The 54906-nt window shown below is 61.3% G+C and carries 53 protein-coding genes and 4 pseudogenes (1 of these 57 only partly in view); 22 read left to right on the top strand and 35 right to left on the bottom strand.

What is annotated here, in order from left to right; all coding sequences use genetic code 11:
* A partial coding sequence (gene xsc / locus ACO1XS_RS08345; RefSeq protein ID WP_486390411.1) for a sulfoacetaldehyde acetyltransferase occupies positions 1-1296 on the bottom strand: 1296 nt, incomplete at its 3' end.
* Between the two features lie 160 nt (positions 1297-1456).
* Positions 1457-1861 carry a nuclear transport factor 2 family protein gene (locus ACO1XS_RS08350; protein ID WP_486390412.1) on the bottom strand — a complete coding sequence of 135 codons (405 nt, stop codon included), beginning with the start codon at positions 1859-1861 and terminating at the stop codon, positions 1457-1459.
* A gap of 354 nt (positions 1862-2215) precedes the next feature.
* Between ACO1XS_RS08350 and ACO1XS_RS08355 the strand changes: the two genes are divergently transcribed.
* The 3 genes from ACO1XS_RS08355 to ACO1XS_RS08365 are packed head-to-tail and all read left to right on the top strand — an operon-like array spanning position 2216 to position 4886.
* The gene (locus ACO1XS_RS08355) at positions 2216-3076 is read left to right on the top strand and encodes an ABC transporter permease (protein ID WP_331570028.1); all 861 of its coding nucleotides are present in this window, start codon (positions 2216-2218) and stop codon (positions 3074-3076) included.
* Between the two features lie 24 nt (positions 3077-3100).
* On the top strand, positions 3101-4120 hold the full coding sequence (locus ACO1XS_RS08360; RefSeq protein WP_331570026.1) for a taurine ABC transporter substrate-binding protein: 1020 nt from the start codon (positions 3101-3103) through the stop codon (positions 4118-4120).
* 28 nt (positions 4121-4148) lie between these two features.
* Positions 4149-4886 (top strand): ABC transporter ATP-binding protein, encoded by a 738-nt coding sequence (locus tag ACO1XS_RS08365; protein ID WP_486390413.1) that lies wholly within the window; start codon positions 4149-4151, stop codon positions 4884-4886.
* 101 nt (positions 4887-4987) lie between these two features.
* Here the strand turns inward: ACO1XS_RS08365 and ACO1XS_RS08370 are convergent, their stop codons facing one another.
* Entirely contained in the window at positions 4988-5800 is an 813-nt protein-coding gene (locus ACO1XS_RS08370) for an IclR family transcriptional regulator (RefSeq protein WP_486390414.1), read from the bottom strand.
* Between the two features lie 308 nt (positions 5801-6108).
* Here ACO1XS_RS08370 and ACO1XS_RS08375 point away from each other — a divergent pair, with 308 nt between their 5' ends.
* The 6 genes from ACO1XS_RS08375 to ACO1XS_RS08400 all read left to right on the top strand — a co-directional run bounded on the left by ACO1XS_RS08375 (position 6109) and on the right by ACO1XS_RS08400 (position 14149).
* Positions 6109-6243: a hypothetical protein gene (locus ACO1XS_RS08375; protein WP_486390415.1), complete on the top strand. Its 135-nt coding sequence runs from the start codon at positions 6109-6111 to the stop codon at positions 6241-6243.
* Between the two features lie 11 nt (positions 6244-6254).
* Positions 6255-7670, top strand: coding sequence for an NAD(P)/FAD-dependent oxidoreductase (locus ACO1XS_RS08380; RefSeq protein ID WP_486390416.1), 1416 nt, complete (start codon positions 6255-6257; stop codon positions 7668-7670).
* A 217-nt stretch (positions 7671-7887) separates the two neighbouring features.
* The gene (locus ACO1XS_RS08385) at positions 7888-9315 is read left to right on the top strand and encodes an amino acid permease (RefSeq protein ID WP_331570016.1); all 1428 of its coding nucleotides are present in this window, start codon (positions 7888-7890) and stop codon (positions 9313-9315) included.
* A 137-nt stretch (positions 9316-9452) separates the two neighbouring features.
* Positions 9453-12413: a molybdopterin oxidoreductase family protein gene (locus ACO1XS_RS08390; protein ID WP_486390417.1), complete on the top strand. Its 2961-nt coding sequence runs from the start codon at positions 9453-9455 to the stop codon at positions 12411-12413.
* On the top strand, positions 12410-13153 hold the full coding sequence (locus ACO1XS_RS08395; RefSeq protein ID WP_331566627.1) for a 4Fe-4S dicluster domain-containing protein: 744 nt from the start codon (positions 12410-12412) through the stop codon (positions 13151-13153). Before ACO1XS_RS08390 ends, ACO1XS_RS08395 begins: the two co-directional genes overlap by 4 nt.
* 45 nt (positions 13154-13198) lie before the next feature.
* Positions 13199-14149: a dimethyl sulfoxide reductase anchor subunit family protein gene (locus ACO1XS_RS08400; protein WP_486390418.1), complete on the top strand. Its 951-nt coding sequence runs from the start codon at positions 13199-13201 to the stop codon at positions 14147-14149.
* A gap of 12 nt (positions 14150-14161) precedes the next feature.
* On the opposite strand, the gene pdxR is transcribed toward ACO1XS_RS08400, so the two are convergent.
* The 3 genes from pdxR to ACO1XS_RS08415 form a co-directional block, all read right to left on the bottom strand.
* Positions 14162-15694: a MocR-like pyridoxine biosynthesis transcription factor PdxR gene (gene pdxR, locus ACO1XS_RS08405; protein WP_331566623.1), complete on the bottom strand. Its 1533-nt coding sequence runs from the start codon at positions 15692-15694 to the stop codon at positions 14162-14164.
* A gap of 48 nt (positions 15695-15742) precedes the next feature.
* Positions 15743-15973 carry a hypothetical protein gene (locus tag ACO1XS_RS08410; RefSeq protein ID WP_331566621.1) on the bottom strand — a complete coding sequence of 77 codons (231 nt, stop codon included), beginning with the start codon at positions 15971-15973 and terminating at the stop codon, positions 15743-15745.
* Between the two features lie 112 nt (positions 15974-16085).
* Positions 16086-17639: a glycoside hydrolase family 28 protein gene (locus ACO1XS_RS08415; protein ID WP_486390419.1), complete on the bottom strand. Its 1554-nt coding sequence runs from the start codon at positions 17637-17639 to the stop codon at positions 16086-16088.
* A 460-nt stretch (positions 17640-18099) separates the two neighbouring features.
* Here ACO1XS_RS08415 and ACO1XS_RS08420 point away from each other — a divergent pair, with 460 nt between their 5' ends.
* Positions 18100-19176, top strand: a complete 1077-nt coding sequence (locus tag ACO1XS_RS08420) for a TIGR03118 family protein (protein ID WP_486390420.1) — start codon at positions 18100-18102, stop codon at positions 19174-19176.
* 74 nt (positions 19177-19250) lie between these two features.
* Here the strand turns inward: ACO1XS_RS08420 and ACO1XS_RS08425 are convergent.
* The 5 genes and pseudogenes from ACO1XS_RS08425 to dsbG form a co-directional block, all read right to left on the bottom strand.
* Positions 19251-19394 (bottom strand): annotated as a pseudogene (locus tag ACO1XS_RS08425) (transposase); the annotation flags it as partial.
* 5 nt (positions 19395-19399) lie between these two features.
* Entirely contained in the window at positions 19400-20323 is a 924-nt protein-coding gene (locus ACO1XS_RS08430; protein WP_486390421.1) for a LysR family transcriptional regulator, read from the bottom strand.
* Positions 20324-20474: 151 nt separating this feature from the next.
* Positions 20475-22052 carry a methyl-accepting chemotaxis protein gene (locus ACO1XS_RS08435; RefSeq protein WP_486390422.1) on the bottom strand — a complete coding sequence of 526 codons (1578 nt, stop codon included), beginning with the start codon at positions 22050-22052 and terminating at the stop codon, positions 20475-20477.
* A gap of 166 nt (positions 22053-22218) precedes the next feature.
* Positions 22219-24105 (bottom strand): tannase/feruloyl esterase family alpha/beta hydrolase, encoded by a 1887-nt coding sequence (locus ACO1XS_RS08440; protein WP_486390423.1) that lies wholly within the window; start codon positions 24103-24105, stop codon positions 22219-22221.
* 83 nt (positions 24106-24188) lie between these two features.
* The gene (dsbG, locus tag ACO1XS_RS08445) at positions 24189-25016 is read right to left on the bottom strand and encodes a thiol:disulfide interchange protein DsbG (protein WP_486390424.1); all 828 of its coding nucleotides are present in this window, start codon (positions 25014-25016) and stop codon (positions 24189-24191) included.
* A gap of 356 nt (positions 25017-25372) precedes the next feature.
* Here dsbG and ACO1XS_RS08450 point away from each other — a divergent pair, with 356 nt between their 5' ends.
* From ACO1XS_RS08450 to pobA, 3 genes are all read left to right on the top strand, one after another.
* On the top strand, positions 25373-26728 hold the full coding sequence (locus ACO1XS_RS08450; protein WP_486390425.1) for an MFS transporter: 1356 nt from the start codon (positions 25373-25375) through the stop codon (positions 26726-26728).
* Between the two features lie 128 nt (positions 26729-26856).
* Positions 26857-27990 carry a porin gene (locus ACO1XS_RS08455; RefSeq protein ID WP_486390426.1) on the top strand — a complete coding sequence of 378 codons (1134 nt, stop codon included), beginning with the start codon at positions 26857-26859 and terminating at the stop codon, positions 27988-27990.
* A 102-nt stretch (positions 27991-28092) separates the two neighbouring features.
* Positions 28093-29283 (top strand): 4-hydroxybenzoate 3-monooxygenase, encoded by a 1191-nt coding sequence (gene pobA, locus ACO1XS_RS08460; RefSeq protein ID WP_486390427.1) that lies wholly within the window; start codon positions 28093-28095, stop codon positions 29281-29283.
* A gap of 22 nt (positions 29284-29305) precedes the next feature.
* Here pobA and ACO1XS_RS08465 read toward each other — a convergent pair whose 3' ends face one another.
* The 3 genes from ACO1XS_RS08465 to ACO1XS_RS08475 all read right to left on the bottom strand — a co-directional run bounded on the left by ACO1XS_RS08465 (position 29306) and on the right by ACO1XS_RS08475 (position 32678).
* Positions 29306-30046 carry a GntR family transcriptional regulator gene (locus tag ACO1XS_RS08465; RefSeq protein WP_486390428.1) on the bottom strand — a complete coding sequence of 247 codons (741 nt, stop codon included), beginning with the start codon at positions 30044-30046 and terminating at the stop codon, positions 29306-29308.
* A gap of 151 nt (positions 30047-30197) precedes the next feature.
* Complete coding sequence (locus ACO1XS_RS08470) at positions 30198-31547, bottom strand: aspartate aminotransferase family protein (protein ID WP_486390429.1); 1350 nt, start codon at positions 31545-31547, stop codon at positions 30198-30200.
* Between the two features lie 27 nt (positions 31548-31574).
* On the bottom strand, positions 31575-32678 hold the full coding sequence (locus ACO1XS_RS08475) for a phosphotransferase (protein ID WP_486390430.1): 1104 nt from the start codon (positions 32676-32678) through the stop codon (positions 31575-31577).
* Between the two features lie 632 nt (positions 32679-33310).
* On the opposite strand from ACO1XS_RS08475, the gene ACO1XS_RS08480 reads away from it, so the two are divergent.
* Together ACO1XS_RS08480 and ACO1XS_RS08485 are read left to right on the top strand one after the other, a co-directional pair.
* Positions 33311-33982, top strand: a complete 672-nt coding sequence (locus tag ACO1XS_RS08480; protein WP_486390431.1) for a haloacid dehalogenase type II — start codon at positions 33311-33313, stop codon at positions 33980-33982.
* Between the two features lie 426 nt (positions 33983-34408).
* A complete protein-coding gene (locus ACO1XS_RS08485; protein WP_486390432.1) occupies positions 34409-35686 on the top strand; it encodes an NAD(P)/FAD-dependent oxidoreductase in 1278 nt (425 codons plus the stop codon).
* 163 nt (positions 35687-35849) lie between these two features.
* On the opposite strand, the pseudogene ACO1XS_RS08490 reads toward ACO1XS_RS08485, so the two are convergent.
* Positions 35850-35993: pseudogene (locus ACO1XS_RS08490) on the bottom strand (ISNCY family transposase); the annotation flags it as partial.
* Between the two features lie 469 nt (positions 35994-36462).
* On the opposite strand from ACO1XS_RS08490, the gene ACO1XS_RS08495 reads away from it, so the two are divergent.
* On the top strand, positions 36463-37089 hold the full coding sequence (locus ACO1XS_RS08495; RefSeq protein WP_486390433.1) for a glutathione S-transferase family protein: 627 nt from the start codon (positions 36463-36465) through the stop codon (positions 37087-37089).
* 82 nt (positions 37090-37171) lie between these two features.
* Here the strand turns inward: ACO1XS_RS08495 and ACO1XS_RS08500 are convergent, their stop codons facing one another.
* From ACO1XS_RS08500 to ACO1XS_RS08525, 6 genes are all read right to left on the bottom strand, one after another.
* On the bottom strand, positions 37172-37909 hold the full coding sequence (locus ACO1XS_RS08500) for an HAD family hydrolase (protein WP_331567077.1): 738 nt from the start codon (positions 37907-37909) through the stop codon (positions 37172-37174).
* The gene (locus ACO1XS_RS08505; RefSeq protein WP_486390434.1) at positions 37900-38367 is read right to left on the bottom strand and encodes a YbaK/prolyl-tRNA synthetase associated domain-containing protein; all 468 of its coding nucleotides are present in this window, start codon (positions 38365-38367) and stop codon (positions 37900-37902) included. Before ACO1XS_RS08505 ends, ACO1XS_RS08500 begins: the two co-directional genes overlap by 10 nt.
* A 14-nt stretch (positions 38368-38381) precedes the next feature.
* Positions 38382-39350, bottom strand: coding sequence for a threo-3-hydroxy-L-aspartate ammonia-lyase (locus ACO1XS_RS08510; RefSeq protein ID WP_486390435.1), 969 nt, complete (start codon positions 39348-39350; stop codon positions 38382-38384).
* 24 nt (positions 39351-39374) lie between these two features.
* Entirely contained in the window at positions 39375-40346 is a 972-nt protein-coding gene (locus ACO1XS_RS08515) for an ornithine cyclodeaminase family protein (protein WP_486390566.1), read from the bottom strand.
* Positions 40347-40450: 104 nt separating this feature from the next.
* A complete protein-coding gene (locus tag ACO1XS_RS08520; protein WP_486390436.1) occupies positions 40451-41764 on the bottom strand; it encodes a dicarboxylate/amino acid:cation symporter in 1314 nt (437 codons plus the stop codon).
* A gap of 152 nt (positions 41765-41916) precedes the next feature.
* Positions 41917-43029: an asparaginase gene (locus ACO1XS_RS08525; protein ID WP_486390437.1), complete on the bottom strand. Its 1113-nt coding sequence runs from the start codon at positions 43027-43029 to the stop codon at positions 41917-41919.
* A gap of 190 nt (positions 43030-43219) precedes the next feature.
* Between ACO1XS_RS08525 and ACO1XS_RS08530 the strand changes: the two genes are divergently transcribed.
* Complete coding sequence (locus ACO1XS_RS08530) at positions 43220-43852, top strand: helix-turn-helix transcriptional regulator (RefSeq protein ID WP_331567089.1); 633 nt, start codon at positions 43220-43222, stop codon at positions 43850-43852.
* Between the two features lie 80 nt (positions 43853-43932).
* Positions 43933-44133 (top strand): annotated as a pseudogene (locus tag ACO1XS_RS08535) (SAM-dependent methyltransferase); the annotation flags it as partial.
* A 102-nt stretch (positions 44134-44235) separates the two neighbouring features.
* Here ACO1XS_RS08535 and ACO1XS_RS08540 read toward each other — a convergent pair.
* Positions 44236-44484, bottom strand: coding sequence for an AbiTii domain-containing protein (locus tag ACO1XS_RS08540; RefSeq protein ID WP_486390438.1), 249 nt, complete (start codon positions 44482-44484; stop codon positions 44236-44238).
* Here ACO1XS_RS08540 and ACO1XS_RS08545 point away from each other — a divergent pair.
* Positions 44421-44732, top strand: a complete 312-nt coding sequence (locus tag ACO1XS_RS08545) for a hypothetical protein (RefSeq protein ID WP_486390577.1) — start codon at positions 44421-44423, stop codon at positions 44730-44732. The two genes, ACO1XS_RS08540 and ACO1XS_RS08545, sit on opposite strands and share 64 nt — an antisense overlap.
* 34 nt (positions 44733-44766) lie before the next feature.
* On the opposite strand, the gene ACO1XS_RS08550 is transcribed toward ACO1XS_RS08545, so the two are convergent.
* From ACO1XS_RS08550 to ACO1XS_RS08565, 4 genes are all read right to left on the bottom strand, one after another.
* Complete coding sequence (locus ACO1XS_RS08550) at positions 44767-44979, bottom strand: hypothetical protein (RefSeq protein ID WP_486390439.1); 213 nt, start codon at positions 44977-44979, stop codon at positions 44767-44769.
* A gap of 65 nt (positions 44980-45044) precedes the next feature.
* Positions 45045-45263, bottom strand: coding sequence for a hypothetical protein (locus tag ACO1XS_RS08555; RefSeq protein WP_486390440.1), 219 nt, complete (start codon positions 45261-45263; stop codon positions 45045-45047).
* A 524-nt stretch (positions 45264-45787) separates the two neighbouring features.
* Positions 45788-46108, bottom strand: a complete 321-nt coding sequence (locus ACO1XS_RS08560; protein WP_486390441.1) for a type II toxin-antitoxin system PemK/MazF family toxin — start codon at positions 46106-46108, stop codon at positions 45788-45790.
* A complete protein-coding gene (locus tag ACO1XS_RS08565) occupies positions 46102-46350 on the bottom strand; it encodes an AbrB/MazE/SpoVT family DNA-binding domain-containing protein (RefSeq protein ID WP_486390442.1) in 249 nt (82 codons plus the stop codon). The genes ACO1XS_RS08560 and ACO1XS_RS08565 overlap by 7 nt, the downstream gene beginning before the upstream one ends.
* A gap of 181 nt (positions 46351-46531) precedes the next feature.
* Here ACO1XS_RS08565 and ACO1XS_RS08570 point away from each other — a divergent pair.
* Positions 46532-46804 (top strand): annotated as a pseudogene (locus tag ACO1XS_RS08570) (FAD-dependent oxidoreductase); the annotation flags it as partial.
* Here ACO1XS_RS08570 and ACO1XS_RS08575 read toward each other — a convergent pair.
* Positions 46699-47100: a DUF736 domain-containing protein gene (locus tag ACO1XS_RS08575; protein ID WP_486390443.1), complete on the bottom strand. Its 402-nt coding sequence runs from the start codon at positions 47098-47100 to the stop codon at positions 46699-46701. The pseudogene ACO1XS_RS08570 and the gene ACO1XS_RS08575 sit on opposite strands and share 106 nt — an antisense overlap.
* Here ACO1XS_RS08575 and ACO1XS_RS08580 point away from each other — a divergent pair.
* The gene (locus ACO1XS_RS08580; protein WP_486390578.1) at positions 47099-47356 is read left to right on the top strand and encodes a hypothetical protein; all 258 of its coding nucleotides are present in this window, start codon (positions 47099-47101) and stop codon (positions 47354-47356) included. The genes ACO1XS_RS08575 and ACO1XS_RS08580 overlap by 2 nt on opposite strands.
* A 67-nt stretch (positions 47357-47423) precedes the next feature.
* Here the strand turns inward: ACO1XS_RS08580 and ACO1XS_RS08585 are convergent, their stop codons facing one another.
* From ACO1XS_RS08585 to phnG, 8 genes are all read right to left on the bottom strand, one after another.
* Positions 47424-48401 carry a magnesium and cobalt transport protein CorA gene (locus tag ACO1XS_RS08585; protein ID WP_486390444.1) on the bottom strand — a complete coding sequence of 326 codons (978 nt, stop codon included), beginning with the start codon at positions 48399-48401 and terminating at the stop codon, positions 47424-47426.
* Positions 48402-48468: 67 nt separating this feature from the next.
* Complete coding sequence (locus tag ACO1XS_RS08590) at positions 48469-49602, bottom strand: alpha-D-ribose 1-methylphosphonate 5-triphosphate diphosphatase (RefSeq protein ID WP_486390445.1); 1134 nt, start codon at positions 49600-49602, stop codon at positions 48469-48471.
* A 79-nt stretch (positions 49603-49681) separates the two neighbouring features.
* Positions 49682-50434 (bottom strand): phosphonate C-P lyase system protein PhnL, encoded by a 753-nt coding sequence (phnL, locus tag ACO1XS_RS08595; RefSeq protein WP_331568123.1) that lies wholly within the window; start codon positions 50432-50434, stop codon positions 49682-49684.
* A 63-nt stretch (positions 50435-50497) separates the two neighbouring features.
* The gene (gene phnK / locus ACO1XS_RS08600) at positions 50498-51268 is read right to left on the bottom strand and encodes a phosphonate C-P lyase system protein PhnK (protein ID WP_486390446.1); all 771 of its coding nucleotides are present in this window, start codon (positions 51266-51268) and stop codon (positions 50498-50500) included.
* A complete protein-coding gene (locus ACO1XS_RS08605; RefSeq protein WP_486390447.1) occupies positions 51265-52197 on the bottom strand; it encodes an alpha-D-ribose 1-methylphosphonate 5-phosphate C-P-lyase PhnJ in 933 nt (310 codons plus the stop codon). Before ACO1XS_RS08605 ends, phnK begins: the two co-directional genes overlap by 4 nt.
* Entirely contained in the window at positions 52194-53360 is a 1167-nt protein-coding gene (locus tag ACO1XS_RS08610) for a carbon-phosphorus lyase complex subunit (RefSeq protein WP_486390448.1), read from the bottom strand. The genes ACO1XS_RS08605 and ACO1XS_RS08610 overlap by 4 nt, the downstream gene beginning before the upstream one ends.
* A complete protein-coding gene (gene phnH / locus ACO1XS_RS08615; protein WP_414720189.1) occupies positions 53360-53974 on the bottom strand; it encodes a phosphonate C-P lyase system protein PhnH in 615 nt (204 codons plus the stop codon). Before phnH ends, ACO1XS_RS08610 begins: the two co-directional genes overlap by 1 nt.
* Complete coding sequence (gene phnG / locus ACO1XS_RS08620) at positions 53971-54444, bottom strand: phosphonate C-P lyase system protein PhnG (protein ID WP_331568127.1); 474 nt, start codon at positions 54442-54444, stop codon at positions 53971-53973. The genes phnH and phnG overlap by 4 nt, the downstream gene beginning before the upstream one ends.
* Positions 54445-54598: 154 nt before the next feature.
* Between phnG and phnF the strand changes: the two genes are divergently transcribed.
* Positions 54599-54906 carry the 5' portion of a phosphonate metabolism transcriptional regulator PhnF gene (gene phnF / locus ACO1XS_RS08625; RefSeq protein WP_486390567.1) on the top strand. 439 nt of this gene lie beyond the right edge of the window, so the window shows 308 of its 747 coding nt (coding positions 1-308); the start codon lies at positions 54599-54601; the stop codon falls past the right edge of the window.

The raw sequence follows: 54906 nt of genomic DNA on the forward strand, positions 1-54906 counted from the left end.
GACCGAATTGATGTTGCCGATGTCGGTCGACACCATGACGTCCTCGGGCATCGCTTTCTCGAGCTCGCGCAGCACTTGCCTTGGGTGCAGATAGTGCCCGCCGTTGAACGTGCGCTCGTGCTTTTGCTCCTCGATCATGTCAAGGCTGTAGGCGTCGAGCTCGTGCGTCCAGCCGTCGAGTTCTTTTTCCCACGCCGCTTTCTCGGCGGCGATTTGATCGGCGCGTTCGCTGCGCGTGGCATCGCTCGCGAGTTCGCGATTGGCCAGCCTTTGCGTGAGTGCGAGCGCCGAGGCCTTCGCGTCGCCGCAGATGCCTACCGAAATCTTCTTCACGAGGCCGAGCATCTTGTGGTCTGCGTCGATCTGAATGATCTTCGCCTCTTTCGGCCAATAGTCCATGCCGTGCTGGGGCAGGGTGCCGAACGGGCCGAGGCGCGAGCCGAGGGCGATCACCACATCCGCGCGCGCGAGCAGCTTCATGGCCGCTTTCGAGCCCTGATAACCGAGTGGACCGCACCAGAGCGGATGGTTCGCGGGGAACGAGTCGTTGTGCAGATAGCTGTTGACGACCGGCGCGCCCAAGCGCTCGGCCAGCGCCTTGCAAGCCTCGATCGCGTCGGCCATGACCACGCCGCCGCCTGAGATGATGACCGGAAACTTGGCTTGCGCGATCAGATCGGCCGCCTCGTTCAAGCTTTCGTCGCCGCCGGGGCCGCGATCGAGCTTGCGCGGCTGCGGGATCTCGACCTTGACCTTGCCGTAGAAGTAGTCGCGCGGGATGTTGAGCTGGGTCGGTCCCATCTCGGCCTGAGCGCGATCGAAGCAGCGCGCGGTGAATTCGGCCATGCGCGCCGGATGCGTGACATGGCCCTGGTACTTCGTGAATTCCTGAAACATCGGCAACTGATTCGCTTCCTGGAAGCCGCCCAGGCCAATGCCCATCGTCCCGGCTTCGGGCGTGACGATCACGACGGGGCTGTGCGCCCAATAGGCGGCCGCGATCGCGGTCACGCAATTGCTGATGCCGGGGCCGTTTTGGCCGATCACGACGCCGTGGCGGCCCGATACGCGCGCATAGCCGTCGGCCATATGGCCTGCGCCCTGCTCGTGCACGACGGGGATCAGGCGGATGCCGGCCGGCGCGAAGATATCCATCGCGTCCATGAACGCCGAGCCCATGATGCCGAACATGTCGGTCACGCCATTGGCCGCGAGCGTTTCGACGAACGCTTCGGAAGGGGTCATCTCTTGCGGGCCGCTGGCCGTCGCGCGTTGGGAAGTGGATTGGTCGCTCATCAGTGTCTCCGGTCCTCGGTTAACAAAACGCTTGGTTTCGATGCTATTCAGCGTTCCAGTCGGGTCAAGCCGTTCCGTCTACCGACGACGAATTTGGAATGGAATGAAATGATTCGTTTCAAAAGGCCCGCGATGCATGCGGCAACGCGCGCCCTGCGGCTCATGCGGGCTGCTTCGGGCGTTCTTTACGGAAGGCCCGTTTGACCGCGATCAGCCCATCGCGGAATTCGAACAAGTCGCACCCTTCGGCTTCGATGCGCCAGCCGTCCTTGTGCGTGCCGGTAAAGACCCATTCGGACACGCCGCGCTCGCCGGCGACGTAATGCCGGCCGTGGCCCCAATGCGCATCGGGGAAAGCACTGAATACCGCCTCGAATGCGGCGCGCACGGCGTCGCGGCCGACGAAGCGGGTCCCATGCACGTCGGGGCCTGCCGCGGCGTCGAAGACGCAGTCCTCGGTCATGAATCCCATGAGCGCGTCGGCGTCGTGGCGGTTAAAGGCGTCCGAAAACCCGGCGAGCGTGTCGGCCGTCACGGCGCAAGGGGCGAGAGGCGTGGCTGTCATGCATGTCTCCTGAACAATGAGCGGGCCGCGCCTCGCTGGAAGGCAAGCCGCGGCATGGTTTATCGACACGTTAATGGGCGCGCGCAGGGGCCGGTAGCGCCAGATTTCCAGTTTCGCTTGGGCCAGAGTAGAGCGATCATGGACAGGCGGCGCGCTCGTGCGCTGGACCCATCGGATCCCTTCGCCTGGCACTACCGGCGCGCTTATTGTTTGACAATGCTTGACTAAACGGGCGAGCGATCTCCTGTTTGGTCGTACGCGCATCGAGACGCCGATGCGCTTGCTGCAGCGAGGTTGCGTGCCGGATTGCTGCGCGCACCGTGGGCGCCCGATGTAGAACCGAAGGAGACGGCAGTGAGAGCGAGAGCACTACCCGAACACGGCAAGACGATCAAACGGCCCGCCGGGCCGCCGCGCGAGCCGCGCATCAAGCTTCGCCTCGCTCATGCGAGCATGAAATCGTATGGGCTGACGGCCGTCGTGCTGGCGATAGCGGTCCTGCTGTGGCAGGTGGTGTCGATGGCGGGTGTGTTTCCCGCCTTCGCCCTGCCTTCGCCGGTGGCGGTGTGGCGCGCTTTCGTCGACATCGTGCGCGACGGTTACGGCGGGCAGTCGCTCGTCAGCGACATTTTGATCAGTTGCTTTCGCATCGTCATCGGTTTCGTCGGCGCGGTGGCGATCGGCGTGCCCGTGGGCCTCTTGATGTCGCGCAACAAGATCGTGAACGACATCATCGATCCGTTGCTGCAATTCGTGCGGCCCGTGCCGCCGCTCGCCTACATCCCGCTGCTCGTCGTCTGGTTCGGCATCGGCGAGTTGCCCAAGGCCATTCTGATCCTCGTCGGCACGATTCCCGTCATCATCATCGGCACCATGTCCGGCGTCAAAAGCACGCCGCCGCTGCGCATCGCGGTCGCGCGCACGCTCGGGGCGACCAACGCGCAAATCTTCCGAAGAATCGTGCTGCCTTCGGCGTTGCCGGAGATTTTCACGGCCATGCGCGTCGGGATCGGCGTCGCCTGGACCTGTCTCGTCGCGGCCGAACTGATCGCCGCCAGCAGTGGCTTGGGCTGGCTCGTGCAGTTCGCGGGGCAAGCGTTGCAAGTCAGTGTGGTCATCGTCGGCATCGTCATCATCGGGCTGATCGGCTACGCCATGGAATTGGTCATACGCAAAGCCGAGAACTGGGTCGTGCCTTGGCGCGGGCATGACTGATTCCACTCATCGAGGAGACGAAACATGAAAACGAAACACGGGATGGGAGCGGTTGCCGCGGTGTTGCTGGCCGCCGGTAGTTTGGCGGGTGGCATGGCGTACGCGCAGAGCAAGCCCGAGGTCATCATCGGCTATGAAGACAACGGCGCCGATCCGTACATGGTGTCGATGGCCGAGCATTTGTTCGAACGGCACATGAACGCCGACGTGCAGTACAAGCTCTTCAGTTCCGGCCCGGCGGCCATGAGCGCGCTGGCGTCCAACAGCTTGACGTTCATGTGCGGCCTCGGCGTTCCGCCGCTCGTGACGGCGATCGCGCAAGGCTTGCCGATGACGATCGTCTATAACCAGGAGCGCTACACCAACGCGGCCGGCATCGTCGTCAAGCCCGAGAGCGGGATTCGCGATGTGGCGGGCCTGCAGGGCAAGAAAATCGCGATCGTTGCCGGCTCGCAAGCGTCGTTCGAATTGGCGACGTTTCTCGCCCAAGCGCACGTGCCGTATGCGGCCGTGACGCAAATCAACATGGCGCCGCCGCAAATGCGCACGTCCTGGGTGACGGGAGCGATCGATGCGGCCATTGTTTGGGACCCGGTATTTAGCGCACTGCGCGCGGCGGGCGGTAAGGCGATCAAGACCGACGGCGATCTACCGCGCGAGGCGTCGAGCTACAACGTGTGCATCGCGAACGCTGATTGGGCCAAGGCCCATCCCGAGTTGACGGCCGGCTTCGTCGCGGCGCTCGACGAAGGCTATCAAGTGACGCAGGCGCATCGCGATCGCGCGCTGGCAGAGATGGCGCGGCAAACGGGTGTGACGGTCCCGGTGGCACAAAGCGAATTGGCCGGCTACGAGTTGTTTTCCGGTGCGGATCAGACCACGGCAAAGGTGATGGGCTCCGGCGCGGGTGTGAAGACATCGGCCACCTACCAAACCTTGGTCAACACCGCAAAGGTGCTCAACACGATCGGCCGCATTCAGTCGGTACCGGCCAGTTTCGATGCGAACGTTGCACCGCAGTATTCGCAATCGCTTGCCCATTGAGCGCGTCGCAGCGCCGTAGGAGACGGATTTGAACATCGTCATCGATTCGCTATACAAGACGTTCGGCGCAACTTCGGCGCTCGAGAACATCAATCTGCAGTTCCAAGGCGGCGAATTCGTCACCGTGCTCGGCGCATCGGGCTGCGGCAAGACCACCTTGCTGCACCTGCTCGCCGGGCTCACGTCTCCTTCGCGCGGCAACATCTACATCGACGGCGAGGCCAAGAGCGCGCCCGGGGCTGATCGCGTCGTCGTCTTCCAGCAGGCCGGGTTGCTGCCCTGGCTGAGCGTGGAGGAGAACATCGAGTTCGGTCTTTCACTGCACGGCGTGCCGAAGGCGAAACGGCGGCAGGCGTCGGCCGAAATCCTGCGCACGATCGGCCTCGAAGCGTTCGGGCACGCCAAGACCTACGAGCTATCGGGCGGTATGCAGCAGCGCGTGGCGATCGCGCGTGCGCTCGTGATGAAGCCCAAGGTCTTGCTGATGGATGAGCCCTTCGGCGCGTTGGACGCGCAAACGCGCACGGCCATGCAGCGGTTCCTGACGGAGCTATGGGAGCAATTGCATTGCACGATCGTGTTCATCACGCACGACATCGACGAAGCGGTCTTTCTCGGCACGCGCCTCGTGGTGTTGTCGTCGCGGCCGGGGCGCGTCGCGCTCGATGTGCCGATCGAGTTGGATCGGCCGCGCACGCCGCAAACCGAGTTCGAGCCGCATTTTCTAGCGCTCAAAAAGCGGGCGATGGACATCCTGGCGCATTGACACCTGCATTGACCCGCAACGCGGGGGTCGGAGGGCGTGGGCTGGACGCCGACGCGAGCCACGCGCTGTCTGCGCGTGCGCCCGCGCCGGGATGGGCGCTGTTAAACGCGGCTCGCGTGGAGCAGCGGCGCGAGCCCGCTGGCAGCTTCTTTCATCTGCGGCACGGCTTTGAGTAGATCGTCGAGCGTCGCGCGCGCGGTCGGCGCATGAACGGCCAGCGACGCCAGCACATGGCCGTCGTCCGCGTCTTTCACGGGCACCGCGACCGCCACCATGCCGCGTACGAACTCCTCGTTATCGATGCCGACGCCGCGCGGGCCGAGGCGGTCGAGTTCGGCGGCGAGCGTTTTCGGGTCGGTGAGCGTGCGGTGCGTCATCTTCTTGAGCGTCATGCGCGCGAGCATGGCGTTGCGCTCGAGCAGTGTCATTTGCGAAAGAAACAGCTTGCCGCTCGCCGTGCAATGCAACGGCACGCGCATGCCGGGGCGCATTTCGAGCCGTAGCGGTTCGGTGGTCTCGACGCGCTCGACGTACAGCACCGCGTCGTTATCGAGCGCGGTCAGATTGCAGGTCTCGCCGAGCACCTCGACGAGCGCACGCAGCACCGAGCGGCAGCCACGCGTGAAGGTGTTGTTCGATAGGGTGGCCAGCGCGAACTGCGCCGAGCGCGGACCGAGCGCGATCGCGCGATCGTTGCCGCGCGAATCGGGCATATGCATGACGTAGCCGCGCGATTCCAAGGCTTCGATCATCCGCAGCAGCGTGGCCTTCGGGATGCGCAGCCGCGCGGACAGCTGCGACAGCGTATAGGGCTGTCCCGCAGCCGCTAGCGCTTCGAGCACGGCAAGCGCGCGCAGCACGCGCGCTTCGTCGGCAGGTGTGGCGTCGGGTGATGTAGAGGCGGTGTCGGACATACGTATCGGTTCGTCGCGGACGACGAGATAAATGAACCGTTTTGTACCACTTCATAGCGTGCGGCATGAAATTGCGGCTGCCTATGCTGGTTTATGCCGATAGGGGGCGCGGCTCGTTCGACGCGGCGACGATCGCATGCGTCGGCTTGCCGGCACGGCATGGCGTCCGCGCTCGGTGCCCTGGTCCAAGCGAATCTGCGCCACTGGTTCTACCTGCGCGAAATTGGCCTACCTACACTTTCCTCGACGGATCGCCGCATCGAAAGCGTTGCGCGCGAACGACTGAAAAGAACGACCAGGAGATAGAGATGGGCAACAGGCATTGCGCAAGGCTCGAGGGCGCGGCAAGCGTGGCCGGCGCGAGCGGTCATGAAGGCGGCCCGAGCACGGCGGCCGCGCACGCCAAGCAGGCCGCTGCGCGCGTCGCACCGGCCAATCATTAGGAGTCCTCATTATGGAATACAGCTCAGTCGAGCGGGCGGCGAGCGGCTTTGCGCCGGACCCGGCGACCGACCGGCGCTACGATCCGAAGTACGATCCGCTCGTCTCTCCAGGGCCCGGGCACGGCAAGGACTACGCGCCGACGTACTGGGTCGCGACCGCCGGCACGCCGCCGGCCGACGATGGTCCGATCGTCAAGGACATCGACGTCGATGTCGCGATCATCGGTGGCGGCTATACCGGGCTGGCGACGGCGTTGTGCCTGGCGCGCGAGCATGGCATCAAGGCGGTCGTGCTCGAAGCCAATCGCACGAGCTGGGGCTGCAGCAGCCGCAATGGCGGTCAGGCACAAAATGCATCGGGTCGCCTCTCGCGCTCGCAGTGGATCGAGCGCTGGGGCAAAGGCGTCGCGCTCAAGATGCATGAAGAGATCCTCGAAGGCTTCGAGCACTTCAAGTCGTTTGTTGCCGAGATCGATTGCGATCCGCAACCGGGCGGGCACTTTCTCATCGCGCATCGTCCCCGCATGATGGACAAGCTCGCCGCCGAAGCGAAAGTCTGGAAGGACGTGTTCGGTTACCCGTCTGAATTACTGAGCGCGCAAACCTTCCGCCGGGAATTCATCGACGATCACGAGGCGGCCGGCGCACTGCACGAGCCCGAGGGGATCGGCATTCACGCGCTCAAGCTCGCCTTCGGGTACCTGCGACTTGCGCGAGCGGCGGGCGCGCGCGTGCACACGAGCAGCCCCGTGACCGGTTGGGAGACGATTGGCGGCGTGCATCATCTGCATACGCCGGGCGGCGTAGTGCGCGCCCGCTCGGTGGGCATCGCAACGGGCGCGTATACGGCCCAGACGTTGCACCCGGCGCTGCGCAGCAAGGTGATGCCGATTCTGTCGAATTCGATGGTCACGCGCGTGCTGACCGACGCCGAAATCGCCGCGTGCAACTTTCGTACGACGCAGGTGCTGACCGATACGCGCACGCTGCGGTTCTACTACCGCGTTCTGCCCGATCGGCGCTTGCAGATCGGCAGTCGCAGCGCGATCACGGGCGAGGACGCGCCGAACCCGCGCCATCTGGATCTGCTCAAGGAAGGCATGGCGCGCAAGTTTCCGGCATTGAGCGGCGTGGATATCGACTATTCGTGGTGGGGCTGGGTAGACGTGAGCCATGACATGATGCCGCGCGTGTGCCAGCCCGATCCGAAGCAGTCGGTCTACTATGCGCTCGGCTACGGCGGCAACGGCGTGTCGTATTCGCAGCAAGCCGGACGAAGGCTGGCCGAGCGCATCGCGGGCAAGAGCGCGCACCAGACGCTGCCGATTTTCACGAGCCCGCTGCCGGGCCACCCGTTCGCGCCGTTCCGCAGAATCGGCCAACGCATGCTCTATTTTCAATACTTCAGGCGCGACGAACGGCCGTAAGCCACGCGCGGCGCTCGCCGCGATCGCCGTCATGCACGCCCGGCCGATGGCAGGCCGGGCCTCGCATCGCCCATTACGACAGCAATAAGGCCCGTCCATGCGGCGGGGAGCGCGCACGCCTTTGCGTGCGCGTTCGAAGGCGCTCGCCATTGCCCAGGCAATTGCTAATTGGCAGTTTCGCCTCGACAGCGGTTATATCACTAGATATGGAGAAGACATGCAACCATCGATGGATAACAGCACACTGAAATGCGGGCTCAAGCAGCGTCATATGACGATGATTGCGCTTGGCGGCGTGATTGGGGCAGGGCTTTTCGTGGGCAGCGGGGTCGTCATTCAGCAAACGGGCCCCGCCGCCATTCTGTCGTTTCTGATCACGGGCGTGCTCGTCGTGCTCGTGATGCGCATGCTCGGCGAGATGGCTTGCGCCATGCCCGCCGTCGGGTCCTTCTACGAATATGCGCGGCTCGCATTCGCGAACCGGCGGGGGCCCGGCAGGCTCGCCGGGTTTTTGACCGGGTGGATGTACTGGTACTTCTGGGTCATCGTGGTTGCGCTCGAGGCGGTGGCGGGCGCGAAGCTCGTGCAGTTCTGGCTGCCGGACACGCCCGCATGGCTCATCAGCCTCGTCCTGCTCGTGGTGCTCACGGCGACGAACCTGATTTCGGTCGGCAGCTACGGTGAGTTCGAGTTTTGGTTTTCGTCGATCAAAGTCGGGGCGATCATCGTTTTCCTGTTTCTCGGCGGCCTCTATGTGCTGGGTTTGTGGCCGGCATCGTTGCACACGAGCGCCGTGCTGCCGACGTTGCTCGGTCATGGAGGCTTCATGCCGCTCGGCATCGGACCGGTATTGAGCGGTGCGGTCGCGGCGACGGGTTTCTACTTCGGTGCGGAGATCGTGACCATCGCTGCGGCTGAGGCGCACGAGCCGGCGCGGGCGGTGGCCAAGGCCACCAACTCGGTGATCACACGCGTGCTCGTGTTCTACGTGGGTTCGGTCGCGCTCGTCGTCGCGCTGGTGCCGTGGAATTCGGCCCGCATGGCAACGCCTTATGTCAGCGCGTTGCAGGTGATGGGATTGCCCGCCGCGGCGCACGTCATGAATGCGATCGTGCTGACCGCCGTGCTCTCGGCGCTCAACTCGGGGCTCTATGCCGCATCGCGCATGCTGTTTGCTTTGACGCGCAACGGCGACGCGCCGAGTTCGCTCGCGAAGGTCAATCGGCGCGGCGTGCCGGTGCGCGCGATTTTGCTGGGCACGCTGTTCGGGTACGTTTCGGTCGTCATGTCATACGTTTCGCCCGATACCGTGTTCGCATTTCTCGTCGATTCGTACGGCACCGTTGCAATCTTCGTCTACGTGTTGATCGCGTTTTCCCAATTGCGCTTGCGCAGCCGGCTCGATCGCGCGCAAGCGGACCGCCTTCGCGTGAAGATGTGGGGCTTCCCGTATCTCACCTGGCTCTCGATCGCCGGCATGATCGGCATCCTGGTTGCGATGGCGTTCATACCCGATCAGCGTAAGCCGCTCTGGCTCGGCGTCGCGAGCCTGGGGATGCTGCTGCTCGCCTATGCCCTGTTCGTGCGGCGGCGCCGCGAGCGCGCCGTCGACGAGCACGAGTTGGCTTCCTATCCCCCTCGCTGAATTATCGCTGCGGCCGATAGTTTCGATCACCGAATACAACTTTTAGCCGGCCGCGGACGCACCTACCATAGCCCTATCCCACTGCGGGCGCTGCTTCGTCGAGGCCGCGCGCCGCGTTGCGCAAACGAGAGAGCACGATGGACCATCACGCGCGTACGCAAAATGAGAAGCTCGAGTTCAAGACGACGACGTGCTACATGTGCGCCTGCCGTTGCGGCATTCGCGTGCATCTGCGCGACGGCGAAGTGCGTTACATCGACGGCAACCCCGAGCACCCGCTCAACCAGGGCGTGATTTGCGCCAAGGGCGCCTCGGGCATCATGAAGCAGTATTCGCCCGCGCGGCTCACGCAGCCATTGATGCGCAAGGCGGGCGCCGAGCGGGGCGAGGCCCGGTTCGAGCCGGTCTCGTGGGAGGTCGCGTTCGACGTGCTGGAGAAACGTCTTTCGCATTTGCGCGCGACCGACCCGAAGCAGTTCGCGCTCTTCACGGGCCGCGACCAGATGCAAGCGCTCACGGGCCTCTTCGCCAAGCAGTTCGGCACGCCCAATTACGCGGCCCATGGCGGCTTTTGTTCGGCCAACATGGCGGCCGGCATGATCTACACGATGGGCGGTTCGTTTTGGGAGTTCGGCGGCCCGGATTTGGATCACGCCAAGCTCTTCTTCATGATCGGCACCGCCGAAGATCATCATTCGAATCCATTGAAGATCGCGTTGTCCAAGTTCAAGCGGGCAGGGGGGCGCTTCATTGCCATCAACCCCGTGCGCACCGGGTACGCGGCGATTGCGGACGAATGGGTCCCGATTCGGCCCGGCACCGACGGCGCGTTGTTCATGGCGTTGATCCGCGAATTGATCGAACACGATGGCTACGATCGTGCATTCGTCGAGCGGTTTTCGAATGCAGCCGAGCTCGTCGATTTGCGCGAGGACCGCGATACCTTCGGGCTGTTCATGCGCGATCCAGGCGCGCCCGAAGTGAATGCGCTCTATCCCCAGAATCACCTATGGTGGGATACGCACACCGATCGTGCCGTGCTGCATCACACGGACGGCGCGCAGCCCGCGCTCGAGGGCCGTTATGTGCTCGAGGACGATACGCCCGTCGCGCCGTCGTTCGCATTGCTGCGAGAGCAGGTTGCCCACTGCACTCCGCAATGGGCGGAGCGAATCACGGGCATCGCTGCCGAGACGATCGCGCGTATCGCGCGCGAAATGGCGACGGTCGCGCGCGAGCAGCGCATCGTGTTGCCGGTGCAGTGGACCGATTCGTGGGGCAAGACGCACGATACGGTGGAGGGCGCACCGGTTGCGTTTCATGCCATGCGTGGCTTGGCGGCGCATTCGAACGGATTTCAAACGATCCGCGCGATGGCCGTATTGATGTCGCTGCTCGGCACCATCGACCGGCCGGGCGGCTTTCGGCACAAGTCGCCGTATCCGCGTGCGGCGCCGCCTTCGGCGAAACCGCCCAACGATCCTGCCTCGATCAAGCCCAATACGCCGCTGGCCGCGGGGCCGCTCGGCTGGCCCGCTTCGCCTGCGGATCTGTTCGTGCACGAGGACGGTTCGCCTGCGCGCATCGACAAAGCATTTTCATGGGAGTACCCGCTGGCCGTGCACGGCCTCATGCATTCGGTGATCACGAACGCTTGGCGCGGCGATCCCTATCCGATCGACACGCTGCTGATCTTCATGGCGAACATGGCATGGAATTCGTCGATGAATCCGGGCCAAGTGCGCAACATGCTCGTCGATAAGCGCGAGGACGGCCAATACAAGATTCCGTTTCTCGTGGTGTGCGATGCGTTTCAGTCAGAGATGACCGCGTTTGCCGATTTGATTCTGCCCGACACGACTTATCTCGAGCGGCACGATGTGATGTCGATGCTCGACCGTCCGATCTCGGAATTCGACGGGCCCGTCGATTCGGTGCGGGTGCCGGTCGTGCCGCCGACCGGCGAATGTAAGCCATTCCAGGAAGTGCTGATCGAACTCGCGAGCCGCTTGAAACTTCCCGCGTTCACGACGCCGCAAGGCACGCGCAAGTTCCGCGACTATCCGGACTTCATCGTCAATTTCCAGACGGCGCCCAATTCGGGCACGGGTTTTCTGATCGGCTGGCGCGGCAAGGATGGCGACAAGGCGGTGGTGGGCGAACCGAACCCGAAGCAGTGGGAACAGTACGCGAGCAACAACTGTGTGTATCACCACAGGTTGCCCGAATCGCTGCAGTACATGCGCAATTGCAACGGCCCGTATATGCAATGGGCCGTCGATAACGGCATGCGCAAGTTCGGTTTGCCGATCGTCATTCAACTCTATTCGGAAGTGATGCAGACGTTTCGCCTCGCGGCGCAGGGCAAGACGAGCGGGCGGCAGCCGCCCGATCATTTGCGCGAGCGGATCGTGCGTCATTTCGATCCGCTGCCGTTCTGGTATCCGCCGCTCGAAATGGATGTAACCGATCTGAACCGCTATCCGCTCGCGGCAATCACGCAGCGGCCGATGGCGATGTATCACTCATGGGATTCGCAGAATGCGTGGCTGCGGCAGATTCATGGCGAAAACCACTTATTCGTCAATCCCGCGACGGCCGCCGCAGCCGGGATCGACGACGACGGTTGGATCTACGTCGAATCGCCGTGGGGCAAAGTGCGTTGCCGCGCGCGCTATAGCGAGGCCGTGGAACCCGGCACCGTCTGGACCTGGAATGCGATCGGCAAGGCGGCCGGCGCATGGAATCTCGGGCCTGGCGCGGGGGAATCTCAACGCGGCTTTTTGCTGAACCACGTGATCACCGACGAGTTGCCGAGCGATATGCAAGCCGGGGAGCGGATCTCGAATTCCGATCCCATCACCGGGCAGGCGGGTTGGTACGACGTGCGCGTGCGCATTTATCGCGCCGAAGCCGATGCCGCGACGACACTGCCGCAATTCGAGCCGATGCAGCCGTTGCCCGGTTCGACGAACGTGTTGCAGCGCATGCAGGCGTATTTCGCCTGCAAGGGTGAGTTCGCGGCGAGACTGCGCCGCAAGGGGGCAACCGGCACGTCGCCGAGCGAAGCGGTGCAGCGAGAAGGAGATCGATCATGACGCAGATGGCGCTTGTCATCGACCTGAACGTTTGCGTGGGTTGCCACGCATGCGTGACGAGTTGCAAGGAGTGGAACACGTCTGGCGAGGCGGGCAGTCTTGCCGATGTTCACCCGTATGAGGACGATCCGTCCGGGACCTTCTTCAATCGCGTGCAGACGTATGAAGCGGGCGTGTTCCCGATGACCGACACGATCCACTTCCCGAAATCGTGCCTGCATTGCGAGGATCCGCCATGTGTGCCCGTCTGCCCGACGGGTGCGAGCTACAAGCGCAAGTCCGACGGCATCGTGCTGGTCGACTACGACAAGTGTATCGGGTGCAAGTACTGTGCATGGGCTTGCCCGTATGGCGCGCGCGAGCTCGACGAAGGTCGCAAGGAGATGACCAAATGCACGTTGTGCGCGGACCGCATCGACAACGAAGCACTGCCGGAGCGCGATCGCAAGCCTGCGTGCGTCCTGGCCTGCCCGACTTCGGCGCGCTTGTTCGGGGATATCCACGATCCGCAGTCGGAGGTTTCGCGCGCGATCAGCGAGCGCGGCGGCTATCAACTCATGCCGGAGTGGGATACGAAGCCCTCGAACCATTACTTGCCGCGCGTCACAACCGCATCTTCTTGCGGTTGCGGCAGCGATAGCGCTTGCGCCGGCGCGGCGTCCGGCGCGCAACCGGCATCGCTCGAAGCGAAACTCGAACGCGGTGAAATCGCGCTTGCCGCACTGGCCGTGCGGCGTTGAAGGTCACACATTCACTCAATTCAAACAGCACCGACGGAGAGCCCTATGCGGCCCGCTTTTTCAGTCATTTTCCTCACGACGCTTTGCGGTGCGGCGCAAGGTCTGCTGCTCACCCTGGTCGCACTCGAAGCCACCGCACGCTTTGCAGCAGGCGTGGCCGTGCCTTCGGCGTTCTATGTCGTTGGCGCTGCGCTCGCGGTCGTGCTGGGCGCCCTCGGCCTGATCGCATCGTTTTTTCACCTGGGTCACCCTGAGCGAGCCTGGCGCGCGATCGCCATGTGGCGCACGTCGTGGCTCTCGCGCGAATGCATCGCACTGCCGGCGTTCTTATCGCTCACGACCGCGTATGGACTCGCGCATTGGCTAGGATGGGGCGATACGCTTGCAATCGGTTTGATCGCCGCCGCGGCGAGTATCGTCTTGTTCGTGTGCACAGCGATGATCTATGCCTGCTTGCGCTTTCTGCAGGAATGGGCGAGTCCGCTCACGCTCGTGAACTTCGCCCTGCTCGGCTGTGCTTCCGGCTGCACGCTCGCAACGGCATATGCGGCGTGGCTCGCACCGGCGCTCGTCGTCATGCTCGCGCCATGCGCATGTGTGTTGACGCTCGCCGGTTGCGCGAGCCGCTTGGCCTCGCTCATGCGTAACGCGCGCCTGAAGCCGAAATCGACCGTGCAGAGCGCAACCGGTATTCGCCACGGCAAAGTCGAGCAGAAGTCGCGCGGCTTCACCGCGAGCGCATTCAATACGCGCGAGTTCTTTCATGGGCAGAACGCCGGCACGCTGCGCGCGATCAAGGCGGGGTTCATGACGGCTGCGTTCGCCGCGCCGTTCGTGCTGACCGGCGTGGGCGCGCTCGCGCCGCGAGCGAGCGCGGCGGCGCTCGTGCTAGGCGCCGCGTTCGTGATTCAGTATGTGGGGCTCATCGCCGAGCGCTGGTTCTTCTTCGCCGATGCGGCGCATCCGCAGAACATCTACTATCAGCGCGCGTCGTAAAACTGGCCCCGGCTACACGGTGGGCCGCTGCGTGCGCACGCATTGCGCGAGCGCCCGTACGCCCGGCTCGATCCGATCCAGCGCAATCGCCGAGAATCCCATGCGGAAATAGCGCCGCGCGTCCTGATCGTCGTTCATGAAAAAGACGTTGCCCGGCTCGATCAGCACGCCGACGGCTTGCGCATCGGCGGCCAGCCGTTCGGCATCGAGCCATTGCGGCCCTTCCACCCACGACGATGCGCCGCCCGTAATGGGCACGTAGCGCGCTTCCGGTATGTGCGCATCGAGCGCGGCCATCAGCGCTTGCGAGCGCTCTCGATACGCATGCGCGAGCCGCCGCAGCAGCGCATCGTGATGACCGAGGGCGAGAAACGTCGCGAACGCGCGTTGAACATAGCCGACCGGATGCCGCACCATCAAACGCCGCAACGCACGCAGCTCGCGAATCAGCTCTCGCGGTCCGACGACATAGCCCAGCCGCAAACCGGGGGCGAAGGTCTTGGAAAGGCTGCCGACGTAGATCACGCGATCGGCGGTATCGAGGCTCTTTAGCGCCGGGTGCGGCGTGCCCGAGAACGTGTTCTCGCTCTCGTAGTCGTCTTCGACGATGACGAAGTCATGCTGCTGCGCCAACTCGAGCAGGGCGCGCCGTCGTTCGATCGGCATCGTCGCGGTCGTGGGGCATTGATGGCTGGGCGTGACATAGAGGTAGTCACAGCGGGCAAGCGAGGCGGCGAGCGCATCGGGCGCGATGCCATGACCGTCCACGCGCAGTGGCAGGAGCTGCGCGTTGCGGTTTTCGAAGATGTTGCGCGCATCGGGATAACCGGGGTTCTCGAAACCGACGGTCGTCTCTTCGCCGCAGAGCAAATCGGACACCAAGTACAAGGCCTGCTGACAGCCGTTCGTGATGATGATTTCTTCGGGCGCCGCGAATACGCCGCGCCGCGGCAGCACGCGCGTGCGGATTTGCTGGATCAGCGATTCGTCGTCGCGCTCGATCAAATCGGGTGCCCAATTGCGGATCTCCATGATCGACAGCGCTTTCATGCAGCACTCGCGCCAATCGTTGGTCGGAAATAGCGACTGGTCGAATTGTCCGTAGATGAACGGAAATTCGTAATGCTGCCAATTCGCCGGCTTGACGATATTGCGTTGCGCCGAAGGTGGGTGCGCGATGCGTTGCCGCCAAACGGGACGGCCGGCCGCTTCGCCGTCGGCTGCGCTCGTTGCGGCAGGCGCTCTCGCGTCGAAGCGCGGCAGGCTGCGCAGCATTTCAGGATTGACGAAGTGTCCGCTGCGCTCGCGCGAGATCAAATAGCCTTCTTCGACGAGCATCTGGTATGCGAGCACGACGGTGTTGCGTGCGACGCCCAACTGATCGGCGAGTTCGCGGCTCGACGGCAGGGCTACGTTGGGTGCGAGTTGGCCGTCGAGGATCGCGGCGACGAGCATTTGCCGGATTTGATCCTGCAGGCTCTGCTTCGACCCCGACGAGCGCTGAAACTGCTGGGCCCATAACGCGGTCGGGGTGCGGCTCGGCATGCTGTCTCCTTGGGGCGTTCCGGATGGCGAGCGGCGCGCGAGGCGTGCTCAGCGGCGCGGCTTCACGGGGGCATCCGAATTGGCGGTGTGCGCATCGTGATGATTGTTCGAATCATACTGAACTCGGGTGCGCATCGGCGATCGGGAGAAACATCCTTGGCAAATGGTGCCGAGCAACAAGTGCAACACCTGACCCAGCGCGCACTGCATCTGTTCCGGCCCGAGTTGATAGCCCAGCAGCCTCGGGCCGCTCAGCAATGCAATCACCAGACATTTCATTGACGCCTCCTCCCGGTAGGGATGTGAGGCCTCGATGCAATGCTGACTGATGACGTAACCGGGTTATTGGAAGAGACCGGCCGACGAGTAGCCGGCCGGGCGAAACGTGAAATCAGATCGGCGAATCAGGCAGCACCGACTTCAATGGAACGAATGCACCGCTGCAATCGACAGGCGCCGCGTTGCCGGGCGAGCCCGATACGGTCACGTCGGCAGCTGTCGATGTCACGATCGAGTTGGCAAAGCTGACCGGGCCCGGTCCCAGCGTGAAATGGGTATAGGCCGGCAATACGGACGGGCCGCCGTTATGCCCTGTCGCAAGAGCCGGTTGCGTACCGTCGAACACCACGTTGTCCAGCGTGATCTCCAGCGGCTTCACGACGCCGTTCGTGGCATACCCCGAAAAGGTCACCTGGCTGCTCTGCGAAGCGCTGCCCAGATCGCGGAACCCCTTTATGACGATGCCGGTGAAGCTCGGATACAGGGAGCCTTTGGCCGTACTGTAGTACGGGTCGAACACGAGCGGTTGGCGAACGTTGCGCATGCATACCTGCTCATAACGAACATTGCTCACCATGCCGCCGCGCGAGGAATCCGACTTGATGCGCAGGCCGTTTCCGTTGGGGCTGTCGTAGCCGTCCATCGTCAAGTCCGTCACGGCGACGTTACTGACGCCCGAGTTCGTCTCGCTGCCGATCGACATGCCGTGCCCATAATAAAAATGATTGTGGGCGAAGGTCAGATTATTGCTGGCCGGTGCCTTGCTCGCCTTGACTGCAACGTCATCGTCGCCCGTACTGATGTAGGAGTAGGCGAGCACGACATTGCTCGATTGACCGGGATCGAAACCGTCGGTGTTCTTGACGGTGTCGGGCGTAAAGCAAGTCGCGGGCGTGCGCGCATCGGGCGTCGTGCCGCTCGGGCACGCGTAACGCGCTTTCGTGTATTCAAGGCTCGGCGAGAGAATCTTGATGCCCCAAGCAGTGACACCGGCGACGCTATCGAGTACCACGTGAAAGTTCGGCGAGTTTTCGAGCGTGATGTCGTGCAGCGTGAATGCCGAACCCTTCGAAACCTGCACGAGCCGAGGGTTCTGCTGATTGAGGCCCATCGTCTTGTTCTGATACGCGACGTCCCACCAACTGCGCTTGCCCGCGTTCGGCCCGCTGGTCAGCAAGCTGCCGCCGCGGCCATCGATCACGCCCTTCCCGACGATCCCGCTACCTGCCGTGTCGCTCGCGAGTATCAACGGATTGCACGACTTGGTTTTGGAAGCCGTTGCCGTACCGCACGTTCCCACGCCGTTGTCATAGTTGGCCGGGTTGCGCGAAGCGAAGAGCGTGACGCCTTGGTCGATCCAAAGTGTCACACCGGACTTGAGCCGGAGCGGCCCGCTGAGAAAGCCCGACTCGCCGGAGTAGCCCACCGTCAGCTTGACCGCCTGGCCGGCCGGACAAGCATCGATCGCCGCCTGGATGCGGGCGGTATCCGGTTGAGAATTGGCGGGGTCGGCGTCGAGCGTGTCGATGGATCCGCCGACGGGCGTCAGTTTTGCCTGCAACGGCGCTCCGCAGACCGTCGCGGGCAATGCTGGTTCGCTGACGGCGCCCCATTGGGTCGCGACGGCTGGTTCCGAGCCAGTCGGCGAAGGGTAGGTCACGGGCATCGGCGCATCCGACGACGTTTTGTGGTGTTTCTTGGAAGTGTGCGCGTAGCACGAAGCGGCGGTAACGAGCGCCGCAATGCCGATAACGGCGTGTGATGCACGAGTGGTGTTCAAGTTGTTTCCCGGGCGGTCAGAGGATCTGTGTATTCAAGGCAAAACGAGGCAGGCAAACGTTTGCCCGAATGCTCGCAGGAAGAGCATTCTCTCTGGGCGTCCGACTCTACGTTTTGCGTGGCCTCGAATGGTTAAAGCCAGACGAAAAATTGCCGCCGATGGCGAACTACAGGTCGCGCGACCACTGAAAATAACCACCACAACGTGCGCTCTACAAAGCGCCTCGCCCCCTTGCCCCGCCAATGCCGAGCGCAACGGCGCCAACCACGCACCGAAGGAATAAACGCGAGGGCGGATTCGTTTAAAGACATCCTCGGACACACGCGCGATGCGCAGGAGCGCAATCATGAAACACGTCCATACGGCGGGGATCGTCGCATTGGGGGCGGTGATGGTAGCTGGCCTCGTAGCGTGCGGAGGCGGCTCATCGCACCGTCAGCATTTCCACGTGACCGCGCTCGTCTCCGACGGAAACATTCCGGCTGCCCACATCGACGCCAATCTGAAAAATCCATGGGGTATCGCCTTCAATCCAAAAGGTTTTGTCTGGGTAGCGGATAACGGCACGCAGAAGGCGACACTCTATGACGGTAACGGCGTGCCGCAATCACTTGTCGTGTCGATCCCAGCGGGGTCGAGCGGCGATGCCAATCCGACTGGCATCGTGTTCAACGGCACGGCGGGTTTCGTGGTGAGCCAGAATGGAAAAACCGGGCCAGCAGTTTTCATCTTCGCGGGAGAGGGCGGCACCCTTACCGCGTGGTCGCCCACCGTCAACCCGACGGCGGCCGTGACGGTATTCGATAGCGGCGGCAGCGCGGTCTACAAGGGACTTGCGATGGCGAGCAGCAACGGCGCCACCTTCCTCTTCGCGGCCGATTTCCACAACAACAAGATCGATGTATTCGATGATACGTTCAAGAAAGTTGCGCTTCCGGGCGCGTTTCAGGACTCGACGCTACCCGCTGGTTTCGCGCCTTTCGGCATTCAGGCTATCGACTCGAAAATATTCGTCGCCTATGCGATGCAGGATGGGGCCAAGCATGACGATGTGCCTGGCGCTGGCCTGGGCGTGATCGACGTATTCAGTACTTCCGGACAGTTCATTCAGCGTTTCGCGACGGGTGGTCCGCTGAATGCGCCGTGGGGCATGGCGCTCTCGCCCCGCGACTTCGGCCCGTTCAACAATGCTCTTTTGATCGGAAATTTCGGCGATGGAACGATCCACGCCTTCGACCCCAACACAGGTATGTTGATCGGGACCTTGCGGCATGCAGACGGTACAGCGATTGTCGAACCGGGGTTGTGGGGTATGGCATTCGGCAACGGGCTCAACGATCAGCCGACCAACACTTTGTTTTTCGCTGCCGGCCCGAATGATGAAGCGGATGGGGTGTATGGGCGCATCGATTTTGGCAGATAGGGGGGCGCGGAGGAAAACTTGGACTACCTGGACCAGCGTGCTCGGTTCGTCAATGCCGGCCTGGCCGAGGTCGGCAGCGGTTCAAAGCAGCCCTCGCGGTCGCCCGGCACTTCGATGCGGACCGGACCGTCTCCGGTCAAAATCGTCTCAGCACCTTTGCCATTGCGCTGGTTGGTGGACGTAGTCGGTTTGGCAGCGCCAGGCGGGTAGGCCAGGCTTGCCTTCATTTGGGCCATTCGTCGAGCGCATCGTTGAACAGTTCCGCCACCAGCGAGCGAAGCCAGACCGTGCGAGCGTCGTTGTGGAATTTGCGGTGCCAATGCTGCCGCAGATTGAACCGAGGTAGTGACAGAGGGGGCTCGACCAGCACGATAGACGCATGTTCCGCCGCATAGGCATAACCGATCGCGTGCGGCACGGTTGCTATCAGATCCGTGCGGCTCAAGATGAACGGCAAGCTCATGAAGTGCGGCGTTTCGAGAACGGCCCGCCGGTAAAGCCGCGCTTTCGCCAGGTGTTTCTCAAGCACTTCCTGGCTGCGTCCGTCGGCTCGCACCACGGCGTGGCCGCAGGAGAGGAACTGCTCGAGCGTGAGCGGATGTGCGGCAAGCGGGTGACTGCGTCGCATCAGGCAGATGAATCGATGCGTGAAGAGCCGTTGCTGAAAGAAGTTCGTCCCACCCAAATCAGGGAAATACCCCAACGCCAGATCGATGCTGCCGCCTTCCAGGCCACGCTCGACATCAACGTGAGGCAGCGAGACAGAGCGCAGATTCGCATTCGGGGCTCGGAGGGCGAATTCCTGTAGCAAGCGAGGAAGAAACACGATCTCGCCCACGTCCGATAGTGCAATGGAGAATGTGTGCGTGCTGGTTGCCGGATCGAAGTCGACCGCCGCGGAGAGCCCGCGCTCGATTTGCACGAGCGCGTCGCGAGCGGCAGGAATCAGTGCAAGCGCGCGTGGAGTCGGCTCCATGCCGCGCGATGTGCGCACGAAGAGTGGATCGCCGAAGTACTCGCGTAGCTTGGCAAGCGCGGCGCTCACACGCGGCTGGCTGACGCCGAGACGAGCCCCGGCGCGGCTCACGTTCCGGGTCTCTTCAAGCGCGACCAGATAGGGAATGAGGTTTAGATCGAGTTCGGACATCGGGGGTTGGCCTTCTCCAGCAGAATGCTATTTTCGTGGCCATACGCGTAAGCGCGCTCGCCGATCAGCAACTGTTTTGCCCCCTGGACGTGTCAAACGGTCGTTGCGCGTGGGGCGATGATACCGAAATGCGCGGGTGTCGCGTATCGCTTCAGGTGCGGAACATCGCCATGGTTCCTGCGACGGTGTCCGCATTGCTCGCCAGCGTGTTGGCGGAGCGCGCAAGGTAGCTGACGAGGGACGTGTTTTGCTGCGTCAATTCCTCTATGTGATCGAGCGCTTGTTTAACTTGCGATATGCCGATGCTTTGCTCCGACGCGGCAGTGTCGATTTCAGCGATTAGTGCGCTCACGTCGCGCACCGCCTGTACGGCTTGCTGCATCTTTTCACGCGCCGACTCCGCTATCTTGTTGCCCGCGTCCACTTTCTCTGCGGAATCCGCAATCAGCGCCGCGATTTCTTTCGCGGCCACTGCCGCGCGACTCGCGAGATTGCGCACCTCGCCAGCGACCACCGCGAAGCCGCGGCCATGTTCGCCGGCCCGCGCCGCCTCGACGGCGGCATTGAGCGCGAGAATGTTGGTCTGAAAGGAGATTCCGTCGATGACCTTGATGATTTCGCCGATTTTGCGCGACGCGTCGGTTATGACCAGCATCGTTTTGCTCATCGCCTCCACTGCGAGTCCTCCTTGCTCTGTGATGCTCGAAGCTTGGCCGGCGTTGACCGCGGCTTGGCGGGCCGTATCGGCAGTCTGCCGCACGCTATTGGTCAACTGCTCCATCGAGGCGGCCGACTGCTCGAGGCTCGCGGCCTGTGATTCAGTGCGGGACGCCAGATCGTGGCTGCCGTCTTTCACGGTAGCCGTCGCCTGCGACATGGTCGCCATCTGGTCGCGCGCATCGCTGACGATTGCGCGCGTGTTGAGGCTCACCTGGTTGACCGTCAGTTCGAGCTTTCCCACTACACTGGTCGGCCGCCAGCTGTTTTTCAGCGTTTGTGTCAGGTCGCCCATTGCGACACGAGTGACGAACGACAGCAACCGGCGCATGGGATGGACGAACATGACTCTTACGCGGTACTCCGCCACGCGTGCCAATACGATGCATGACGCGAGACCGGTCAACGTGCGCTGCCACGTCAGTGCCTCGATGCGGCCGCTCAGCGAGGCGCCTACCGCGGCTCCCGATACGGCGAGCGCAAACATCAGCAAGTGGGCCTGGGTTTTCATGGTCGGGTGCGCAACACGATCGAGGGCGCCGGCCCAGCCGGTGCGCAGGAATGCGCCACCTTCGATGCGGGCGAGGCGGCGGGCGCTGCCGCGCGTGTCCGTCAAACTCGCATACAGCGCTTCGGTCGCTGCAATGTCTTCACGCGCAGCTTGCGTTTGGACCGAGCGATAGGCGACGGCGTCATTGCCTTCGAGAATCGGCAAGACGCTCGCTTGCACCCAAAAGTGACGGCCGTCGTTCGTACGATTCTTCAACAGACCGGTCCAAGGCTGAAGTTGCTTCAGCGTCGCCCACATGTCCCGATACACTTCGTCCGGCATGTCGGGATGCCGGACGACGCTATGAGGCTCCCCAATCAGTTCGTCACGGGAAAACCCGCTGGTCTCGGTGAATGCATCGTTGCAATACGTGATGATTCCTGTGGTGTCGGTCGTCGTGACGAGCATCTTTTGCTCGCGCAAAAGGACTTCGCCCGGCGATTTCGAGGTTGCGTTGAGCACTGCTTGTCTCCCCCCTGGATTCCTGCCTTGCTGATAGAGGCCTGCTGTCGCGGGCGCGCTTCGTGCCCGCGTTGCGGCCGATCGCAAAGATGTTTTTATAACCGGGTTATGCAGCCGATATTCCGACGTAATTCTCAGCCGTAAGTGCTCTTCGCTTGTGTCGCAATCAACTGCACGTGTAGCTCGAAGCGGCGTTGGTATTGCCACCCTTGTAAGTCAGCTTCGACGGATACATGCAGATGGGCCTGGTCATGGTGGCGCCTTGGTTCTGGAGCGGGATTTGATCCGGCGCCACGCCGCCTTCCACCCAGCTCACGAGTGCGTTGTACAACTGGTTCGGTGCCGGCAAGGGAGGGTTTGCGACCGGGCTGATGCCTGCGGTCCCGTTGACCGAGCCGATGCCGCCGCAGTGTCCCATCGCCGGAATTTCGAAGAAGCGGTAGAACTGTTGCACGGACGAGAAGCCACCCATCGTGTTCGCCACATTGGTGTAGTAGTGGATCGAGCCCTGAGGCATGATGATCGAATCAGCCATGCCGTGATAGGTGATGATCTTCCCGTTCCGCGCGCGGAAGGCCGAGAGGTCGGGATCGTCGGTATTGATGTTCGCGAATGACGGCTGCAATGCGAGGCCTTGAGCGAAGGCGTTTGAGAGGTCGGAATAGGAAAGGTTCATCCACCCGTTCTGCCCATTGCCGGTTGCGTTGGTGAATGCCGGCGTTGCGATGCTCGGGTTTTGCAATTCGAGCGCAACGGGGGTGGCGGTCAAACCGTTGGCCACGCCCACGCCGTTCGCCGATGCCGCGGCGAAGGTGTCCAGACTGCTGCCGCGCGGAAATCCAAACCACAATTGATTCGCTTGTAATGTGTCCGAATAGCCGTTCGCGACCGCGGGCGAAGCGGCACTGCCGTCGGTCGTTTCGCCGTACCACATTTTGTTGACCGCTTGAGCTTGTGCCGTAGTGAGGCAAGCCGCTGTGCCGTTACTGCCGCCGCTGACGGTGCATAGCACGGTCGCGTCTCGGGTAGGATCATAGCGGCACGAGGCCGGATCGTTGACGAAACCATCGTGCTGGCCCGTCAGCGACGAGTCGCATGCCGAGACCGCTGCGGCGGACACGAGGTTAAGTTGAGCGGATGTCAGCGGTACACCGCCGAGATCGCGTTGCATGACAATTTCGGGATACAGCCCGCCGGTTTGCATGCGTGTCCAGTTGATCGCAGCCGACCCGGCGAGGATACCGTCGAAATCGTCAGGATTTGCCTGCGCCTCCATTAAGCCCTGTCGTCCGCCGGTCGAACACCCGTCCCAGTAGGCGTGCTTGGGTTGCTGGCCGTAGTAAGCGGCGGCCAGCGCTTTCGTTTCGACAGCCATTTCGTGAATAGCCCGGCTGGCGAAGTCGGTCCATACGGTTCTGTTGATGGTCCCATCGGGGTTCATCGCCCAGCTGCCATCGAAGACGCCGCCGAAATCGCCTTGCTGCGATATGTGACCGGTATCGGTCAGCGCGCTCACCGCGCCTTCCACGCCCGCAATATCCGCAGCCGGGCCCTCGCCGCTTGTCAAAGTGCCGGTTGCGCCTGCCAGCGCAGTCAGAGAACTGACTGACGGGGCGCCGGCGTAGCCTCCGCCGCCTAGCACGTGGATGCGTCCACCCCAATTCGTTTTCGACGGCAGCCAGATTTCAATACCGATTCCGGGCGAAATCGACGGCGCGCTCGCAGGTCCCACGTTGCCGGGCCCAATGTTGAGCTTGACGACGCACATATCGTTTTTCGCAATCTGTCCGGACGCGGTTCCGTTCAAATTGAGGTCGTCCCCTTTCTTGAACGACTTGACGAGCGTCACGGTCGTATTGGCGTCGGGTTTGAACGCGGTCTTTAAAGAATCATCGCACTGGAGTTGCTGGTTGCTCGATACTTGCGGCGAAGCGCTAGTCGAACTGGAACCGCAGCCAGCAAGCGCGGCGATGCCGGCGCCGGTCACACCGACTGCGCAAGCGATCGCGCGCAGGCGGGCGCCCCTGGTCGACGGAACTGAGAGGTCTTTCATGACGGAATACCACCTTGAATGAAGTTTTGGTTAGAGAGCACTGCATGGGTGAAACGGACGATGGGTTCGACACCGGCCGCCCGCTAGCGAAAGCGATCCAGTTCGTGATCGGGCTCGGGTTGCTCGGGTAGTGAGGTGATAGCCGGCAACTCGGAAAGCGGAGGCATGCCGGCCTTCGCCTGCACCTTTCCGTCGGCGCTTTTCCAAACGAACGCAGGTGTTCCGTTCACGCCGAATGCGTCCATCAGCGACCGGTTTGCCGTCAGCGAACTCATGATCGCGGGGTCGACTTTGATCGCGGGGCTGATGCCGCCGTCCTCGCTGGATAGCGCGAAATGGCCCTCGTTGTATTCAAGCGCTTTAAACGGCGACTGCGCGGTCAGTATCGCGGCGGCGCGCAGCGCGGAGGATGGCTTGACGACGTTGACAGGTATCCATCTCACCTGCACGCCGGCTTTCACGTATGGCCGAAGAGCAAGCCATGCGAAATGGCAGAAGACGCAGTTCGGGTCCATGAAAACATAGACGGTCGACTTCGCTGACGCTGCTCCGTCGGAAATGTAATTCGCTTTTTCCAACTGGTTGTAGAGCGAGTCGACATCGGGCTTCAGCACATACATAGACGCGTAGCGTGCGGTCAAGTCGTGTCCCGAGTCGTCGAGCAATTCACCCACGAGGAGATGCTGCTTGTCAGAGGTCGTGTAGACGATCATTTGGCGATTGTCCCGCTTGATTACCCAGCCCGTCAGGCCGCTCTCCGCCGGGAACGTTCGCACGACCGATACGCCTCGCTCGGTGATGGTTTGCAGGGGCTTGGGATATGGAACAGGTTCGGTCGCGCTAATCAGAGCGCTCTGTGGCAGCAAAGCTGCCGCGAGCACAACCAGCGAGGCCGCGCGCGCAGGGTGCATAACTTGTCTCCTTGTGGGCCGCGCAATGATTTCTGCGGTGGCATGTTTGAGGCGAGTGTGTCAAAGGCGCGTCCGACGGCGCAACCGCGAGAAACGGGATACGCACTATGTCGAATCGAGATAGTGGCCCGGCGCTCAGCGCAAACCCAGTAAATGCGGGCCTCTGCGATAGGGCGTGCAGGGCGGAGGACGACCGCTCGGTGATTTCACTTATTTGACCTGCATCACCTCGACGGCGACGATTCGTGCCCGGAGGAATAAGCGTTATGCACGCCTAAAGCAGGTCTGCCGCCGGATTAGGGCAAAACGCACCCGGGTGAAGTACCGAATACTTCGGATCGCATAGGAGACCGTCAATGAGCCGAAATCAACCAATCGACGTACAGACCTTCATCAATGAGCATCCATTCGGAAGGTTTCAATGGCTCATGTTTTTTATGTGTTTCGTCATCGTCCTTCTGGACGGGTTCGACACGGCCGCTATCGGTTTCATTGCCCCTTCTTTACTGACGGAATGGCATCTGACGAAACCGGAGCTTGCGCCGGTGCTGAGCGCGGCGCTGTTTGGTCTCGCTTTCGGTGCGCTGAGCGCAGGGCCTTTGTCCGACCGCTTGGGACGACGCTCTCTGCTACTCGGCGCCGTTGTGATTTTCGGCGCGTCGTGTCTCGGTTCCGCGTTTGCTCAATCGCTGCAGCAACTGACGGTTCTGCGGTTCGTGACCGGGATCGGGCTTGGAGCTGCGATGCCTAACGCCGTGACGCTGATGGGAGAGTTTTGTCCCGACCGCCGTCGCGCGACGATCATCAATCTGATGTTTTGCGGTTTTCCCCTTGGCGCTGCGCTGGGTGGGTTCCTAGCCGCGTGGATGATTCCGCATTTCGGGTGGCGCGGCGTGTTGGCCTTCGGTGGCGTGACGCCGCTGCTGCTCGCCGTCCTGCTCGCGCTGAAGATGCCGGAGTCCGTTCGCTTCATGGTGATGAATGCGCAGCCGTATCAACGCATTCAGGAGGCACTCGCGCGCATTTCGCGCGCAGCTTTGGACGCCGAGCACTTCACGCTGACCGAAAGTACACCGTCCGCCGGCAAGAGCGGCCTGAACATCGTTCTGTCCAAGACATACATCGTCGGTTCCGTGATGCTGTGGCTGGCTTACTTCATGGGCCTCGTCATCTTTTACGCATCGATCAACTGGATGCCGATTTTGCTCAAGGACGCCGGACTCCCGGCCAAGAGCGCGACACTGATCTCGGCACTGTTTCCGCTGGGTGGCGTCGGCGCCGTGCTCGCCGGCGTACTGATGGATCGCTTCAACGCGAATCGCATCGTCGCAGCGTGCTACGCGCTCACGGCCGTAAGCGTCTATGCGATCGGCCAGGCCGTGGGCAATGTAGGCGCGCTCGTCGCCGTGATCTTTCTCGCGGGCGTGCTGATGAACACGGCGCAGTCCTCGATGCCGGCCCTGGCCGCATCCTTCTATCCAACATCGGGGCGTGGGACAGGCGTTGCATGGATGCTCGGTGTTGGTCGATTCGGCGGAATTGCCGGGTCGTTTCTCGTCGCCGAGTTGACGCGTCGTCACTTTGCCTTCGCGGATATCTTTGCCACGGTGGCCGTCGCCGGGGCCTTAGCCTGTGTCGGCTTGCTCATCAAACAGTTTGCCGCGCCGCATGTGAGCGTTGATTCCATTGGAACCCGGCCGGTGCATCACTGATCACGCACGAATGATCGGACTCCCAGATTCCCGTCTTCGAAGCACCATGCCTTTGGCAATGTCGGCATCGAACAATTGCCGCTCCGTATCGCAAACACAATAAAGAGACATATCATTCGGAGAATCAGATGAAAATCAAGCAGTTGGCAGTAGCGGCATGCTGCGTATTGAGCGCGCCGGTTTTTGCACAGAGCAGCGTGACGCTATATGGGATTCTCGATACGGGCATCGAGTACGTCTCTCACGCTAACGCGAATGGCAGTAAGGTCGTCCGTATGCCAGGCATCACGGGCGAGTTGCCGTCGCGGTGGGGCATGCGCGGCGCTGAAGATCTCGGCGGCGGCTACAAGGCCGTCTTCACGTTGGAGAGCGGCTTCAATCTCCGCGGCGGGGACATGGGGCAGGGTGGACGCCTCTTCGGGCGTCAAGCCTGGGTCGGCCTGAGCGGTCCCTACGGCACACTGTCGTTCGGGCGTCAGTACACGATGACCTTCTGGGCGAATACGGATTCGGACATTCTCGGTCCGGACATTTACGGGCTGGGTTCGCTCGATGCGTATGTTCCAAATGCGCGCAGCGACAACACGGTTGCCTATAAGGGCACCTTCAGCGGGTTGACCGTCGGCGCGACGTACTCGTTCGGTCGGGACGGGGCAGGCACGGGCAACTCCCCCGGACAAGGTACGTGTGCAGGTCAGATTCCTGGCCAGGCGACGAACTGTCACCAATGGTCGGCAATGCTGAAGTATGACGCGAGCACCTTCGGCGTGGCGGCAGCGTACGACGAGCAGCGAGGTGGTGCAACGGCGGCGGCGAACTTCTTCGATGGAGTCGCACCGGCCGCGCTGACCAATGGCGGCGACGAAGATGTGCGCATTCAATTGGATGGATGGGCGAAAGTCTACGGCGTCCGACTTGGCGGCGGATGGCTGGGCCGGCGCGTGAACTTCGCCTCATCGGCTGTCCCGAGCATCCATTCGGATCTCTTCTATCTAGGTGCTTCTTACCCGATCACGCCGGCCCTGTTCCTGGAAGGGGAGGTGTATCGCATCGTCAACGCACGGCAAGATGCCCGTGCCTCGATGGGCACGATTCGCACTGCTTACTACTTGTCCAAACAGACAGCCGTCTATCTTCAAGGATCGTATTTGGGCAACAGCCAGCATGCGGCGTACTCGGTTAGTGCTGGCGGTGGCGGTACGACACCGGCCCGCGGTGCGAACCAGGTCGGCGTAATGGCCGGCATTCGCCATATGTTCTAAGCGGGACGCCGGGGTATTGGAAATTTGACGGACAGGCGCGCGAGAGCGTACCTGTCCAAGCCGATAGCGGCAGCACACTGGCATCGGCGGAGAACACATCATATGAGAACCAAAGTCGCAATCATCGGCGCCGGCCCCTCCGGCCTGCTCCTGGGGCAGTTGCTTACTCGCGCGGGTATCGACAATGTCATCGTCGAGCGGCAAAGCGGGGAATACGTACTGGGCCGGATCCGAGCGGGAGTGCTCGAACAAGGAACCGTCGGACTGCTGCGCGAAGCCGGCGTCAGCGAGCGCATGGATGCCGAGGGGCTGGTCCATGACGGCATCGAATTGATCTTCGGCGGAAGGCGCGACCGCATCGACCTCAAGGCGTTGACGGGAGGCTCGTCGGTGATGGTGTACGGCCAAACCGAGGTTACGCGGGACCTGATGGAAGCGCGGGTCGCAATGGGTGCGCAGACTATTTATGAGGCCGCGAACGTCCAGCCGCTCGAGGTAAAAGGGGAGCATCCTTACGTCACATTCGAGAAGGACGGCAAGGTATGCCGACTCGACTGCGACTACATCGCGGGTTGCGATGGCTTTCACGGGATATCGCGCAAGTGCATTCCCGAAAACGTCCTGACGTCCTACGAACGCGTGTATCCGTTCGGTTGGCTGGGGTTGCTCTCAGATACGCCGCCGGTCAATCACGAATTGATTTATGCCCATCATGAACGCGGGTTCGTGCTGTGCAGTCAGCGCTCGACCACGCGTAGCCGCTACTACTTCCAGGTGCCGCTGACCGAAAAGGTGGAGGACTGGTCCGACGAACGGTTTTGGGAGGAGTTGAAGCGCCGCCTGCCGACCGACATCGCCGACGGCGTAGCAATCGGACCTTCGCTCGAGAAGAGCATTGCACCTTTGCGCAGCTATGTGGTTGAGCCAATGCAATATGGGAAGCTGTTTCTGGTCGGCGATGCCGCGCATATCGTGCCGCCCACCGGAGCCAAGGGCCTGAACCTGGCTGCCAGTGACGTCAACACGCTATACCGCCTTCTGCGGCGCGCATACGAAGAAGGACACGCGCAAATCCTCGATCGTTATTCCGAGATCGCCTTGCGACGCGTATGGAAGGCCGAGCGCTTTTCATGGTTCATGACGACCTTGCTGCATGAATTCCCCGACAGCGACGGATTCGACAAACGCATGCAACGTACGGACTATGAGTACTACACCGGGTCGAAAGCCGGTCTGACGACCATTGCCGAAAATTATGTCGGTTTGCCGTATGAGGCGATCGAAGGGCTCTAGCGGAGGCGACGGGTCAATGCAGCTATCTCGCCTTCGATTCGCTTGCCTGTTCCTTCGAACCGCTGGTGAGAATGTGGGCAGACCCTAGCAATTTTCCGGCTTCCGAACGAAGCAGCTTGATGCGCAGATCATCCCAGTGCTCCAGAAATGCATCGCGAGCGGTTTCGAAGTCGCGGCTTTTCATGCACGCAATCAGGTGTTCATGTTCGCGCACTATCGTCTTCGGATCTTCGTAGAACTCCTGACGCTGAACCAAGAGAAGCTCAATTTCGCATTCCAGCATTTCATAACAGCGTAGCAGTCGCGGACTGCCACTTGCGACGATGATTGCGCGGTGGAAATCGCGGTCCGCCGTGACCTGCAGAGAACGCGGAGCGTCGGGTGGTGCACTGCGTAGCCGCTCCACCGCCTCTATCGCGTCGTCGGGAATTTTACCGTTGAGAACAATCATCTTGACGGCTTCTGCTTCCAGGACGGCACGCAATCGAGTGACATCGACGATATCATCCGGGCCGAACTCGGGCACATAAAACCCGCGATTCGCCGCCTGCCGGAGGATCCTGTTGCTTACCAGCAGTTGCGCAGCCGAGCGGAACGTGTGGCGGGAGACTTGGTATTCCTCTGCCATGCGTATATCGCGCAGGAATTCGCCAGGTTTGAAGCGGCCGTTCAAAATGTGGGTTTTGAGCTTGTCGGCCACTTCAGCAACGACCGACCCTCGCGCGGGTTCGCCGCTGTGGTGTGCTTTCGTGGTCAATATCATGGCAACTGGAAATTGGGACGGCACTCACTCGCCTGCCGGATTGTTAGGACTCGCACGCGCCTCGGGGGGCTTGGACGCCCGCATATTATAGTTGGGAACTGGAGGCTCAGCGTGGGCCCCCTGCGCGCTGGAATCGGGTCGGCGTCCGGGCTTAAAGCGACGCAAACGACGCTTCGATTTCGGTCAACAGACGGTCCGCATCCGCTTCGGTAAAGACGAGAGGCGGTCTGATTTTCAGCACGTTTGCGTCGGCACCCGTGGCAGAGATCAGCACGCGTCGCTGTCTGAGCCGGTTGACAATTGCGAGTCCGGTATCAATGTCGGATGCTTTCGTTTTCCGGTCCTTGACCAACTCGACACCGAAGTAAAGGCCGGTCCCTCGCACGTCGCCAATCTGTTCGTACTTTGCGGCGATGGAAGTCAAACCGTCAAGAATGATCTGGCCAACCCTTGTCGCATTGGCCATCAATCCTTCGTCCTGAATGACATCCAGAGTAGCTTCCGCTGCTGCAATAGCGACCGAGTTTCCGCCGAACGTGTTGAAATAGCGCATATCGCGTCCGAAGCTTGCAACGACGTCCGAGCGCACGACGACGCCCGCTACCGGATAACCATTACCCATCGGCTTGCCAAGCGTAACAATGTCCGGATCTACGCCATGACGTCGATGACCCCACATGTGGGTGCCACTGCGCCCAAAGCCACATTGCACTTCGTCCGCAATGAATAGGCCTCCGGCACTGCGCACGACCTCTGCAACAGGTTTGAGTACGTCGACAGGGTGCGAGTAGAGCCCGTCAGACGAAAACAACGAATCGACGATGAAGGCAGCAAGGCCGCCGCCATGACGCTTGATGTCCTCAATTTGCTGCGCGACGTTATCCGCCATCCATCGGCCGATGTGTTCGGGCACGATACGGTACGAGTCCGGCGGTGGCACCGTACGGACCATCGGGCCAAGCGCGGACCGTTTTCCGAGCGACGGCGAAAAGCTCGATGTCACACCGGAGTTGCCGTGATACGCCTCGGATGTGACGATGACACCCTCGTTACCCGTGTGATGGCGAGCAATTCGCATCGCCAGGTCGTTGGCTTCGGAGCCGGTGCACGTGAACATGGTATGGCCGGCACCGATCTCCCCCTCGAAAGTGGCCAGCAGTTTCTCGGCGTAACGCAGGATACCGTCTTGCATGTAGCGTGTATGAGTGCAGAGGGTATCGAGCTGCCGGGATATCGCTGCGGTTACACGCGGGTGCGCATGGCCCACGGATACTACATTGTTATAAGCATCGAGATACTCATCGCCCGCATCGTCGTAAAGATACACGCCAGCGCCGCGTGCGATGCGCAGAGGTTGAGCGTAAAACAGGCGATACGCCGGTCCCAGCAGGCGGGAGCGGCGTTCAATATGCTCACGCGTCTTGCTGTCAAGAGATTCGACGGAGGCGGGATTGAAGCCGTTGGGCATATCTCCGCGAAATCCTTTCGGTAATGTACTCATTTTCATCCTTGCATTGATATCCCGTTACTACCGGGCGGGGAGCAGCAGAAGCTGGGAGATGTCGTCGAAGCTGCGGTGGAGGAACCATTCGAGCTGCGCCCATCCCGCGTCGGTGTTGCGCAGGATGTACGTGCTGTTTTGAGGAAAAAGCTTCGCTCGCCAAGTGGTGAGCAATGCGCGCGTGACAACCCGGGCCATTGCGAGATGAGGGATCAACATCAATTCGCCGTCGGTCAGGTCCGCACCGCGCAAATAGCCGCGTAAGACGTCTCTCGCGCGGCCAAAAAAATCGGCTTGTCTATCGTCATCGAGCTGGCCGGGAAGTTGGTTCATCAGCGCCGTCGACACGTCGATCGCAATAGCCGTGCGCACGGTGTCGCCGAAATCGATGATTCCGGTGACGAAACGTTCGTCGGCTGGGTCGACGACGATATTCGACGTGTTGAAGTCGTTGTGCAGGACCTGCGTACGACAGAGCGCGAGTTGGGGCTCGATGGTTTTGAAGCGCTCCAGCGCCATTTCAATCTGCGCACGATGTCGTCTGTCGTCGACGTGATCCAACAAGTGGCGAAGATCGCTCAGATGCCTTACGTCCCATGCCAACGTGCGCGAGTCTCCGGGGTGGGAGAAGGTACTGCACGCGTGCCGCAGAGCGGCTAGAAGTTCGCCGATCCTTTCTCGGTCTTGCGACGTTGAAGTCGTGGTTGCCAACGGTATACCGGGCAGGTACGAGAGAAGGCGGACATATCGATCTTCACCGCTGCTTGTTGTCACCTTCGGCAAGATCGCGCCGTTGAGACTTGGCGATACCCGAGGCACGGGCAGGTCCGGTGCCACCTGTTGGAGGTGCGCAAGCAGTTCAACCTGAAGACTTAACTCCTCCCAGTCTTCGTCGGGGTTCGCAATCTTAAGAATCCATTTGCGACCGTCGTGGTCATCGAAGCGGAACGTGTCGTCCTTTTCAGTCGGAAAGCGAACGACACTGCCATCGAGCCCAAATACCTCCGTGCCGATGGCAATGGCTTCTTCCTCATCGACATGGGTAAATCCTGCGGCCAGGCCTCCGGCGTGGGAGGGCAGCAACCCTTCTGATGCGGTGGATAACGACGAGATTCGAATTGGGGAGGGCATGAGCAGTGCCGTGTATGAGGAGTGGCATTACGGAGACGTGCATGCTTTCTCGCCACATGCCTGTTTCGCGGAACAAAGACCTGGCTATCCATTCCTCAACTCCAGAGGTCCGGTTTGGGCAACCCTGCACCGCAAGTCCATCTTGGTCAGAATTGTAGAACAATAAATGCGGCTTGCACAAGGGCGGCGCTCGGTTACATGGAGCAGCTGTTCCCAGCGGCCGTTGCGCCCTAGTTGAGAAAACCATTGGATCTGCTTCCGGCCAGAAAATCCTGTTGCACGCCGGAACGCCGTGGCATGAGCGATTTTGCGGCAAGGACGGTCTGTTGCCGGCTCCAGTGTGCGGACAGCGTCGTGCTACACGGCCGGCCATCCGGTCTTTATCCGGGAAATCCCCTGTTTCATGAAAAAATCTGGCGCCGCCGCCGTCCTTGCTATATTGTTCAACAATTCTGTGCAGCCGATGCGCCACGAAATCTCGAAGTGCTTTGCTTGCTCGAGGCGCACAGCACTGCTCAGATCTCATGCATCAAACACGGCGAGCGTAGATCCGCAGCTACCTCGCCAGCCGACCTTGCTGCGATCTTCCCGTATCGACGGGCAAACATTCGATAGACAGAGGAAACCTTGACATGAGCACCAGCCTGAGGCCCAAGTACATTTCGTTCGATTGCTATGGAACGCTGATTAATTTTCAGATGGCAGACCTTGCGCGTGAGCTTTTCGCGGACCGCATCGCCGCCACGGACATGCAGCAATTCACGACGGACTTCGCGCGCTACCGTCTGGACGAGGTCATGGGCGACTGGCGGCCATATGACCAAATCCTCTGCAATTCGGTGAAACGGACCTGTCGCCGCTGGGGCATCGAATACCGCGATAACGAGGGTCTTAAGTTTTACAACGCCGTGCCGACCTGGAAGCCGCATGCAGACGTGCCGGACGCGCTGGCAAGGCTTGCCACGGAATACAAGCTGGTCATCTTCTCCAATGCGATGGACGTGCAGATTCCGTATAGCGTCGAAAAGCTGGGTGCTCCTTTCCATCGCGTTTATACCGCGCAGCAGGCTCAAGCCTACAAACCGCGTCTGCGTGCCTTCGAGTACATGATCGAGCAGCTCGATTGCAGGCCGAGCGACATTCTCCACGTCTCGTCCAGCATGCGCTACGACCATCTATCGGCGGACGACGTCGGGATCAAGAACAAGGTCTTCGTCTCGCGTGGTCACGAGCCGAGCTGGCCGGTGTGGGGCTCTCACGAAATTAAGGATTTGAGCGGCCTGCCCGCGCTCGTCGGTCTCTAAGAGTGATGTATGCGCCCTGAAGCCGGGCAGGCGCGGAGAATGTGATCGAGCTCGAATCGTACTGGCTTGATACTGCACCTGCGTTTGACCGTTCGGCACGCGGACCGGCGGTAGGCCGAACCGACGTTGTGATAGCCGGTGCGGCCTTTACCGGATTGTCCGCGGCGCTCGCGCTCGCAAGGCAGAGTGCGGGTGTAACCGTGTTCGAGGCGGCCCCGGTCGGGCGAGGCGTCCGGCCGAAACGGAGGGCACTGTAACAGCGGACTCTCGCATGACTTCGCCGCGTTGGCCGGGCGCATTGGCATCGAGAAGGCAAGCGCGTTCCACCGGGCATTGACGCCGCTGTCGACACCGTAGAGGCGGTCGTCGTGCAGGAGAACATTGCGTGTGACTTCGTGCGTGCCGGGACCATTTGGGGAGTATGAAATGCATTTCGAGTCTTACTGGCTGGATACGTCCGAGCCATTCGTCAACAACTCGCCTGACGAGCACGGTGGACGTTGCGACGTGATCGTGGTGGGCGGGGGGATCACAGGGTCGGCGGCTGCGTTGGCGCTGGCTAAAAAGGGCGCGCGCGTCATCGTCTGCGAAGCTGGAACCGTGGGGCAGGCGGCGTCGGGCCGCAATGGCGGCATGTGCAACAACGGCTTCGCGCAGGATTACGCTACTCTCTCGCAGCGCATCGGCACGGAATGGGCCAACCGGCTGTATCTCGCGTTCGACGCAGGTGTCGACACGGTCGAGCGATTGGTCAGGGAAGAGTCGATCGATTGCGATTTCGCGCGCACGGGCAAGCTCAAGCTCGCGGCGAAACCGGAGCACTTCGATAAGCTCGCGCGAAGCCAGGCGATGTTGGCCGCGGGCGTAGACCCCGACACGCGCCTTGTGACCAAGGCGGAGCTTCGGGACGAGTTGGGTTCCGACCGTTACCACGGCGGATTGATTTTTAAGAAGAGTGCGGGGATGCACGTCGGCCGCTACGTTCGGGGTCTCGCGAGGGCCGCGCAAGCGCGTGGAGCGCATATTCTGGAACATGCGCCGGTTCTGGGGCTGCAAAGGGAATCGGCCGGCGCCTATGTCGTCCAAACGCCGCGCGGAGAAATCCGCGCGGCGCAGGTCCTTCTCGCAAGCGGCATCTCGCAGGTCGGGCCGTTCGGCTGGATCCGGCGCAGAATCGTGCCGGTTGGGGCGTTCCTCATCGTCACGGAGCCCTTGCCGGTGGATTTACTCAACCGGCTGATGCCGACGCGCAGGATGGCCACCGACACCAAGAACTTCGTCAATTTCTTTCGTGTCACGCCCGACAGTCGGATACTGTTTGGCGGACGCGCGCGTTTTGCGACCTCGAACCCTCGTTCGGACGAGAAAAGCGGCTTGATCTTGCGACAGCAAATGGCCGCCGTGTTTCCCGAACTGGCCGACGTGCGCATCGACTATTGCTGGGGCGGCATGGTCGACATGACGGCCAATCGATTGCCGCGCGCCGGAGCGCGAGAAGGTGTGTACTACTCCATGGGTTATAGCGGACACGGCACGCAGATGGCCACGCTGATGGGTACGCTGATGGCGGAAATCATGGACGGGCGTGCCGATTTGAACCCATGGAAAGACTTCGGCTGGCGCGCCATTCCCGGTCACTTCGGCAAGCCGTGGTTTTTGCCGTTCGTGGGCGCATGGTATCGACTCAAGGATGTGCTGCAATGACGTCACCTATTGCATCACCTGATGCAAGCGAAAAAGCTGGAGCGGTTCTTCATCGACGGCGTATGGGTTGCGCCGGAGAGTACCGACCGAGTAGCGGTAGTCTCGCTGTCCACCGAAGAAACGATCTGCGAAATCCCATTGGGAGACGAACGCGACACGCCCCAGGTTTGCCGTAACGCTCGATGTACGCGCGCGTCGCCTCGAAATAGCTGAACGTCGATTCGCTCGCCGTGAAGTACACGTGCATCAATCGACTCGTCGCATCGTCCACGTAGACCAGCAGCGTACAGGCTGGCGCCCGATCCTCCGAAGCGGACATTACAACTTAGCCGTGACACGCGAAAGGTTGATAATTTAGATTATGTCAAATAAAGCACAGAACCCAATAAGGGCATCGCGAACGGCCCAAAATTCGAAGCGATCCTGATCGGCGTCTGCGTCGCGGCGGCAACGTCTGCCGTGGCGATACTTCACCCGACCGGGAGTTTCGTGCTCTACTGCTTCTACATCGTCGCGTTCGAATTCCTGTTTCTGCGATGCCAAGCCCATCTCGTCGAAGAGTGTCCGCAAGAGATGGTCGGCACGATGGTCACCTATCAATACGCGGCCATGTATTCAGCCATGTTGCTCGTCACGGGCCGGAGACGCGGCTCATGCGGCGCTCGGTCTGCACGGCATCGCCCTCGGATGCGGGTGCTTTATCTCCTGTTGCGAGCGACCATCGTTTTCGATGGCAGGCGCATCGTCATGAACCCTTCTCAAGCAGATTGAATGTCATGATCAAGATACTCGGCAAATCGACGTCGATTAACGTACGAAAGGTGCTGTGGACCTGTGCGGAGCTGGACTTACCGTACGAGCACGAGCGATGGGGCGAAGACCACAAGCCCCTGAGTTCGCCGGAATTCCTCTCGCTGAACCCGATGGCGCAAGTGCCGGTGCTGATAGACGACGACTTCGTCACGTCGGAATCCAATTCGATCATTCGCTATCTCGCCAGTGCATACGATCCGAGCGGCCGGCTGCTGCCTCAGGCGCCGCGCAAGCGTGCCGAGATCGAGCGTTGGATGGACTGGCAAGCGACCGAGTTGAACAATGCATGGCGCTTTCCGTTCATGCACCTCGTTCGCCAACACCCGGCCTGGGCGAATTCGGAACGGGTCGAGAGCGGCATCCGGACGTGGACAGGTTATATGGCGCTGATCGACGCGCAGTTGCGCAAGACGAAGGCGTTTATCCTCGGCGGAGAATTCCTGCTTGCGGATATCGTGATCGGCTTGTCGGTTCATCGATGGTACTCGACGCCGATCGATCATCCCCAGTTCGAGGCCGTGAATGACTACTACGCGCTTCTCACGACGCGGCCCGGCTTTCGCGCCTTCGGGCGCAACGGCATTTCCTGAGACGGGGCGGAGTCTGAAACGCGTCATGTTGCGGGGCGGCGTAAAGTTGTCACTCGAACGGCCGCTTTGCAGTTGGAAGATGTCAGCGATCCGTTGCCGAAGTGAGCGAGAGAGGGCCACCCAACGCTCGGCACAGCATCGACAGATCCCGAATCCTCAGATACCAACGCGAAGTCTTGCCGGTTGAGGCTTTCGCCTCGGAAAAACCGTGCCGAACAATCCAGGCTGCCTGTAGGCCCGCATTCAGAGACCCGAGAACATCGAGATCGAAGTCATCCCCGACATGCAGCAACGCCTCGGGCTGCACCCCAACGATTTTTGCAGCCTCTAAAAAGATGCTGGCATCAGGTTTCGCATAACCGAACGCATCGGCAGTCAAGACTGTACGGAAAAACCCGGAACAACCGGTTAGCCGAAGGTCAGCGTTTCCGTTCGTCACTGCCACGAGCGGAAACCTGGCGCTAAGCCAGGTCAACGCTGGCCAAACGTCCTCATAGAACTCGACTTTCTGCCGGGCGGAATAAAAGACGGTGTATGCGGCTTCCGCAAGGGCGACATCTTCCTTCGCTAACTGCAAGGCAAGCCGAATGGAGCCGAGGCGTAAGGCTCGGTAGTTGGCAGCCAAGTCAGGGCGCGAGCGTTCGTACTGGTCGCGCAGCGCTCCAAGCGCCCGCCAGCTCGGCAGCGTAACTGCCGTTCCTCGCGCTTTTTCGAGCAACCAGGCATGAAGGACCGCTTCGGCACGCTCGACTGCCGCCCTGAAGGACCAGAGCGTGTCGTCCAGATCAAACGAGATGGCTGATACTTTGCCTAGACGCATAGGGATTGCAGAAGCGGCTTGGCAATCCGGACATAATCGACCGAATCCAACACCATCGAGCGATCGAGCCGTCCAGCGTTGAACGCGATCTCGTCAAAGCGCTCGACCAGCTCGGGGTCAACGATCAGTTTGATGTTTGACGAGAACGAGAAAGGAGGGATTGCACCAATGACGCACCCCGTCTCTCGTTGCGCTTCTTCGGGCGAGGCAAGCGTTGCCTTCTTGACCCCTGCTGCAGCCGCTACCCGCTTGAAGTCCAGTTTCCTGTCGCCCGGAAGAACCGCGAGGACCAGCGTGCGGTCGTCGTCTTTGCACTTGCAGAGCATCGCCTTCGCACCCTGCCCCGGCTCGGTCCCGCGAATCGCTGCGACCAGGTCCGACCGTCCCTCGGGTGGATGCTCGCTGACGCGGAACCGGGCTGCTTCGGCTTCGAGCAAAGCAACCAGCTTGTCAAACATGGGCGTCATCGTGCTTACGCCGCCGCTACCGCGCAGAAACGTTCGAGGTCGATGTTGCCACCGCTGATGAGAACGCCGACGCGCTTCCCTTTGAGAGAGTCCTTCATATTCAAGGCAGCAGCGAGCCCGAGGCACCCGGTCGGTTCCACGACCATCTTCATGCGGGCAGCGAAGAACTTCATGGCGCTCACCAGATCGGAATCGGGTGCCGTCAAAATGTCGTTCACATCGCGTTTGATGATACCGAACGTGTAGTGTCCGAGGTGCTGAGTCTGTGCGCCGTCCGCAATGGTTTTCGGCGTCTCGATATGAACGATTTTGCCACTCCGGAACGACTGCTGACCATCATTACCTGCTTCCGGTTCGACGCCGTACAAGACACATTGCGGCGCCAGAGCACGGGTCGATAGGGCGCTACCTGACAGCAGACCCCCACCGCCTAACGGCACAAACAGGTAGTCGAGCGCACCAACGTCTTCAAAGAGCTCCTTGGCGGCAGTCCCCTGCCCCGAAAGGATGTCCGGGTGATCGTAGGGCGGAATCAGCGTGAGGCCGTTTTCGTCTGCGAGACGCCGGCCAATCGCTTCGCGATCCTCGGTGTAGCGGTCGTACACAACCACGTTCGCCCCATATCCCTTCGTCGCCGCCACCTTCGCTGCGGGCGCATCATGCGGCATCACAATGGTCGCAGGGATGTTGAGAATCTTCGCGGACAGGGCAATCCCTTGGGCATGGTTGCCCGAGGAGAACGCGACCACGCCGGCTTTGCGCTGTTCGGGCGAAAATTTCGAAAGCGCATTGAACGCCCCGCGAAACTTGAACGCGCCCATGCGTTGGAAGTTCTCACACTTGAAGAACACTTCCGCGCCGATCATTTCGTTCAGCGTGCGTGAGGTTTGAACCGGGGTGCGATGTGCGACGCCGGCGATCCGGGAGGCAGCCGCCTCAACGTCAGCGTAGGTGGGAAGCTCGAAAGTAGTCATGTCAGACTCGAAAGTAGATTTGATTCACCAAGGCCATGCAACGGACGTCCCTAGCTGTTGCTCCGTGGCGTGCTCATAGAGGAAGCGCGCGACCGTGAGATCCTGCAGAGCGAGGCCCGTCATATCGAACACAGTGATGTCGCTCGGAGACCGCTGGAACGAGCTTGTGCCAGAAAGGATGTCTCCTATTTCCGTGCATGGCAACGACGGTGCCCACTGGCATTCGCCGATGCTGCGTGCCTGAACCTCATCATCGACGAAAATGCGCGCACGCGCCAACACACCATCAGGCAGTTCGCGCTTGCCAGCCGTGTCGGCACCCACACATGTCAGGTGCGTTCCAGGTTGAACCGCATCTGCTTCGAACAACGCGCCACTCCCGGGCGTCGCGGTGATGACCACATCGCTGTTGGCTACGGCATCGTTGCGGTCCATCGCCACGCTGATGGCGCACCGGTCCCGAAATCTCGCTTCGAAAGCGGGCTCGGCCTCGCCGGTGACAGTCACATATTGGACCGTACAGTGCTGAGGCAGTAGCTTCAGCGCGTACTGAAGCTGGACGCTCGCCTGAACCCCAGTACCGAAGATGCAGATCCGCGTACTTTCGCGTCGCGCGAGCTGTTGCAGCCCCAAACCACCGGCGGCGCCGGTCCGCGCAGTGGTGATTGCATTACCGTCCATGATGCAGAGCGGTCGCCCCGTCGCAGGATCGAACAGCGCAACGGTCGCTTGATGAGGCTCACCGCCAACGCCACGGTTGCCCGGCCAGAATCCGGCCGCCTTGAAACCGAGAAGATTCTGGCTTGCCACATCGCCGGACTTGATGCCGAACACCCCACCCGTATGCAACTTCTCGCGCACGACAGGAAAGACTCGTCCGGCTCGCCGGCTGTGAAGGATAAATGCTTCGCGAACCGCTGCCATGACCTGCTCCGCTTGCAGAGCAGGTTCCACAACGTCACGGTCGAGCAGGAGAAGCTTTGCGTCTGTCGGCATGGTCGTACGTTTTCCCAATCGGACGGCTAAAACTATAAAGTATGTCCACAAATGGACGAAATATCAACATAGACATGCCGAGCAATGCAAGGCCCTTCCCCGGGTCACGACGAACGAACATTCCCATAATCGGGGACAGGTTCAGTACTTGCGCTTTGCAACGCTTGACCCTGTTCGTGCGTCCCAGCGGGTGACAGTTCACCTTCCCATTTGGCCACCACAGCACTGGCGATGCTGTTGCCCAGAACATTGGTTGCCGTGCGGCCCATGTCAAGCAACTGGTCAATGCCCATCACCAGCAGCAAGCCGGCTTCGGGAAGGTGAAACATCGGCAGGATCGCGGCAACCACAACCAGCGAGCCTCGCGGAACCGCCGCCATACCCTTGCTGCTGATCATGAGGATGAGGAGCATCGTTATTTGCGTGCCGATGGGCATGTGCACGCCAAACGCCTGTGCGATGAAAATCGCCGCGAATGCCTGATAGACCATCGAACCGTCGAGATTGAACGAGTAGCCAAGGGGCAGCACGAATCCGACAAGGCGTCGATGCACGCCGAACTCGGTCAACTTTTCCGTCAAAACCGGAAAAGCGGCCTCGCTGCTGGCCGTCGAGAACGCAATCATCATCGGCTCACGAATCTTCTTGACCAATTCAGGCATACGACGGCCCAAGGCTGCGCGTCCAGCGAAATACAGCGCCGTCCAGAGTGCGAACAATGCCACGTAGAACCAGCCAATGAGCTTGCCGTAGGTGACGACCACGCCAAGGCCTTGAACGGTGACGACACCCGCGATGGCAGCAAAGATACCGACAGGCGCGAAGGCCATGACCGCGTTCGTCGCGCGAAGCATCGTCTCCATCAGCCCATCAACGGCACGCTTCAGGAACACGCCAGGCTCCCCCGGAACCTTTCCCAACGCAATACCGAAAAACAGCGAGAACACCAGAATCTGCATGATCTGGTTTCCCACCATTGCTTCAGCAATGCTGCTCGGGACGATATGCGTCAGGAAGTCCTTCATGTTAAGTGCGCTCGTTTGCAGATGCGTCGAAGCGTCCGCTGGCGGCAGTGGCATATTGAGATTGGCACCGGGTTGAGCGATATTGACGAACAACAGCCCGATGCTGAGCGATACGAGTGAAGCGACGATAAACCAGCCGAGCGCCTTCGCGCCGATTCGCCCGATGGACTTTCCACTGTGCATGCTGGCAATGCCAGAGACGAGTGTCGCGAAGACCAACGGCGCGATAATCATCTTGATCATGTGCAAGAAAATCGTCGTCACCGCGCCGAAGTCGGCGGCAATGGACTTGGCAGCGGCCTCGTCTCCCGCATATTGATGGCAGGCGTAGCCTACGACGATGCCGAGGATCATGCCGAGCATGATCCAATGAGAAAGCTTCCACTTTTTCATGATGGTATCTCCTTCGATCTTTTTTGATCTCATCTGTTTGCAACGCACACGTTCAAGTAATGCCCGGCCGGCGGGGTGATGTCGGGGGGCATTGGACGCCTGCGATAAGTCGGCAAGTCGCCATTGCAGGCGACCCGCTCACGAAATGGAATTCAGTACGTTGACTGGAATACTTTCTGAACCTTGTCCGGCGACGTCACGCCGTTGGCGATGAGCAGTTGCGTGAGAACACGCGACTTTTGAGGGTTCAGGTCATAGGAAGCAACGAAGCCGCTCTTGTCGTCGGGTACCTCGACATTCCGATTGACGAATCCGCTGCCCACACGCGTGGAACGGACCACGACGATGCCCTTGCGAGCAGCCGCTTCCATCGCGTCCAGTGCAGCCTTCGACGCATTTCCATCGCCGACACCCGCGAGAACGATGCCCTTTGCGTCATGTCGAACTGCGTCCTGAATCTGCGTCGCGTCCATGTCCGCGTGCGCGTACACGATGTCCACGCGGGGTAGCCCGCCGCTTGGCAGCTCCAAGGCCTTCTGGTGGCTGGTCGGCGCGGGAGAGAGGTAGCGGATCGAGGCTGGGTCGACGTACCCGAGCGGGCCGGCGTTCGGGCTCTGGAAGGTCTGCAACGACGTAGTGTTGGTCTTGGTTGCCCAACGCGGGCTGTTAATCGTGTCATTCATCACCATCAGCACGCCACGGTTGGCGGACTGGGGGCTGGCAGCAACTTCCACCGCTTCGTAGAGATTCATGGGGCCATCGGCGCTCCTCGAACTACCCGGACGCATGGAACCGACGAGAACAACCGGCTTGCTGGTCGAGAGGACGTGATCGAGGAAGAAGCCGGTTTCTTCCATTGTGTCTGTGCCGTGCGTAATCACAATGCCGTCGACCTCGTTCCGGTCGACGGCCTGTTTGATGCGGTTCGCGAGCTGATACCAGATCTTGTTGTTCATGTCCTGTGAGCCGACATTCGAAATCTGCTCCGCGTCGATGGACGCGAGCTTGTCGAGACCAGGAACGCTCGCGATGAGTTGACCGCCGGTAATGCCGCCAGCGTTGTAGCCAATTGCCGAGCGGGGATCGGAGCTGCTGGCAATCGTGCCGCCCGTTGCCAGCACGAGAATCCTCGGCAGGTTTTGTGGCGGGTTGGCGCTGGGCTGCTGTGCATCGGCGGCGGTCGTGAAGGCCCCCACTGTCAGCGACAAAAGCGCCGCACACAGACCTCGCGCCAAGGCGGACTGGCGTACGTGTTTCCCTTGCATTGCGTATCTCCTGATGGTGTCTATTTGGGGGCAGGGACCGAGCGGCGCGCTCAATAAAGGGCACTGACCGGCTCAAGGTCTATGCATATTATCCAAAGTTAGACGTTCTGTATAACATAGGGGAATGCGAGGATTTCGCTTCGGGCGCCAAGAGCCTATACAATGTGAAAAAATGTAGATGAATCATCCAATGGCTAAGAGCAAACTCACCAGAGAGCAGCAGACAATCCTCAACCAGGTCAAGCACATCGCAGCGGGATTGGGGGAAACGCTTGCGCCATTTACGGAGGTGGTGGTTCACGACCTCCTTCATCCGAAAAACGCGATCCTTGCGATCCACAACAACCTGTCTGGGCGGCAGGTGGGCGATCCTGCGACCGAACTCGGTCTGGCACGGATTGCCGATGCCAAGTACCCGCAAGTCCTCGCGAATTACGCGAATCGTTTCGCGGACGGCCGGCAGGCCAAGAGCACATCAATTGGCATAAAGGATTCGGACGGGCATTACATCGCCGCGCTCTGCCTGAACGTCGATGTGACGCTGTTCCGCAGCGTCACCCACCTGCTGGAACAGTTTTCTACGCTCAAGACTGATGTGGTCAAAGAATCGCTGGACCCATCGAGCGCAGAGTCGCTGCGTGAGCGAATCGATCGATTCGCGGTCGCTCTCGCGACGACGCCGCAGGCGCTGCGCACTGATCAACGAAGGACTCTGATGCAAGCCCTTAGAGACGAGGGATACCTTGATTTGCGACGATCGATGGAGACGGTCGCCCAACATCTGGGCGTATCGCGCGCGACCGTATACAACGACGCCAAGTGAGAGGAAATGCTGCGTGTCGCGGCAATTTAGTTCAGATCCTGGTCGCCCGAGATTTGCGCGAGAGAGCCTCGATTCTTCGAGGATTTCGGGACGCTGCGATCGACGACGCCGTGAAGATGACGCTCGAGGTCGGCCCGCTGTCGCGTGCGTTCGCTGATCAGCCCGACGACATCCGCGCCCGCGCCTCGGCCGCGGTTCGTGCCGCCTTCGCGGGCCTGCCCGACGAGCGGTCGGCGATGATCGACGGCGCGGCGTGGATCGTCATCGCACGCAATCCGGCAAGAGCGCCTCAACATCGGGCTGAAAGTGTCAACCCGCCTCGCACACAAAATCTCGGATACGTCCAAATTCGAAGCCCTGACTTAGGTCATTGACGCTGCGGGTCAAAATGTCCGTGGCGATACCTTGCCCCCGGAACGGCTCTGCGACCGCGTATCCGACGCTGAACCGGGGTTCTCGGTCATAGAGCTCAGCCGGTATTCACCGAACTCTTTGGCGTCAAGACGTGCCGCGAGGAGCTTGCACTTCCGTAGCAAAGCAGACACGTCCCAAGCTTCAGAGATCGCTGTTGCCTGGATTTCTTCAATCAACGCCATTTGGTTACGTAGCTCTGCTCTTCGAAGAGTTTTCATCTGCGTCGGCGCTGGCCGGCGTTTTCCGTGCTCTAGCTGTGAAGGCACTTGGCGACCGCCAGCAAGGCCGCGATCGCCGCAAAAAGAAAGCAAGCCTTCCAGTTGCCGATAATGAGTGGCATCTTCGCTCGTTCATCCGGCGTCATGCCTCGCGCTCGCACCCCAAAATAGATGAACGCGGCAGCCATCATCACCGGCACGACGACGTCATACGCTGGGCCGAAAACCTGGCTTCCGTATGTATGTGACATTCACAAATCCTTTTACGCGTTTTCCGAGCAGTCAGGTGACGGCGTGTTTCTGGATGGAGTGTGTCGTATCGAGGCCGCGCAGGTTGGTATGCACGGTGACGGTGTATGTGGCGATCACCTTGCCATCGGGATCTATCTCTTCATACTCGTCGATTTCCGTCTGCCCCATCGTGCCTTTCGTGCGCGAGCGCAAGTAGCGCAATTCATTGACGGGGGCGACTCCAAGTTCTTCTTTCAGGTCCATAGCTCGTTCTCGTTGAGCCCGCCGGGCGGCGCTTCCTTAGTGCCGGCGCGTTGGCGTTTTCCGTCCTATTTGCCCAGGATCGCAGCGAGAGCATTCTTGCCAAGAATGTGTGTCAGCTCCGCTGTGATTGCATCCACTCGGCGCGACTCATCTGCAATTGCACCAGAGACCGGTCTGTTTGAACCAATAAATTCGATGAGTTCCGCGCGCTCGTTCAGGAGCCGCTCGACCACTTCGTAGTCGAGGCCTGGCAGCACGACCGAAATAACGTTTGACTTCAGCATGTGTCTTTCCTGTTTCCATTGACCCACGTTGTCGCGCGTAACGTTGCTGCGACCTGCGCGGCCAGGCAACCCCTTTGGCTCAGCGAATGCCCGCACGATTCGGTCATAGCTGGACTTCTTGGCTTTGCAGCGCAACTCAATGTGAGAGATTGCGTCCTGGAACGTCCGCAATTTTGCAAGCTTGCCGTCCAGCGCGCCAAACGTATACGGGTCGCACGAGTCACACCACGGGTAAAGCACTTCATCATTGCCCCAGTAGGCCGATACAAGCGTTGCCGGCTTATGGCAATGGGCACATGGCTTCGCCAGCGGCTTCGCATCGAACTTCTTGACAAGCGCTGCAGATCTGCGCGAAGCGCCGCAAGCCGGCCACTGGCGTCAGACTTGCCGGCACCCACTTTACGTAAGACGCGTGTTTGAGTAAGACTACTTCCGATGATTTGCCTTCGTGCTCGCCAAATGTAACCAGCATGGTTAATCCTCGTTTTCCCGTGCCGTGCGGGGCGACCAATTTTCTTGTTTGCCTATTCCGCAAAGACTTCCTGCAAGGTTCGCAGGGTGTCCAACAGCGTTTTATCGGCCACTGAGCCCTCTTTCTTGACCAGTCGCACCTTGTCTATCGCACGAATCTGGTCCAGGAGGATCAACCCCTGCTTTCGCTTGAACGTGACCGGAATCCGAAACGGCGCGGCACGCCCCTTCGAGGTCATCGGGGCCACGATGACAGTGCGCAAATGATCGTGCATTTCAGAAGGCGAAACCACGACGCAAGGGCGCGTTTTCTGGATTTCGCTGCCCAACGTCGGATCGAGTGCGACCAACCAAACTTCCCCGCGCACTACCATGCAAGCTCCGCATCGTCGGCATTGGCGAACTCACCCATCACCAGCGCGTCATCACCGCTCCCCGCGAGCGCCTTGCTCGCTTCCGCCCATCCTTCGCGGGCCTTGTGTCGGGGGCGGCGCAGCACAATCGCGTCGTTTTCGACTTCCATTTCCACTTCGTTCTCCAGTCCCAACTGCGCAAGAACGGGCTTGGGGATCAGTACACCTTGCGAGTTGCCCATCCTGCGAATCGTCGTTTTCATAGCTCCACCGTAAGCACAATGTTATACCACCATGTATAGCACGTCAACACAATGTTATTACGCGCGAGGCCGTGTGTCACTACCCCATCCACAACACGGAGCCCATCACCATAAATGACGTCATCATCATCGGCGGCAGCTTTGCCGGCCTCGCCGCCGCCCTGCAACTCGGCCGCGCCCCGTCAATCTCGATACCCGCCGCAATATCGCGGTCGACGTCCTGTTCGCCCATCCGCGCAATAAGCCGTCCGCAAGCCTGCATGAATCACTGGGCCTCGCCACGGTGGATACGCCCGTCGGCATCGCCCTCAAGGTCGACGAGCGCCGCCAAACCAGCATGCCCGGCATCTACGCCGCCGGCGACCTCGCCACGCCCTTCTTACCCTCGGTCACCCTGGCATCATCGCAGGGCGCGATGGCCGGTATCTTCGCCCAGCAGTCGATGCTGGTTTGAGAGCACAGATTCCCTTCTCCTGTTGCGTCGCCGCCTTCGAAGAGTTTGGCGTAGGTCGGCGCGGTGAAGGACGGATCGTCGACTTTGACGGAATGGTAGGAGCGGTTGTCCTTCGAGGTCCGGCGCCAGGCGGCACCGATCTCGACGCCTGAGACGATCACAGGCAGGTCTGGCGCCTTGTCGCTGGTGGAGGCGGGTTTGCTCGAGACGATACGCGCCTTGGCATCGGTTCGGCTCCCCCTTGCCTCAATCAAAGGGTAACTAGTTAAGAACGAATCGGAACAAGGAGATGGCATGGCAGAGAAAAATGCAGATCAGGTCGCCGACTGGAATGGCCAAAGCGGGGCGCGCTGGGTCGCTACCCAGGCCCGGCTCGACGCCATGGTGGCGGTGTTCGGCCAGGCCGCGATCGAAGCCGCCGCGCCCGCGAACGGCGAGCGCGGGTTTCGTCCGCACGTGAAAACAACCAAGTGCGAGCAGGTCGCCAGAGCGCAAATGGAGGCCGGCGCACGTGAAATCACCGTGTCCACTCTCAAGGAAGCCGAACAGTAAGTTCGTGCAGGCGTCATCCGTTCCGACGGCACTGTTCAAACGTGGCCGCGTTTTTACGGCTGGTAAGTCACAGCCACCCCGCGGCCTTGAACCGCCACCAAAGAAAAATGTCGATTCCGAGCATCGCTGCGAGACAAACCGGATACCCGTACGCATAATGCAGCTCGGGAATGCTCTGAAAATTCATCCCATAGATACCCGCGATCATCGTCGGCACGGCAAATAGCGCCGCAAACGCCCCGAGCCGTTTCGTGACCTCGTTCTCGGCCAGCGAAATTATGCCGAGGTTGACCTGGATCGCAGTCACGATCATTTCCCGGCGGCCTTCAATTGTCCTGACGATGCGTTCCAGGTGATCGGAGACATCGCGAAAATACGTGCTCATTCCGAGGCAGATGCGCGGAATGCGGCCGCCCGACAGCTTGCTGACGCCCTCCAGCAATGGAGCGATGTGATGCTGTAAGGTGACGAGCTTGCGCTTGAGCAAATACAGGTCTTCGATGATCGCGCGCGATGCCGCGAGACTGTGCTTTTCGAAGATCCGGTCTTCGATCTCCTCGAGCTTCGCACCCAATGCCTCGAGCACCGGAAAATAACGATCGACGATATTGTCGATGAGCGCATACAGCACGAAGGCCGAGCCCTCCTTCAGCAAATGCGGCTCGTGCTCGCAACGCGTACGGACATCCTGGAAGCCGTGACGCGTCCGGTTGCGCACGGAGAGCACATAGTTGGGCCCGACGAATACATCGATCTCGCCGACCAGCAGTTCGTCGTCGTCACCGGTTTCGATCGTATGCAGCACGGCGAACAGCGAGTCTCCATACTCTTCGATCTTCGGACGCTGATGCCCATGGCGCACGTCCTCGAGCGCAAGCTCGTGCAAACCGAACTCGTGTTTCATGATTTCGAGTTCGATGGCGTCCGGATCCTTCAGCGCCACCCAAACGAAGCACTCAGGTTTGGCGAGATAGACGCTGATGTCATCGACGTGAATGTCGGCGAGCTTTTTGCCGTCTTGATAGACGACGCAATTGATCAACATGGGAAGCACCGGCGGGCTGATTCGAACTTTCGCAAGCGTACCTCATCGGTGGCCCGCTGTGTCCATCCTACGCTACTCGCACCCCATGCACATAGGTCGCCCGCGGTACGGGAAAGGCATCGCTCAAGCCCACGCGCACCATATCGGCCCGCAGTCCGATTTCAATCGCTCCCCTATCGTCGAGCCCAACGGCCTGGGCGGGTGCGCTCGATACGGTAGCGATCGCACGCGGTAGCGACCACCCCGCCTCCCGCACCAGTTGAAACGCCGCCATCATGAGGCTCGACGGAACGTAATCGGACGACAGGATATCGAGCAGGCCCTCCTTCGCAAGCTCGAGCGCCGACACGTTGCCCGAGTGCGATCCGCCGCGCACGATGTTGGGCGCTCCCATCACCGTGACCTGACCGTGCCGTCGCGCCGTCCGGGCGGCCGCCATCGTCGTCGGAAATTCCGCGATCGCAATGCCGTCGCGCACGGCCTCTTCCACGTGCTCGACGAGCGTATCGTCATGGCTTGCCATCGAAATGCCGAGCGCCTTGCAGCGATCGACGATGCTGCGCCGATGCGTTTGCGCGTAGCGCGCCTGCAGATCGGACAGTTCGATCAACGCGGCTTGAGCCTTTTCATCGCTCCACTTCCCGTTGCGCTCCTGGTATTGACGCCACTTCGCCGGATCGCTCCACTGCCGCTGACCCGGTGTGTGGTCCATCACCGAAGCGAGTTCGACGAGCCGATGACTGCCGAATTCCTCGAAAAGATCGACGACGTCTTCGGTGCCGACCTCGCAGCGCAAATGCAGGTAGTGCTGCGCACGCAGGAAATCGTGCGCCGCAAGGCGATCGAGCGCGGATACCGCATCGCGATGGACCTGGCTGCCGCGTAGCCCCGCATCGGTGCGCGAACCGATCGCGAGCGAATCGAACACCGTCGTGATGCCGGCCGCAGCGATCTGTGCGTCGTGGATGACGAACGCCGCATCGACGTTCCACGTGACGCCCGGACGCGGCGCAAGATGCTTCTCGAGATTGTCGGTGTGCAGTTCGACGAAGCCAGGCAGCAGATAGTCCCCCCGCCAATCGTCCGCCTCCGGCATGCTCGTCGTACCGGCTGCAACATCCACCACGAGGCCATTCTCGACCCGCACCACGCCGATGAATTCCTCGTCGCGCGTAACGATCCGCGCATTCCTGATCAACATAGGTTGCTCCGTATCCGCTATACGCGGCGTTCATTCGCACCGCTGATCGACTGTCGGCGCCCCCCCCCCCCGATGTGCGTCAGGCGGCCGCGAGCACCGACCGAGGCTCCAACTCGAGCTGCCGCGTGCACACCTGTGCGCGCGTGGCCTCGTCGTGGAAGATACCGACAATCGCGGCGCCGCGCCGGCGTGCTTCGGCGACGACCTCGGCAACGACTGCGCGGTTCGACGCGTCGAGCGATGCGGTGGGCTCATCGAGCAGCAACACAGGGTGCTCGGCAATCAGGCCGCGCGCAATGTTCACACGCTGCTGTTCGCCTCCTGAGAATGTCGCCGGCGCCAAGTTCCAGAGCCGCGCCGGGATGCCCAGGTGGGCGAGCCATAGTTTCGCACGCTGCCTGGCCTCATCACCGTCGACGCCGCGCGCGATCAGCGGCTCGGCGACGAGTTCGAGCGCCGGCACGCGAGGAATCGCGCGAAGAAACTGGCTCACGTAGCCGATCACGTCGCGGCGAACCCGCAGCAGTTCGTGAGGGCTCGCACCAGTCAGGACGATGTACCGGTGCTCGCGGGTTTCGTCGCGTAACTCAATGGATCCGGCGCTTGCCAAATAGTTTCCATAGAGGCAACGCAGCAGCGTGCTTTTTCCGGCGCCCGAGGGACCGACGAGTGCGACGCACTCGCCGCGCCGCAGATCGAGATCGACGCCGCGCAGCGCCGCAATGGCCTGGCCGCCTTGTGTGTGCAGCACGAACGTCTTGGCCAAACCGCGTGCACGCAGCATCAATGCTTCATCGTCGACAAAGCGCCTATCGATTCGTTCATCGCTCATTCGAACGTCCCCTCTTCTTTCAAGGCGCGCCATGCGGCGCGCGATTCGTCGCGTGAACTGGCCCTAGGCAGGCAGCACCGACGACACGAGCAATTGCGTATAAGGGTGCTGCGGGTCGTCGAGCACTTGATCGGTCAGCCCCGTCTCAACGACGCGGCCTGCTTGCATCACCATCAGCCGATGCGCGAGCAAGCGCGCGACGCCGATGTCGTGTGTCACGATCACACAGGCCAGATGCAGCTGTGCCGTCAGCGTGCGCAGCAGATCGAGCAGGCGCGCCTGCACCGAGACATCGAGGCCCGCGGTGGGCTCGTCCATCAACACCAGCCGCGGACCGGTCACCAGATTGCGCGCGATCTGCAGACGCTGCTGCATGCCACCCGAAAACGAGGTCGGCAGATCGTCGATGCGTCCGGCATCGAGTTCCACGCGCCGCATCCAGTTCGACGATGTCTCACGGATTTTCCCGAAATGACGCGCACCGACGGCCATCATCGGTTCGCCGATGTTCGCTCCGGCCGATACGGTCATGCGCAAGCCGTCGCGCGGATTCTGCTCGACGAACCCCCATTCGGTACGCATCAGATGGCGTTGGCGCGCCTCGCTGAGCGTGAACAGTTCCAGCGACTCGCCCTGGGCCGACGTGTAGGTCACGCGGCCCGACGCCGCGCACAGGCGCAACGCGATCGTATTCAGCAAGGTTGTCTTGCCTGAGCCCGACTCGCCCACCACGCACAGTACTTCGCCGGGATAGAGATCGAAGCTCACGTCTTCGCAGCCCGGCCGTTCGCCGTAGTACGTCGTCAGACCTCGCGCGCTCAATAGCGGTGTCATGAGCGCGCTCCCTCGGGCTCGGCCACGGGCGCATTGTCCGTTTCGCGTTTGGCGACCTGCTGCTGACAGTAGTCGCTATCGGAACAGATGAACATTCGCTTGCCTTTGTCATCGACGATCATCTCGTCGAGAAAGCTTTCGCGCGACCCGCATATTTCACAGGCATGCTCCCATCGTTGCACCTCGAACGGATAGTCTTCGAAGTCGAGGCTGCGCACGCGGGTATAGGGGGGAATGGCGTAGATCCTGCGCTCCCGGCCGGCACCGAATAGCTGCAGCGCGGGGTTCATGTGCATCTTCGGATTGTCGAACTTGGGAATGGGCGATGGCGCCGCCAAATAGCGATCGTTGACGATAACAGGGTAGTCATACGTCGTGGCAATACTGCCATGGCGCACGATATCCTCATAGAGCTTGACGTTCATGAGCCCATACTCGGAGAGTGCATGCAGCTTGCTGCACTCCGCGAGCCGCGGCTCGAGCCGGTAAAGTGGCTCGGGCATCGGCACTTGATATACGAGAATCTGCCGATCGCTCAGCGGTGTTTCCGGAATGCGGTGACGGGTTTGAACGATCGTGGCTTCGACGGTGCGCGTCGTAGTCCGGATCCCGGCCGTACGGGCGAAAAACCGTCGGATATTGACGGCGTTGGTCGTATCGTCCGAACCCTGATCGATGACTTTGAGCGTGTCGTCGCGGCCGATGATCGCCGCCGTCACCTGAATTCCACCTGTACCCCACCCGTACGGAAGCGGCATTTCCCGGGAGCCGAACGGTATCTGATGGCCCGGAATCGCGATCGCCTTCAGCAGCGCCCGGCGTATCATCCGCTTCGTCTGCTCGTCGAGGTAAGCGAAGTTGTAGCCTTCGGCCGCTTCGTTCGCCCGATCCGTCACGTTAGCCGAGTATGCTTCATGCGGAGCGTTCATGCGGTGTCCTCCCCTTCCCTGGCCTGCTGTGCCGCTGCGTGCGCAGCCCGCAGGCGCCGCACCAATTCGAGTTCGGCTTGGAAATCGACATAGTGAGGCAACTTCAAATGTTGCACGAAGCCCGAGGCCTCCACGTTATCGCTGTGATAAAGCACGAACTCGGGGTCTTGCGCGGGTGCCGTCACCGCCTCGCCCAACTCCTCGGCGCGCAGTGCGCGGTCGACGAGCGACATTGCCATTGCTTTGCGCTCCGAGTGGCCGAAAGCCATGCCATACCCCTGGGTAAAGCTCGGCGGGGCCTTTTGCGTACCCGAGAACTGGTTGATCATCTGGCATTCGGTCACTTCGATGTCCCCGAGTTCGACGGCGATGCCGAGCTCTGGAATCTCCATCTCGACGGCCACGAGGCCGTTGCGGATTTCTCCCGCGAACGGGTGGTTGCGTGCGTATCCGCGCTGCGTCGAGTACCCCATCGATAGCAGGAAGCCTTCGTCGGCACGGGCGAGGTTCTGCAGTCGCACGGCACGTTCGGCCGGCATCAGCAGCGGTTCGACTGCCAGGTCGACAGGAGCCTCCGCGTTCTCCGAAGGCTGTTCCTGCTCGATGAGCCCCTCTGCATCGAGCAACGCCACGACGCGCGGCATCGCAACCGCCGATGCCTCGTCCACGGTTGGCCGCTCGTCCGATGCGTTCGCCCCCGCTTGCAGCGATGCCCGAGGCGAGGCGCACTCATCGCCGGATTCAAGTGCCGGCTCATCGGCCAACAACGAAAAGTCGAGCAATCGCTGCGTGTAGTCGTAGGTCGGCCCCAACAGTTGTCCGCCGGGAACGTCCTTGAACGTGGCCGAAATCCGGCGCTGTACCTCCATGCGCCCGGTTTCGATCGGCACCGTGTAGCCGAAACGCGGCAATGTGGTGCGATAGGCACGTAACAGAAAGATCGCTTCGACGAGGTCGCCAGCGGCTTGCTTGATCGCGAGCGCCGCGAGTTCCTCGTCGTAGACGGAGCCTTCCGTCATGACGCGCGCAACGGCCAGCCGCATCTGCTGACGAATTTGCGCGATCGTCAGCTCCGGCTCGGCGGGATCGCCCCTCCGTGCTTTGTCGAGCAAACGCCACGAAGCCTCGATCGCGCGCTCGCCACCTTTGACTGCAACGTACATCAGTTGAGCTCCACTCGGGTGGTGCGGGGTACGCCGATGACGGACCGTCCGCAAAAGAAATAGCAATCGATGCCGCACGGTGCTTGTGCGCTCAGCGCCGTGCGTTCGTGCCAGAACGAGTCGGCTACGCCGACGGGCGCAATGCGAATATCCGATCGTATTCCCGGCCCGGTGAGCCTCAGTGGCCGCCCGCCTTCCAGCGCAGCGACGCGAATCAGCAGCGTCGCGGAATGCTGCGGTGCCTCCGGTGTGCCATGCGAAAACCCGTCGATCGGCGGCATCTTTGCGGGGTCGGAGATGTAAGCGAATGCGGCTTCGCGCGATTCGTCGACGAGCGGCGCCCCCGTGTGAAAACGAATGGCCTGTGCGAGCGCTTCATCGGGCTGTTGCAGCCAGACGGGTGTCGAGAAGTCCGCCAGCGTCAGCACGGCTGCGAAGGCCGCGGCCGGCCACCGGCGATCCACGGCGTCGTCGAGCACCACGTCGATCGAGCGCGTCGTGCCCGGTCGCGCAAGGACGTCGAGCAGTACGCGAAACGAAACCTGCGCATCGTGGACGGGATCGGAAAAACCACGCACGAGCGTATCGAGCGACGCAAGATTATCGGCCATCATTCCCCTCGCACCATCGTATAGAAGTCGACCCGGGTGGACGCCGTGCTCGCGGCACGTTCACGCCGTGCGTCGTCACGCGATCGCGCGAGCGGCTCGATCAGCCGCAAATGCAGCGCGTCGTGCCAGTGCGGCGTTTGCAGCATGGCATCGGCGAGCGCGGCGAGCTCCGCCCGACGTTTGTCGCGTCCTAATTGATAAGCAATGCCGATGGCGCCGTCGGGCGATTTCAGCCGCAGCACGGCGCGCGTGACGGTGGTCTCGCCGACGTTGAACGGATCGCCTGTTCCGCCGATGCGCCCACGCACCATCGCAAGCCCCGTTTGCGGAGCACGCAGCCAATCGAAGGCGGGTAGCCCAGTCCCGCCGCAGACCCCAACGAGCGCCGATTCGAGCGTGGCGCGCGGTGCCCGGGCAAGCTCGGCCAGCCAGCACCGACGCTCCGGCGCGATTTCCGCAGATAATGCCTTCATATCCTCGATTCCCGTGCCTTCATGACATCTAGTCGTCTAGACGACCAGATCAATAAACTGCATGCTAGCATATCGCCATGAAAGCATTCGAACCGATCGGAATGACACAACGATGAAACGCAGCAACAACGGACGCGTCACCGAGCCCGGCGGGATGCCGTTTGCAGCGAGCACGGTGGAGCGCGGCGCCGGCGTGGCGGTATGGCGGCAGATCGAACAGACGCTGGCCTCGGAAATCGCCGCGAGCGGATTCGGTGAAGACGGTCGCTTGCCGAGCGAGGGCGAGCTCGCGAAGCGCTTCGGCGTCAATCGCCATACTGTGCGGCGCGCAATGCTCGGGTTGGCGGCGCAAGGCCTGGTCAGCGTCGAACAGGGCCGCGGTACGTTCGTTCAACCGGGCGCAATCGACTACACGATCGGGCGCCGCACGCGGTTCACTGAGAATCTGCGCGAGCAGGGCCA

The sequence above is a fragment of the Trinickia sp. genome, assembly GCF_057351765.1.

What these genes read in the sequence shown, in the direction of transcription:
- ACO1XS_RS08390 (WP_486390417.1), top strand. Translation starts at nt 9,453, where the DNA reads ATGGACCATCACGCGCGTACGCAAAATGAGAAGCTCGAGTTCAAGACG.
- ACO1XS_RS08420 (WP_486390420.1), top strand. Translation starts at nt 18,100, where the DNA reads ATGAAACACGTCCATACGGCGGGGATCGTCGCATTGGGGGCGGTGATG.
- ACO1XS_RS08565 (WP_486390442.1), bottom strand. Translation starts at nt 46,350, where the DNA reads ATGAAAACGACGATTCGCAGGATGGGCAACTCGCAAGGTGTACTGATC.
- ACO1XS_RS08520 (WP_486390436.1), bottom strand. Translation starts at nt 41,764, where the DNA reads ATGAAAAAGTGGAAGCTTTCTCATTGGATCATGCTCGGCATGATCCTC.
- phnK (WP_486390446.1), bottom strand. Translation starts at nt 51,268, where the DNA reads ATGACACCGCTATTGAGCGCGCGAGGTCTGACGACGTACTACGGCGAA.
- ACO1XS_RS08475 (WP_486390430.1), bottom strand. Translation starts at nt 32,678, where the DNA reads ATGCCCTCCCCAATTCGAATCTCGTCGTTATCCACCGCATCAGAAGGG.
- ACO1XS_RS08605 (WP_486390447.1), bottom strand. Translation starts at nt 52,197, where the DNA reads ATGAACGCTCCGCATGAAGCATACTCGGCTAACGTGACGGATCGGGCG.
- pobA (WP_486390427.1), top strand. Translation starts at nt 28,093, where the DNA reads ATGAGAACCAAAGTCGCAATCATCGGCGCCGGCCCCTCCGGCCTGCTC.
- ACO1XS_RS08580 (WP_486390578.1), top strand. Translation starts at nt 47,099, where the DNA reads ATGGCAGAGAAAAATGCAGATCAGGTCGCCGACTGGAATGGCCAAAGC.
- ACO1XS_RS08575 (WP_486390443.1), bottom strand. Translation starts at nt 47,100, where the DNA reads ATGCCATCTCCTTGTTCCGATTCGTTCTTAACTAGTTACCCTTTGATT.
- pdxR (WP_331566623.1), bottom strand. Translation starts at nt 15,694, where the DNA reads ATGCCGAGCCGCACCCCGACCGCGTTATGGGCCCAGCAGTTTCAGCGC.
- ACO1XS_RS08495 (WP_486390433.1), top strand. Translation starts at nt 36,463, where the DNA reads ATGATCAAGATACTCGGCAAATCGACGTCGATTAACGTACGAAAGGTG.
- ACO1XS_RS08480 (WP_486390431.1), top strand. Translation starts at nt 33,311, where the DNA reads ATGAGCACCAGCCTGAGGCCCAAGTACATTTCGTTCGATTGCTATGGA.
- ACO1XS_RS08530 (WP_331567089.1), top strand. Translation starts at nt 43,220, where the DNA reads ATGGCTAAGAGCAAACTCACCAGAGAGCAGCAGACAATCCTCAACCAG.
- ACO1XS_RS08540 (WP_486390438.1), bottom strand. Translation starts at nt 44,484, where the DNA reads ATGAAAACTCTTCGAAGAGCAGAGCTACGTAACCAAATGGCGTTGATT.
- phnH (WP_414720189.1), bottom strand. Translation starts at nt 53,974, where the DNA reads ATGATGGCCGATAATCTTGCGTCGCTCGATACGCTCGTGCGTGGTTTT.
- ACO1XS_RS08550 (WP_486390439.1), bottom strand. Translation starts at nt 44,979, where the DNA reads ATGGACCTGAAAGAAGAACTTGGAGTCGCCCCCGTCAATGAATTGCGC.
- ACO1XS_RS08400 (WP_486390418.1), top strand. Translation starts at nt 13,199, where the DNA reads ATGCGGCCCGCTTTTTCAGTCATTTTCCTCACGACGCTTTGCGGTGCG.
- ACO1XS_RS08450 (WP_486390425.1), top strand. Translation starts at nt 25,373, where the DNA reads ATGAGCCGAAATCAACCAATCGACGTACAGACCTTCATCAATGAGCAT.
- ACO1XS_RS08380 (WP_486390416.1), top strand. Translation starts at nt 6,255, where the DNA reads ATGGAATACAGCTCAGTCGAGCGGGCGGCGAGCGGCTTTGCGCCGGAC.
- ACO1XS_RS08485 (WP_486390432.1), top strand. Translation starts at nt 34,409, where the DNA reads ATGCATTTCGAGTCTTACTGGCTGGATACGTCCGAGCCATTCGTCAAC.
- ACO1XS_RS08505 (WP_486390434.1), bottom strand. Translation starts at nt 38,367, where the DNA reads ATGTTTGACAAGCTGGTTGCTTTGCTCGAAGCCGAAGCAGCCCGGTTC.
- ACO1XS_RS08415 (WP_486390419.1), bottom strand. Translation starts at nt 17,639, where the DNA reads ATGCCCGTGACCTACCCTTCGCCGACTGGCTCGGAACCAGCCGTCGCG.
- ACO1XS_RS08375 (WP_486390415.1), top strand. Translation starts at nt 6,109, where the DNA reads ATGGGCAACAGGCATTGCGCAAGGCTCGAGGGCGCGGCAAGCGTGGCC.
- ACO1XS_RS08470 (WP_486390429.1), bottom strand. Translation starts at nt 31,547, where the DNA reads ATGAGTACATTACCGAAAGGATTTCGCGGAGATATGCCCAACGGCTTC.
- ACO1XS_RS08360 (WP_331570026.1), top strand. Translation starts at nt 3,101, where the DNA reads ATGAAAACGAAACACGGGATGGGAGCGGTTGCCGCGGTGTTGCTGGCC.
- ACO1XS_RS08510 (WP_486390435.1), bottom strand. Translation starts at nt 39,350, where the DNA reads ATGACTACTTTCGAGCTTCCCACCTACGCTGACGTTGAGGCGGCTGCC.
- ACO1XS_RS08585 (WP_486390444.1), bottom strand. Translation starts at nt 48,401, where the DNA reads ATGTTGATCAATTGCGTCGTCTATCAAGACGGCAAAAAGCTCGCCGAC.
- ACO1XS_RS08590 (WP_486390445.1), bottom strand. Translation starts at nt 49,602, where the DNA reads ATGTTGATCAGGAATGCGCGGATCGTTACGCGCGACGAGGAATTCATC.
- ACO1XS_RS08560 (WP_486390441.1), bottom strand. Translation starts at nt 46,108, where the DNA reads ATGGTAGTGCGCGGGGAAGTTTGGTTGGTCGCACTCGATCCGACGTTG.
- ACO1XS_RS08440 (WP_486390423.1), bottom strand. Translation starts at nt 24,105, where the DNA reads ATGAAAGACCTCTCAGTTCCGTCGACCAGGGGCGCCCGCCTGCGCGCG.
- ACO1XS_RS08455 (WP_486390426.1), top strand. Translation starts at nt 26,857, where the DNA reads ATGAAAATCAAGCAGTTGGCAGTAGCGGCATGCTGCGTATTGAGCGCG.
- ACO1XS_RS08500 (WP_331567077.1), bottom strand. Translation starts at nt 37,909, where the DNA reads ATGCGTCTAGGCAAAGTATCAGCCATCTCGTTTGATCTGGACGACACG.
- ACO1XS_RS08370 (WP_486390414.1), bottom strand. Translation starts at nt 5,800, where the DNA reads ATGTCCGACACCGCCTCTACATCACCCGACGCCACACCTGCCGACGAA.
- ACO1XS_RS08525 (WP_486390437.1), bottom strand. Translation starts at nt 43,029, where the DNA reads ATGCAAGGGAAACACGTACGCCAGTCCGCCTTGGCGCGAGGTCTGTGT.
- ACO1XS_RS08430 (WP_486390421.1), bottom strand. Translation starts at nt 20,323, where the DNA reads ATGTCCGAACTCGATCTAAACCTCATTCCCTATCTGGTCGCGCTTGAA.
- phnL (WP_331568123.1), bottom strand. Translation starts at nt 50,434, where the DNA reads ATGAGCGATGAACGAATCGATAGGCGCTTTGTCGACGATGAAGCATTG.
- ACO1XS_RS08385 (WP_331570016.1), top strand. Translation starts at nt 7,888, where the DNA reads ATGCAACCATCGATGGATAACAGCACACTGAAATGCGGGCTCAAGCAG.
- ACO1XS_RS08515 (WP_486390566.1), bottom strand. Translation starts at nt 40,346, where the DNA reads ATGCCGACAGACGCAAAGCTTCTCCTGCTCGACCGTGACGTTGTGGAA.
- ACO1XS_RS08610 (WP_486390448.1), bottom strand. Translation starts at nt 53,360, where the DNA reads ATGTACGTTGCAGTCAAAGGTGGCGAGCGCGCGATCGAGGCTTCGTGG.
- ACO1XS_RS08465 (WP_486390428.1), bottom strand. Translation starts at nt 30,046, where the DNA reads ATGATATTGACCACGAAAGCACACCACAGCGGCGAACCCGCGCGAGGG.
- ACO1XS_RS08395 (WP_331566627.1), top strand. Translation starts at nt 12,410, where the DNA reads ATGACGCAGATGGCGCTTGTCATCGACCTGAACGTTTGCGTGGGTTGC.
- ACO1XS_RS08555 (WP_486390440.1), bottom strand. Translation starts at nt 45,263, where the DNA reads ATGCTGAAGTCAAACGTTATTTCGGTCGTGCTGCCAGGCCTCGACTAC.
- dsbG (WP_486390424.1), bottom strand. Translation starts at nt 25,016, where the DNA reads ATGCACCCTGCGCGCGCGGCCTCGCTGGTTGTGCTCGCGGCAGCTTTG.
- phnG (WP_331568127.1), bottom strand. Translation starts at nt 54,444, where the DNA reads ATGAAGGCATTATCTGCGGAAATCGCGCCGGAGCGTCGGTGCTGGCTG.
- ACO1XS_RS08410 (WP_331566621.1), bottom strand. Translation starts at nt 15,973, where the DNA reads ATGAAATGTCTGGTGATTGCATTGCTGAGCGGCCCGAGGCTGCTGGGC.
- ACO1XS_RS08350 (WP_486390412.1), bottom strand. Translation starts at nt 1,861, where the DNA reads ATGACAGCCACGCCTCTCGCCCCTTGCGCCGTGACGGCCGACACGCTC.